The sequence below is a fragment of the Candidatus Krumholzibacteriota bacterium genome, from assembly GCA_034520215.1.
Taxonomy (GTDB): domain Bacteria; phylum Krumholzibacteriota; class Krumholzibacteriia; order Krumholzibacteriales; family WJIX01; genus JAGHBT01.
Genome location: JAXHNR010000002.1, coordinates 57,672 through 115,342, shown reverse-complemented (window position 1 = coordinate 115,342; position 57,671 = coordinate 57,672). Strand labels below are relative to the sequence as shown.

General features: G+C 45.8%; 39 protein-coding genes (1 of these 39 only partly in view). 32 read left to right on the top strand and 7 right to left on the bottom strand.

The features are described from left to right. Both U5O15_07185 and U5O15_07180 read right to left on the bottom strand, forming a co-directional pair. Positions 1-250, bottom strand: the beginning of a protein-coding gene (locus U5O15_07185; protein ID MDZ7860434.1) for a GAF domain-containing SpoIIE family protein phosphatase. Its footprint begins 1,058 nt before the window's first position; only the first 250 of its 1,308 coding nucleotides appear in the window; the start codon lies at positions 248-250; the stop codon falls past the left edge of the window. A 163-nt stretch (positions 251-413) separates the two neighbouring features. Beyond that, positions 414-623, bottom strand: a complete 210-nt coding sequence (locus U5O15_07180) for a zinc ribbon domain-containing protein (GenBank protein MDZ7860433.1) — start codon at positions 621-623, stop codon at positions 414-416. A 428-nt stretch (positions 624-1,051) separates the two neighbouring features. Here U5O15_07180 and secD point away from each other — a divergent pair, with 428 nt between their 5' ends. The 8 genes from secD (at position 1,052) to U5O15_07140 (ending at position 16,405) form a co-directional block, all read left to right on the top strand. Then, a complete protein-coding gene (gene secD / locus U5O15_07175) occupies positions 1,052-2,785 on the top strand; it encodes a protein translocase subunit SecD (GenBank protein MDZ7860432.1) in 1,734 nt (577 codons plus the stop codon). Between the two features lie 21 nt (positions 2,786-2,806). After that, entirely contained in the window at positions 2,807-3,976 is a 1,170-nt protein-coding gene (gene secF / locus U5O15_07170; protein ID MDZ7860431.1) for a protein translocase subunit SecF, read from the top strand. 86 nt (positions 3,977-4,062) lie between these two features. Beyond that, positions 4,063-8,922, top strand: coding sequence for an ATP-binding protein (locus tag U5O15_07165; protein ID MDZ7860430.1), 4,860 nt, complete (start codon positions 4,063-4,065; stop codon positions 8,920-8,922). 105 nt (positions 8,923-9,027) lie between these two features. Further along, positions 9,028-9,636: a DUF4159 domain-containing protein gene (locus U5O15_07160; protein MDZ7860429.1), complete on the top strand. Its 609-nt coding sequence runs from the start codon at positions 9,028-9,030 to the stop codon at positions 9,634-9,636. A gap of 72 nt (positions 9,637-9,708) precedes the next feature. Then, entirely contained in the window at positions 9,709-13,032 is a 3,324-nt protein-coding gene (locus U5O15_07155; protein MDZ7860428.1) for a DUF4175 family protein, read from the top strand. A gap of 1 nt (position 13,033) precedes the next feature. Next, positions 13,034-14,974, top strand: a complete 1,941-nt coding sequence (locus tag U5O15_07150; protein MDZ7860427.1) for a tetratricopeptide repeat protein — start codon at positions 13,034-13,036, stop codon at positions 14,972-14,974. Positions 14,975-14,995: 21 nt separating this feature from the next. Beyond that, on the top strand, positions 14,996-16,258 hold the full coding sequence (locus tag U5O15_07145) for an asparagine synthetase B (GenBank protein MDZ7860426.1): 1,263 nt from the start codon (positions 14,996-14,998) through the stop codon (positions 16,256-16,258). 12 nt (positions 16,259-16,270) lie between these two features. Then, positions 16,271-16,405: a hypothetical protein gene (locus U5O15_07140; protein MDZ7860425.1), complete on the top strand. Its 135-nt coding sequence runs from the start codon at positions 16,271-16,273 to the stop codon at positions 16,403-16,405. Positions 16,406-16,440: 35 nt separating this feature from the next. On the opposite strand, the gene U5O15_07135 is transcribed toward U5O15_07140, so the two are convergent. Next, positions 16,441-16,929, bottom strand: a complete 489-nt coding sequence (locus tag U5O15_07135; protein MDZ7860424.1) for a Mut7-C RNAse domain-containing protein — start codon at positions 16,927-16,929, stop codon at positions 16,441-16,443. A gap of 147 nt (positions 16,930-17,076) precedes the next feature. On the opposite strand from U5O15_07135, the gene U5O15_07130 reads away from it, so the two are divergent. Next, the gene (locus tag U5O15_07130) at positions 17,077-17,268 is read left to right on the top strand and encodes a hypothetical protein (protein MDZ7860423.1); all 192 of its coding nucleotides are present in this window, start codon (positions 17,077-17,079) and stop codon (positions 17,266-17,268) included. A gap of 122 nt (positions 17,269-17,390) precedes the next feature. Next, the gene (locus U5O15_07125; GenBank protein MDZ7860422.1) at positions 17,391-18,692 is read left to right on the top strand and encodes an MFS transporter; all 1,302 of its coding nucleotides are present in this window, start codon (positions 17,391-17,393) and stop codon (positions 18,690-18,692) included. On the opposite strand, the gene U5O15_07120 is transcribed toward U5O15_07125, so the two are convergent. Next, complete coding sequence (locus tag U5O15_07120; protein ID MDZ7860421.1) at positions 18,689-19,522, bottom strand: type II CAAX endopeptidase family protein; 834 nt, start codon at positions 19,520-19,522, stop codon at positions 18,689-18,691. The genes U5O15_07125 and U5O15_07120 overlap by 4 nt on opposite strands. A gap of 46 nt (positions 19,523-19,568) precedes the next feature. On the opposite strand from U5O15_07120, the gene U5O15_07115 reads away from it, so the two are divergent. The 21 genes from U5O15_07115 (at position 19,569) to U5O15_07015 (ending at position 48,882) form a co-directional block, all read left to right on the top strand. After that, positions 19,569-20,258, top strand: a complete 690-nt coding sequence (locus tag U5O15_07115) for an HAD-IA family hydrolase (GenBank protein MDZ7860420.1) — start codon at positions 19,569-19,571, stop codon at positions 20,256-20,258. 1 nt (position 20,259) lies between these two features. Continuing rightward, positions 20,260-21,840 (top strand): NAD(P)H-hydrate dehydratase, encoded by a 1,581-nt coding sequence (locus U5O15_07110; GenBank protein ID MDZ7860419.1) that lies wholly within the window; start codon positions 20,260-20,262, stop codon positions 21,838-21,840. 108 nt (positions 21,841-21,948) lie between these two features. Further along, positions 21,949-23,043 (top strand): thiamine-phosphate kinase, encoded by a 1,095-nt coding sequence (locus tag U5O15_07105; protein ID MDZ7860418.1) that lies wholly within the window; start codon positions 21,949-21,951, stop codon positions 23,041-23,043. Between the two features lie 119 nt (positions 23,044-23,162). Then, positions 23,163-23,756 carry a histidine phosphatase family protein gene (locus tag U5O15_07100; GenBank protein MDZ7860417.1) on the top strand — a complete coding sequence of 198 codons (594 nt, stop codon included), beginning with the start codon at positions 23,163-23,165 and terminating at the stop codon, positions 23,754-23,756. A gap of 15 nt (positions 23,757-23,771) precedes the next feature. Then, a complete protein-coding gene (gene tsaD / locus U5O15_07095; protein MDZ7860416.1) occupies positions 23,772-24,782 on the top strand; it encodes a tRNA (adenosine(37)-N6)-threonylcarbamoyltransferase complex transferase subunit TsaD in 1,011 nt (336 codons plus the stop codon). Positions 24,783-25,069: 287 nt separating this feature from the next. Then, complete coding sequence (locus tag U5O15_07090) at positions 25,070-26,044, top strand: response regulator (protein MDZ7860415.1); 975 nt, start codon at positions 25,070-25,072, stop codon at positions 26,042-26,044. Between the two features lie 75 nt (positions 26,045-26,119). Then, positions 26,120-26,941, top strand: coding sequence for a HAMP domain-containing sensor histidine kinase (locus U5O15_07085; GenBank protein ID MDZ7860414.1), 822 nt, complete (start codon positions 26,120-26,122; stop codon positions 26,939-26,941). Next, entirely contained in the window at positions 26,925-29,933 is a 3,009-nt protein-coding gene (locus tag U5O15_07080; protein ID MDZ7860413.1) for an ATP-binding protein, read from the top strand. The genes U5O15_07085 and U5O15_07080 overlap by 17 nt, the downstream gene beginning before the upstream one ends. 13 nt (positions 29,934-29,946) lie before the next feature. Next, positions 29,947-33,024, top strand: a complete 3,078-nt coding sequence (locus U5O15_07075; GenBank protein MDZ7860412.1) for an ATP-binding protein — start codon at positions 29,947-29,949, stop codon at positions 33,022-33,024. Further along, positions 33,021-33,398 carry a response regulator gene (locus tag U5O15_07070; GenBank protein MDZ7860411.1) on the top strand — a complete coding sequence of 126 codons (378 nt, stop codon included), beginning with the start codon at positions 33,021-33,023 and terminating at the stop codon, positions 33,396-33,398. The genes U5O15_07075 and U5O15_07070 overlap by 4 nt, the downstream gene beginning before the upstream one ends. Before the next feature lie 48 nt (positions 33,399-33,446). Further along, positions 33,447-35,450, top strand: coding sequence for a primosomal protein N' (gene priA / locus U5O15_07065; GenBank protein ID MDZ7860410.1), 2,004 nt, complete (start codon positions 33,447-33,449; stop codon positions 35,448-35,450). Positions 35,451-35,693: 243 nt separating this feature from the next. Then, positions 35,694-36,755: a tetratricopeptide repeat protein gene (locus U5O15_07060; GenBank protein ID MDZ7860409.1), complete on the top strand. Its 1,062-nt coding sequence runs from the start codon at positions 35,694-35,696 to the stop codon at positions 36,753-36,755. A gap of 461 nt (positions 36,756-37,216) precedes the next feature. After that, positions 37,217-38,464 (top strand): transcription termination factor Rho, encoded by a 1,248-nt coding sequence (gene rho, locus U5O15_07055; GenBank protein ID MDZ7860408.1) that lies wholly within the window; start codon positions 37,217-37,219, stop codon positions 38,462-38,464. 188 nt (positions 38,465-38,652) lie between these two features. Further along, positions 38,653-38,883: a 50S ribosomal protein L31 gene (gene rpmE, locus U5O15_07050; protein ID MDZ7860407.1), complete on the top strand. Its 231-nt coding sequence runs from the start codon at positions 38,653-38,655 to the stop codon at positions 38,881-38,883. Positions 38,884-39,114: 231 nt separating this feature from the next. Then, complete coding sequence (gene prfA, locus U5O15_07045; GenBank protein ID MDZ7860406.1) at positions 39,115-40,209, top strand: peptide chain release factor 1; 1,095 nt, start codon at positions 39,115-39,117, stop codon at positions 40,207-40,209. Between the two features lie 24 nt (positions 40,210-40,233). Further along, positions 40,234-41,121 carry a peptide chain release factor N(5)-glutamine methyltransferase gene (gene prmC / locus U5O15_07040; GenBank protein ID MDZ7860405.1) on the top strand — a complete coding sequence of 296 codons (888 nt, stop codon included), beginning with the start codon at positions 40,234-40,236 and terminating at the stop codon, positions 41,119-41,121. Positions 41,122-41,133: 12 nt separating this feature from the next. Then, positions 41,134-42,387, top strand: a complete 1,254-nt coding sequence (gene murA / locus U5O15_07035; protein ID MDZ7860404.1) for a UDP-N-acetylglucosamine 1-carboxyvinyltransferase — start codon at positions 41,134-41,136, stop codon at positions 42,385-42,387. 24 nt (positions 42,388-42,411) lie between these two features. Continuing rightward, positions 42,412-44,322 carry a selenocysteine-specific translation elongation factor gene (gene selB / locus U5O15_07030; GenBank protein ID MDZ7860403.1) on the top strand — a complete coding sequence of 637 codons (1,911 nt, stop codon included), beginning with the start codon at positions 42,412-42,414 and terminating at the stop codon, positions 44,320-44,322. Next, the gene (ispG, locus tag U5O15_07025; GenBank protein ID MDZ7860402.1) at positions 44,319-45,431 is read left to right on the top strand and encodes a flavodoxin-dependent (E)-4-hydroxy-3-methylbut-2-enyl-diphosphate synthase; all 1,113 of its coding nucleotides are present in this window, start codon (positions 44,319-44,321) and stop codon (positions 45,429-45,431) included. The genes selB and ispG overlap by 4 nt, the downstream gene beginning before the upstream one ends. Positions 45,432-45,618: 187 nt before the next feature. Then, the gene (locus U5O15_07020) at positions 45,619-46,503 is read left to right on the top strand and encodes a ParA family protein (GenBank protein MDZ7860401.1); all 885 of its coding nucleotides are present in this window, start codon (positions 45,619-45,621) and stop codon (positions 46,501-46,503) included. Between the two features lie 75 nt (positions 46,504-46,578). Continuing rightward, positions 46,579-48,882 carry a glycosyltransferase family 39 protein gene (locus U5O15_07015; protein MDZ7860400.1) on the top strand — a complete coding sequence of 768 codons (2,304 nt, stop codon included), beginning with the start codon at positions 46,579-46,581 and terminating at the stop codon, positions 48,880-48,882. A 121-nt stretch (positions 48,883-49,003) separates the two neighbouring features. Here U5O15_07015 and U5O15_07010 read toward each other — a convergent pair whose 3' ends face one another. Beyond that, entirely contained in the window at positions 49,004-49,933 is a 930-nt protein-coding gene (locus tag U5O15_07010) for a hypothetical protein (protein MDZ7860399.1), read from the bottom strand. Further along, a complete protein-coding gene (locus U5O15_07005) occupies positions 49,894-51,021 on the bottom strand; it encodes an MFS transporter (protein MDZ7860398.1) in 1,128 nt (375 codons plus the stop codon). Before U5O15_07005 ends, U5O15_07010 begins: the two co-directional genes overlap by 40 nt. A 319-nt stretch (positions 51,022-51,340) precedes the next feature. Between U5O15_07005 and U5O15_07000 the strand changes: the two genes are divergently transcribed. After that, entirely contained in the window at positions 51,341-54,613 is a 3,273-nt protein-coding gene (locus U5O15_07000) for a PDZ domain-containing protein (GenBank protein ID MDZ7860397.1), read from the top strand. A gap of 136 nt (positions 54,614-54,749) precedes the next feature. Here U5O15_07000 and U5O15_06995 read toward each other — a convergent pair whose 3' ends face one another. After that, positions 54,750-57,479 (bottom strand): prolyl oligopeptidase family serine peptidase, encoded by a 2,730-nt coding sequence (locus U5O15_06995; GenBank protein MDZ7860396.1) that lies wholly within the window; start codon positions 57,477-57,479, stop codon positions 54,750-54,752. Positions 57,480-57,671 lie beyond the last annotated feature (192 nt).

The following is a 57,671-nucleotide window of genomic DNA, read 5'->3' as shown; positions in this document are numbered from 1 at the left end:
GACCTTCCATAACTTCAGAGTTTTCTTTGAGGCCGGGGGGGAGATTTTCATCGGCAGACAAAGTCATTTCGCCGGACTCGTCATCAAGGAGGTAGATCCATCCGGTTTCAAGCTCCATAAGCTGAAGGGTTTCAGTGAGCGCCTTTTGGAGGGTTTCACTGAGGTTTACTGTAGCGTTAAGTTCTCTCGCGATTGAATTGAAAACCTTAAGTTCTCTGTTTCGCTTTTTCAGAATATCCGAGTCACTCATATTGAGATAATTTCCGCTTCCAGTTTAAGAAATGCTTCAAATCCTTCGATCTCCGCTCGGCAATGGCCGCGTTTGCAATCATACACAAAAACAGAATAAAAATATATAAAAACCCCTGTATCAGAAAACATAAAAACCTCTCGCGGCATGAATAAAACAAATATTAATCTGTAAAGAAATCGAAGATATTACCGAGCATACTGCTGTCTGCTTTATAGATTTCCGTATATCTGCACTTCGAGCATACGACCGTAGTAAATTTATTTGATTGAACGTCGAAAATCTTACTTAGAAAACCGCCGGTGGTGCGGATCTCTCCCGTTTCATAACGGTTGCCTCCGCACTTGGGGCAAAGGTAGTTTAGGGGCTGCATATTATTTTCCTTTCTGTGGTTAGTGCTTAATATAAGCTTGCCTGCCCGCCGATTCAAGAAAGAAATATGCCGGACCCGGTTTGCTTTCCGGCGCTAAGGTTGTCAAGATTTACGCGCCCGGCTGTGTTAAAGGCGGCCGCGGCGGCTTTTGCGGCGATACCTACATTATCCGGGAAAACCGAAAAAAAGGGTGATTAGGCCCCCGGCCGTGGATAATATCTTATGATTGTTAGTGTTATAATGGGGAAAGGGAAAATTTTATGAGCTTCTATTATATTTTATCTTTGACTATAGAGGTAAAATTGTTGTAAATTAGATATTCTAAACCGTTAAGGGGAGAGTACGGTCTTTTAACGGATAAGTGTGTGTATATGAGCTGGAATTATACGATAAAGTTTGTGATTTAAGTTTTAATAAAGTGAGGTAAAGTGAAAAAGGATTTGCGAACAAAGCTGATTATTGTGTTTCTGGTTTTTATCGGGGCACTCTACTTTCTCTACCCTACTTTCAAGCTTGTAACTATGTCTGAGCAGGAAAAAGAGAAGATGAGGATCGAAAAGCCCGAAGAGTTTGATGAACTTATGAACAAATCTCTTAAGCTCGGGCTTGACCTTAAGGGCGGAATGCATCTCGTGCTGGAAGTTGACGACTCAAAACTGAAAGAAGAAGAGAAGAAGGATGTAGTAGACAGAGCCCTTGAAGTAATAAGAAATAGAGTGGATCAATTCGGAGTGTCGGAACCGGTTATCCAGAAAGAGGGAAGAAACAGAATTATCGTGCAGCTGCCCGGCCTGCAGGACGCGGAGAGAGCGAAGAGACTGATCGGTGAGACCGCGATGCTTGAATGGCGTCTGGTGCGTGAACAGAAGGAACTGGCCGCGGTTCTCAAAAGGTTCGATGAAGCGCTTTTAAAGCAGCACGGGGATTCTATTGTCGAAGTGGAAGACCAGCCGGCAGACACATTGGGGGCAATACCGGCTCTTTCCGAAGAAACTCAAGATACGGCGGGCACAGATTTCGAGAGCGCCCGGAGCGATGCTGACTCTCTTCTTCTCGGAGAAAGTGATAAGGCCGGTCTGGGGAATATCCCCTTAGAAACTGTAAATAAGGAAAAACCTTTTACCTCCCTTCTTTTTAGATTTTACAGGGACTGGGTTGTTGTAAAAGAGGATAATATAGAACGCGTTAGAAGGCTCCTCTCCCGGCTTGATGGAATGGGAGTGATTCCCGAAGACAGTGATTTTATGTGGTTCGATGAATGGGTACCTCTGTCTGAAAGAGGGGGAAGAGGCAAATTTCTCTTCCTTTTGGCGAATGACGAGATGGTTTCCGGAAAGAATCTAAATAACGCGACCCCGAAACCGGACCCCGAAGCCCCGCAGAAACTTCTGGTGCAATTCAATTTCAATAGAACAGGCGCCAGGCATCTAGCCTCTTTTACGGGCAAAAATGTGGGAAGATTTACGGCGATAATACTGGACGGGAAAATTAAATCCTATCCTGTAATAAGGAGTAAAATACCAAGCGGCCGGGGAGTTATCGAAGGGAATTTCACCGACATAGAGGCCAGGGACTTGTCAATAGTATTGAGGGCCGGAGCCTTGCCCGCCGACATGAGGATTATAGAAGAAAGATCTGTCGGGCCGACTCTAGGCCGCGACTCTATCAGAATGGGTATAAAAGCGGCGCTGCTCGGGCTGGCGGTTGTAGTTCTTTTTATATTTGTTTATTACAAAATATCCGGAGTCATCGCTTCAGCTACTTTGATATTCAACCTTCTTATAGTATTCGGGCTTCTCGCCTACCTGGGAGCGGCGCTGACACTGCCCGGACTGGCCGGAGTTATTCTGACTATAGGAATGGCAATTGACGCGAATGTTCTTATATTTGAGAGAATTCGAGAGGAATTAAACAAGAAGAAGACAGTAAGATCTTCTGTGGATGCCGGCTTCTCTAAGGCTTTTACGACGATTGTGGATGCTAACCTGACTACTCTTATAACAGCTTTTGTGCTCTGGCAATTCGGAACAGGGCCCGTGAAGGGTTTTGCCACTACACTGAGCATAGGGATTCTGGGATGTATCTTTACGGCATTGGTGTTCAGCAGAATGGTTTTCGATTTTTGGACAAGAAGTGGTCGAGTGAAGAAGCTCAGTATATGATATATGAATTGAGGAGAAAGCATGAGATTTTTTGGCAAAACAGAAATTAACTTTGTGGAATTCAGGAATAAAGCTTTCATTATTTCCCTGATAGTAATCCTGGCCGGGCTGGGATCACTTCTGATTCGCGGAGGCCCCGATCTTGGTATCGATTTTGAAGGCGGAACGCTTGTGCAGATCATGTTTGATAAAGCGGTACCCATTAACGACCTGCGGGATGTTGTGAGAAAAGCCGGGTATGAAAATGCCAATATTCAGGAGTTCGGCCAGAATAATGAATATCTTATAAAGGTTGAAGAGATAAAAGAAGGCAGGATAGCTGCCGGCAACCTCCTCGACGCGCTTAATAGTGTCGCGCCTGAAAGCGGCTGGGAGATATTGTCAATCAAGGAAATGGTGGATGACCTAAGCGGCGGTGAAAAAGCCGGGAATCTTATAGTGGTTGAGGGAAGAAATATTCCTCCTCTCGAAACGCTGAAAGAAGATATTAAAGAAAACGGCGTTGGAATAACGGCGGCAACTATGGAAACGGAAAGCCGTATAGCCTTTAATCTCCCGTTTCAGGGGATAGAATCTAAAGCCGCTGATAAATTAAAGACCCAGATAAACAAGAGTTTCCCGTCCAGAGAGATCACAGTAAGACGCACTGAAACTGTGGGCCCCAAGATAGGGGAAGAACTTAAGAAAAGAGCCTGGGCGGCTATTGTAATTTCTCTCTTCGGAATACTTATATATATCAGCTGGCGGTTCGAATTCAGATTCGCGGTTGGGGCTATCATAGCATTAATTCACGATATACTTATAACGCTGGGGATTTTTTCGATAACCGGCAAGGAACTCTCTCTTGTTGTTATAGCCGCTTTTCTTACTATAGTCGGATATTCCTTGAACGATACTATTGTTATATTTGACCGAATCAGGGAAAATTTCAGTATTCGCCGCCGGGAATCATATAATAAAATGATAAATATTTCCATAAACGACTCGTTGAGCAGAACGATAGTTACATCACTTACAACTCTGATAGTGGTTCTTTTCCTCTATTTTACCGGAGGTGAAGTTATTCACGATTTCGCGTTTGCTCTGCTTATAGGGGTTGTCGTCGGAACCTATTCATCTATATTTGTGGCAAGCCCGGTCCTTGTCGAATGGCAGAACAGAATTGCAAAAGCCCGGAGATCCAAGGCATAAATGTAATCAGGAATGATCTCTTTTGAGTTTTCAGGTGGAGTGCTTTGTAAGTCGTTTAACTGTTTGTACCTGGAGCCCTGTTGCGCTTGGATTATGAAAAAGAACAGAAATTCTTTTATATCTCTCTTTGGGCCTTCCTCGCCGGCTCTATAGCTTTTTTAGTCTCTTTTTTATCCCTCGGCAATACAAGCCTGCCGTCACCTCTTTGGCTGATGTTTATCCTTCTGGACGCGGGATTTATCGCCTTTATTGTTCTTCCTCCCCCCGGCAAAATGCTTCTCGGAAAAGGCGGACAGCTTAAGAGCCGGAAAAAATGGTATCCAAAAAAACTGGAAGATATCGTCGGGCCGGGCCTTCATAAGAAAAAGGGGATAAGAGAAGATGAAATAACGGCTCCGGGTGGAGAAAAAGAGCCGGTTCTAGTAATTTCACTTTTGCTTTTGATGGGATTGATATTGCTGCTCTTCCCCGCCGCCGGCGACAGGGACAGCTGGAAGCGTGAAGAGATTAGTCATCTGGAGAAAATATACACGGACGCGCAAGAGAGGTTAGAGGATGTTGAATCCTTCATCGCAGCCGCCGCGGATAAATCAGGTAAAATAGTTGAAGATATCGGGGTTGATAAACTCACCCGGACTGAAAGGGCCTACCTGATACGCGAGGTCGATTCAGTGGCGAGGGGGAAATATGAAGGGGTAGAATCCGGCAATGAAATAGGTGTGCAGATTTATACAAAGGACGGAGAAAGGGTCGCGTGGGGCGGAAAACCCCGTTTTTTAGGGGAAATGCCGCATTCCTCCCGTGGCACTTTCGCCGCGAAAACTAAGATCTACACCTTGCTCATAAAAGAACAGAAGTATGACTGGGGAAGAGTTGTTGTGGATACTCCCGTGGAGGTAAATTACGTTAAGAAAAACAGATTTATCCGCCAGAGAGGACTGGAAGAAATTCTCTCAGCCGAACATGACGCAAAGATAGATTTTACGTTTCAGGTTGGGGGGGTTAGAAGGCAGGACTTCCCGGGAGATGTCGGGGACGAAAAGGAACCAAAGGTTTACTTTGATCCGAACGGGGAAATAGGATTTTACGGAGTGATAAATTCGGCCGAGGGGTTTCCCTTAGCCCGGTTGCGCGTGAGGGGAAGAAGTTTCAACGAAGTACAAAGACTTAAGAAAGAAAAAAAGGCATTGACGGCGGGGTTGTTGCTGACATTGATTGTAACAATTCTCGCAATATGGATTTACAGAACTTATTCAAGGAGAAAGCTTGAAAGCGGGAAGGGATTCTGGTTCATGCTTAGAAGGGTTGCTCTCCTTCTGTTTTTCCTTTCTTTGATTCGGCACATTCTCCTGTCGCTCAATATGCCGAGTTCGTTTCTCGGCACGAATCTCTTCGATCCTGTAATGTACATGGATGATATGCCGGGGGGGCTTTTCCGTACGACGGGCGATTTTCTTTTAACATCTCTTTTTGGTTTATTTTTTGTGTTTGGTTCTATAAAGGTATTTCGCACTTTCTATCCGGGAGTGCTGGAAAGAAGAATATTACGCGCCGGTTCGTTTAATCCCGCCATAGCGGCGGGCAAAATAGTCCTTCTCGCCGCTTTCCTATTTTCAGGAACGGTTGCCGCTTCTGAACTGGTATCGAGGCTTGTCAGAAACGCGAATCCAAAAATAGTAGGTCTTGATATCGGCTTTTTTGAAACTCCGGTTCTTTCTCTTCATCTCGCTCTTCTCTTCGCGGTTTCAGCGATTTTTATTGTTTTGATATTTGTTTCACGGCTGATTCTGGCCTGGAAGAACGGCGGCTTGAAAGAGCTCGTTCTTGTAATTGTTCTGACGGTGTCTCTTTTGGCATTTCTGCTGAATGGTAACTGGACACAGCTTGTACCAGTGGCCGCGATTCTGCTTATGTCTTTGAAAATTTTCCCCATGCTGAGAAAAGAAGAGATCATAACGGTGATATTTTCTTCCTTCTTTCTTGTTCTTATCTTCTCGTTACTTATATACGGGACGGCGAGAGGAGGGTATGACAGATTAAAGAAGAGAAGAATCAGGGAGATGGTTGATGAATTCAACCATCCTGAAGACAGCTGGATCGGCACTTTTCTTCCGGATGTCTGCAGAGATATATCTCATGATAAGAATGTAAGTTCTTTAGTAGATTCAGAGGAAGAATCCGCGGCATTTGAAATATGGACGGGGAGTAATCTCGGAAAATTCGATCTGCCGTGCCTCATTGACGTCTACAACAACAAGGGGAATAAATTCTCGACATTTTCACTGGGGATTCCGCTGGGCATCGCGCGTGACCTGCCCGGAGATAAGACATCTTTCCCGGGCCCGAGAGTGATTCAGAAGAGGGAGGAAACGAATAAAGGAGCGGCTTATTACTTTATCGGCGTTTCGCCGATTTACAGTATTGAAGGAAAACAGATAGGCAAGGTTGAGATAAAAATTCCGTATTTCTTCGAGAACACCGGATTACTGGCTAGAAGGAGTCCCGAGACACCCGAGATTTTCCATAAGGAAGAGAAGGGGGGATTCCGCCGGAGAGTGGATGAACCGCACAATTTGCTTGTTGCCAGAATAGAATCGGGGGCGGTCGAGGAATCTTCCAGTCCTTTCCTCTACACCGGAGCCATTGTTCCCGGAAAGAGCGGAGAATGGTTTGAGATCGATGCCGGAGAGAAGAAATACCGCTGTATAATGGATCTGGACAAAGATGAGAAAGGGTATCTCGTGGGATACCAGATCCCCGGGTTGGCGGGAAGAACTATTGAATGGGCAACCGTAGTATCACTTGAGGTTATCCTTACGATCTTTTCTCTCGTTGTACTTTTTGTTATTCGGAAACTGCCTGTTCTGGGAAGCGTGACGCCGGATGTGACTTTCTCCGGAGCCCTCGGGTTCAAGCAGAAATTACTGCTGTCCTTTTTTATTGTTTCGATACTTCCCGTTGTAGCAATGGGGGCGTTTTCCAACAGATTTATAAAAAAACGCTACAAAGCTGAAGCGAACCGGGAAGCTGAAGCGGGGGTTGAATCGGCATTCTCGTTGATCGAGCATTCAATAAAATCCGAGGCTGAATCCTTCGCAGGAAGCCAGTATCTTAATGACATTCTGGAAGGTAAAGAAAGCCCCCGGATAAGGGATATCTCGAGGGAGGAAGTTACGCAGTTCACCCTCTTTACCGGATCGGAGATACTCCTGGATGAAAGTCTGAGCAATTTCAGGATCGAAGATGCTCTGAACCTGTTTGAGACCGGCAGAATGGAAGAAGTTACCATAACGTATTCCCCGCCTTATTTATTCGGAGGGGTGGTAATACCGATTTCTATTCCCGGCGCGTCAGGGGGATATCTCTATTACCGCCGCAGGATGGATGATGAATTTGTCGGGGGGATAGCACAGGTACTCGGGAAGAATGTAAATATTTACTACAAAGGCATGATCAACGCTTCAAGCCAGAGAGATCTTTTTACGGGCGGCTTTCTAAATGCGCTGATGGAGCCTTTGATGTTCGCGGATGCCGCCCTCGGCGGAGGCAGAACTGTTATCGGCACAGAATCGCTCGGCGAGTATTCGTATCATGTTGCCGGAATTTCGATGAAACCTCTGAAAGGTTCTGTGCTCGGAGTTCTATCCGTTCCGCTGCTGTATCAGGCCACACTCGTTCAGAAAGAGATACATAAAACCCGCGGGCTTCTGATGGGTCTTTTAGCACTTTTATTCGCGGCTTCTGTAACTCTCGGAGTCTTTCTCGCCGGGAGGATATTCACCCCGATAGCACAGCTTAGAGGCGGGACAAGAAAGATTATTGAAGGGGACCTCGAGTTCAAGCTGGAAGCCGGCGCACCGGATGAGATAGGTGAGCTTGTCGATTCTTTTAATTCTATGACGACGGGGCTCAGGGAAGCGAGAAGGGAGCTTTTGGACAGGCAGAAATATCTGGCAACCATATTGGATAACGCCGCTACAGGAGTTATAACCTCCGATGAGAGCGGCACGATTATTACATTTAATCCGGCCGGAGAGAAAATCCTCAACATATCGAGAGAAGGGGTAATAGGGACTAAACCTTCAGATATCAAGCGGGAAGAGCTGAGACCATTTTTCGATCTCTTTTCATTGGGCAGGGCGCGCGGCGAAGTAAGAGAAGTGGATCTCTATTCGGACGAGGCGAAGAGGACTATAAAAGCGGTCGTGACCTCTCTTCCGGAAAGCGGCGGAAAGGCCGGGACAGTAGTCGTGTTTGACGACCTTACAGAATTGATCAGATCAAAGAAGCTGTCGGCCTGGGTGGAAATGGCAAGGCAGATAGCTCACGAGGTTAAAAACCCTCTTACACCGATAAAACTTTCGGCGCAGTTTATGCGGCGGGCTTACGGCAAAAAGGATGAAAAATTCGAGGAGATATTCAAAAGCGGTATAGATACGATTATGAAGCATACTGATATTCTGCGGCGCATAGCTTCCGAGTTCTCGAGTTTTGGAAGAGTTTCGGAGCTGAAAGCTGAAAAGGTACAGCTGAACGAGTTTATCGAAGAACAGATTTCGTCATACAGAGGTATTGAAAAAATCGATATTGTTTTTCAGCCGGACGGAGAGATAGAGGTCAATGCAGATAGAGAAGGATTGAGAAAAGTGTTTAACAATCTAATCGAAAACTCTATTGAGGCTATAGAAGGCCCCGGAAGGATTGTTGTCAAAACCAGCCGCGTTGATGATAAGGCGCTGATCAAAGTTTTGGACACGGGGACGGGTCTCTCGAGTGAAGTAGAGGAGAAACTCTTCGAGCCCTATTTCTCGACAAAGACAACCGGGACGGGTCTCGGACTCGCAATATGCAGAAATATCGTCGACCAGATGGCGGGAGAGATAATTTTAAGGAACAGAACGGACACTCAGGGTGTTGAAGTAATTGTAACGTTACCGTCTTTGTAGATTGTTCAGACGCTCATGATCTTAAAAAGCTATATATATAAGATTTGTTCAGTTTTCTTTATTGTACTCGGATTCTCTGTTCTTTCGGCGCCGGCGCCTGCAGGTATGACGCCGCCGGGAAACTTAAGAATATCGATCGGGCGGGTCGAGTACGGAGGGGGAGGAGACTGGTACAGTGATCCGTCCTCGCTGCCCAATCTCTTAGAGAAGTTTCAGAGGAGAACGGGGATAAATACAGAAGAAAATGAGAAGACGGTAAAATTAACCGATCCCGATCTGCACAATTATCCCTTTTTATATATGACCGGCCACGGGAATGTAAAACTTACGCCGGAAGAGCTGCGGACCTTAAGAACACACCTTCTCAGAGGAGGGTTTCTATACGCGGACGATAATTACGGGATGGACTTATCTTTCCGGAAAATGGTAAAGGAGCTTTTCCCTGAAAGAGAGCTCGTAGAAGTGTCTTTTGATAATCCGATATATCATTGTGTTTATGACCTTGAAGGCCCGCCGAAAATTCACAAGCATGACGGAAAACCTCCTCAGGGTCTTGGTGTGTTCGATGAAGACAGACTGATGATTTTTTATACTTATGAGAGCGATATAGGCGACGGGCTCGAAGACGCCGATGTTCATAATGACCCCGCGGAAAAGAGGGAGATGGCGGTTAGAATGGCTGTGAACATACTCTATTACGCGATAACTTACTAGAACAAACTATGCCTGTTGCCTTATATGTCCCTGTCGGGTAGAGATTTGAGGCGGATCCCTCGTTGTATTGCTATGGGTAGTGAAAAGAATATTAAAGAGGTTTTCTTAAAAGAGCTGGCCAATTCGGCCCTGCGGCGCCGTATAGCCCTGGCAGGAGGACTCCTGTCGGTTCTTTCCTCGGTTGTGTTTCTGCTTCTGTTTCTTCTTCTCGCGTTAAATAGTCTCTTTTCGAATTGGAGTTTCTTCCCCTTTTTCGCCTTCCTGTTTTTCTGGACGGGCGTAGCCTGCGCGCTGCTTTATTCCTTATTATCTCCATCTTTCCATGTCGCGGACAAAAGCGGATTAGCCGCGCTGCTCGACGGAAAAACGGGAGGATATAGAAGTCTTTTCGGGTCAGCCCTTGAATTTTCAAGGGAGGAAAAGGGAAGCGGCGGCTATTCGCGGTATCTTATAGATGAGGCAATTCGACGGGCAAACATAGATATCAAAAAACTGAAAGAAAAGAATATCTTTGCCGCTGAGGGAAGGTCAGGGTGGGCAGCCGCCGGAATTCTTCTCGGAGTATTGTTTGTTTGCCAGGCATTATTTGCCCCTCAGAGTGTAAATGAGATCATTTCTTTTATTTCAGATCCGGGCGTTAGTTTCACCGGCTCTGAGAAGGCAAATATATTGGCCGCCTCCGGGAATATTTCATTGCTCGAGGGAGAGGACATTTATGTTGAGGGTATTAATTTTGGAGCTGAGGCGAAAGATGTAACACTATGCACCAGCTCTGTTGACGGGGTATGGAAGGAGGAAAAAATTGCCCCCGACACGGTATCCGCGGGGAATATCCCCTTCGCTGTTTATAGAAAAACCCTCAAGTCGCCCCAAGACGATTTGATCTACTGTTTTAAATCTGACGGCGGATCTTCTGACACATTCGGTGTGGATGTTACATACTTTCCCGTTATAAACCGGTTGAGTGCCCGGCTTGACTACCCTGATTATACTCGTATGCCCTCTGAAACCGTAGAAACTGTTGCCGGAAGGATGAGAGTTCCTCTCGGGACAAGCATAAATATATCGGGCAAGACAAGTAAAATAATAAAAGAGGGAACCCTCATGTTTACAAGGGCTAAAGACCTTCCAGTCAAAGTGTCCGGTGATAAATTCAGCGCTTCTTTTACTGCTGGGGCAAAGGACACCTTTCATGTGAGTGTAACAGACAGCGAGGGGCATGAGAACAAACACAGGATATTCCACCCTTTGGAAGTAACTTATGACCTCCCTCCTGAAGTGGAAGTTATTACACCGGAGGATGGAGCGCTGCTGCCGAGGTCCCTTCTGGCTTCATTGCAGTACAGAGCGGTTGACGATTATTCTGTTTCAAGAATAAATCTGAAGTTCAAAATAGAGGAGAAGGAATATAAGACAATTGTCCTCTTTAAAGCTGAAGGAAAGAATAACGGCGTTGTCAAAGAAGTCTTCGAGTGGTCTCTGGAAGGAAACTCCGTTATGCCGGGAGACAGAATTTATTACTACCTTGAAGCGTTCGACAGCAACGTTCTTTCCGGGCCGGGATACTCCAGAACCGAGCTCCGCTATATGGACGTCCCTTCACTTTCACAGATGTATGCCAGTCACAGAAAAAGTCAAGAGAGGCAGACAAATCAGATAGATGATTTATATCGGTCGGGTCAGGAGGCAAAGGAAAAACTCAAGAAACTTTCGGACAGATTCAAAGCTGAGCCTGAAATGGATTGGGGGAAGAAGCGGGAAGGGAAGAATGTTCTGGAAAAATTCAAAAAGCTGCGGCAAAAAGCTCTTGAATCAGCTTCCAGGATGGAAAAATCGCTTAATCTTCTTCAGCAGAACAGAATGACATCGATGAAGATCGGCAAAAAGTTAGAGAGGATTCAGCAGCTTATAAGCAGGTTGGAGAGTGAAACGCTTAAGGACCTTATCGAGAAAACAAACAGGATCATGAACGAATTGTCCGAAGAGGATATCACGTCGGCGATGGAGGATCTTGAAATTTCAACTGAGGAGATGACCGAAGAGCTGGACCGGACCATTGATTACCTCAAACAGGTTATGCGGGAAGAAAAGATGGAAGAACTTATGCGGAGAATGGAGAGTATGCTCGAAAGACAGAAAGCTCTCAGGGATTCCGCTGAAGCTGAAGATCTCGAGAAGCTGTCTGAAGACCAGAAAGATCTGGCGAAGGAGGCGAAGGAATATGAAGAAGACCTCGGCAGTTTATCAAAGTCCGAAGATAATAAAAGAAATAGTGAATTAGAGAGAGCCCATAAACAGCTCGAAGAAGCGAAGCTGGACTCCGTTATGAATAAAGCGGCGGGGCAGATGGAAAGCGGAGAAAGAAACGGGGCGCGGTGTACTCAGAAAGACGCGGTGGATGAAATGCTCGGTCTTTATACTTCTCTTGGGAGATGCCAGAAGGGAATGAGTATGAGGTTGAGTGATCGCGTAAAGAAAAGTATTCAGCACGCCGCGGACATGCTTGTTGAAACGTCAAAGCTTCAGGAGGAGGTGGCGAAAGACCTCGCGGGCGCCGGCTCGCCGGCGGAAGGAACCGCCTCTGAAAAGCAAATGTTTGTTGAAGCGGCTATCAGAGATATAGTAGAAGAACTCTACGAAATTACCAGAAAATCAATGTTCAGATCACGTCTTGTTTTTACTCACCTGGGTTGTGCCGCGCGCGGGGCTGAAGGAGTTTTAGACGCAATAGAAAACAGGCGCCACGGCAAAGCCCGTGATTCCTCGCGCTACGCTCTGGGGCATCTTAACAAAGGGGTTATTGAATTGTTGAGAGCCAACTCGTCCAGCAACGGAGGCGGAGGCGGTGCAAAGAAGAAAATAAGCGATATGCTAAACCGGCAGATGGCCATAGACAGGCAGCTTCAGAAAATGTATGGAAACCAGAACAGGTCGAGCCTCTCGATGAGCCAGAGGGCGAAGATGTCCCGCCTCGCGGCAAAGCAGAGGAAGATGAAGGAAATAGCAGAGCAGATTGAAGAGGAAAGTGTTGGCGGCGAAGACCTCCTTGGCGAAATAGAAGGCCTTGCTTCACAGATGGACAGCATCGCGGAAAAACTTGACGAGGGGAAACTCGATAAGGATTTAATTGGGATGGAAGAGAGAGTGCTCGGCAGAATGCTTCAGGCGCAGAGATCGATAAACAGAAGAGATTATAAAAGAGAAAGGGTCAGCAGGAACGCGGAGATTCTATGGGGCGATGACCCCGGAAGGGCCGCGAGGACGAGTGAAAACAGTGATGCTATTCTTGAAATGATTAGAAGCGGGATGAGAATGAAAGGGCCCAGAGAATATGAAGATCTGATAGATTTATACTTCCGGGCGCTCTCGAGGAAGGTCAGAGAGAGGGGGGAATAAATTGCCTGACAGAACTGACAATAAAATCAGAATATTCCCCGCGGATATACAGAGAATTATAAGATGTTCAGGGGTCTTTTTGGCCGCGGTTCTTTTTGTTCTGTCAGTTCCCGGGCGGGGGAGAACTCAGCAGGATGAAGGGGTTAATGTTAGAAAGGGCGCCTCTGGTGAGGGGGCAAAGCAGACTGACAGGGAAGGGGCTGCCGAGAGGAGAATTAAAGCGAGAAATCTCTTGCAGAGAGGAAGATACAGGGAAGCTCTCGATATTCTGGAGAAACTCTGCCGGGAATACCCGCGTAACGTTGCGGCCGCGAGGATGCTCGCGGATGTCTATATAAGGATTGGAAAAGCTGAGGAAGCGGTATCTTTTATCGAGAAGAAACTCGAGGAAAGAAAGTTCGACGTCAGCTTGATAAAGAGTCTCGGCGAAGCATATATGGAAATGGGCAGAGAGGAAAAAGCGGGAAATACATGGAGAAGCCTTCTGGCCGCGGGAGATAAAAATATTGCTTATTACGATGACGTGGCCGCGCTGCTGTGGAAAGCCGGAATGTACGATGACGCCGTCTCTGTAATGAGAGACGGGGCGGTTGGGCGGTATTACACGTCCCGAATGATAAAGGTCGTGGAATGGGAAAGAATCCTGGGAAGGTCAGAAGCCGCCTTTAAGGATGAGGTTAAGAGATTGTCCGGGGAGAGAGCAATAAGGGATTTAAGAGGCGCGGAGACAATTCTCGAGATCTTCAGAGAATCGGGAAGAGACAGCACGCTTCTGCCGCTGTACGATGATTTAACCGGCGGGCTTGGAAAAGACAGCGCTTACTTACATTATGTGAAGGTTCTTTTTCTTGTAGAGAGCGGCAGGTATAAAAAAGCGCGGGAAGTCCTTCGCGCCGGAAATAAAGATAAGAGAGGGGAAAATCTCTACTATTCTTTCATATCTGCCGCGGCGCGAATGGATCACAAGATGGGAGATATTGATTATGAATTGTTCCTTCTTGAAGTTACCCGCCGTTTTCTTGAGCATTACAGAGAGAGCCCGCAGGCGCCGAGAGTGACCCTGCTGAGGGCCGAGCTGAAATTTTTCCGGGCGAGGCGCCGGTGGCCGTATAATATCGAAATTCTTAAGGAGGCTTTTGACGCCGCGGCGGGCGTCAAGAACCCTTCCTATAAAGGCGAGGCGCGTCTGCTGATGGCTCAAATTCAACTGGAAGGGATGGGGCGTCCCGCGAAAGCTCTTGATATTCTGGGCCGTTCAAAATGGCGGCAAAAAAAACACGAAAGGAAAGCTAAAATTACGCGCGCCAGAGCCCTTTCGATATCCGGATGCAAAGGAAAAATAACAGAGGAGCTTGAAGCTCTTGCTTCCGGCAGTGATTCAACCGTGGCTTCCGAAGCTGCCTACAGGCTCTCCGAGCAAAAATTTTACTGCGGAAAGTACAGTGAGGCTCTAGAGGGATTTTCAAAGACGGCAGAAGAATATTATTCGAGTAATCACGCGAATGACGCTCTGGATATGGCTATGCTTATAAGGCGGGAGATAGATGAAGATGAAGGGGCGCTCGATCTTTTTGCGGCTGCGAGGCTTTTTGCCGGAAGAAATGAGTTGATGAAAGCGATAGATTCTCTCAGAATGTTAAAGAGGCGTTTTCCGGAATCACCGCTAATACCGAGGGCGCTTCTTACGCGCGCCTCTCTGGAAATTGATAGCGGTATGAGAGGCGAAGCTGAAGCGGATCTGACGGAAATCGCCGAAGATTACCCGATGAGTTCTACCGCTCCGGCGGCGCTGGAAAAGCTCGCGGATCTTATTTCTTCAGAGAGGCCCCGGGAAGCTCTGAAACATTACGGGATATCAATAGAAAGATACCCCGATAACCCTTTTATATCACGAATCAGGAAGAAATATTCAGATTTGAGCGGTAGGCTCAAATTGAATTAAAACGAGGAGGCTTAAAACAGATTGAAGCTTTTGATAACAGTAATGCTCGCGCTGTCGTTGGGATTATTTTTGCCGCAGGCGGCATACGCCGATTATCTGGTGCCGATGGATCTCTCCCAGACGAATCATCTGAAGGCCTACGGGCTTGTATATAAAGTGCTGGAAAGGGGGGGGGAGGCAAAATGGCTTTTGAATTACAGGGGCGGATCATTTCTGCTTCCCGAAATAGGTATCGCCGCTTCCCGGGCCCGCGCCATGGGTGTCGAGGTCGTTAAACTCAGCGGCAGTGAGATTGCTTCGATCTACGGTGAAATAGAACAGAGCAATATGGAAACCGTTCTTCTCGAACAGGCTCCGAAGGTGGCTGTCTACGCCCCTCCCGACAAACAGCCCTGGGATGACGCTGTTATGCTGGTTCTTGAATATTCAGAGATTCCCTACGATGTCATCTATGACCGCGAGGTCCTGACGGGCAAACTCGGAAATTATGACTGGCTGCATCTGCACCACGAGGATTTTACCGGCCAGTACGGGAAGTTCTACGCTTCTTACAGGCGTAAGGAGTGGTATATAAAGCAGCAGATAATTTTTGAAAGAAGGGCTTCTTCTCTCGGGTTCGACAAGGTGTCGGAGGAAAAGAAGGCGGTGGCGAGGGCGATCAAGGAATATGTGAGAACGGGCGGGTTCCTCTTTGCCATGTGCAGCGGCTGCGATTCATTTGATATCGCTCTGGCGGCCCGGGGAATAGATATTGTCCCCCGCGAATTTGACCATGACGGCATGACACCAGACTGCCAGAACAAACTGGATTACGAAAACTGCCTCGCCTTCGAGGGGTTTACCTTAATAACAAACCCTCATGTTTACGAATATTCGGATATAGATATGACCGAAACCGCGGCAAAAAGATCAGAGGGAAATGATTTCTTTACACTCTTCGAGTTTTCGGCCAAGCATGATCCGGTTCCGACTATGCTGGTGCAGAATCACGTGTCAGTGATAAAAGGGTTTATGGGACAGACAACCTCTTTTAAAAAGAGTCTTATAAAAGACAGAGTGCTGATACTCGGCCAGGTAAAGGGAAAAGGCGAGGCGCGCTACATACACGGCAATTTCGCGAAAGGGACATTCACTTTTCTGGGCGGGCATGATCCGGAAGATTATAAACACTTTGTGGGAGATTTGCCTACAAGACTGGAACGCTATACTAATTCTCCGGGGTACAGGCTGATTCTAAACAACATCCTTTTTCCCGCCGCGGAAAAAAAGGAACAGAAGACTTAAGGAAAGCACCCGATGAAAGCGATGGCATTAAAGGAAATCAAGAATATGGAAGAGGAAAATAACCCCCTGGAACTGATCGATATGGAAATTCCGGAGCCCGGCCGGGAGGAGCCGCATATTTTGAAGCAGGACCATTCGAATACATGAAATACGATGTAATGGACCCGCAAGACAAAGAGCCGTCAGATTTTACGCCTAACCCGATATATCCGCCGCGTTATCTTTTCTACCTCATCTGTCATCGCGGTAAAATGCGTGCCCTTCCAGTAAACCCTGCCGCATTCAGAGCACTCTAAGAATTCATTGAAATTTTCGGCGATATAGTCCGGAACACGAAGCCGGGCCTCTCTAGCGGGAAGTTCCGTGAGAATTGTGTTGCATTCGAGGCACCGCGTGAATGGCTCAAGCGCCGGAGGTTGTTTCAGAGAGAGGATAAGTTCTGTGATTTGATCAAATATTCCGGCGCTTTCAAGAATCAGCGGAGCTCTGCCCGGCCTGTCTGTCAGGCGCTTTGAAAGTGTAACAGCCAGACGGTTTTCCCTCTCGGCATTTATAAGAAAACGTCCCGTTTCAGAGGTCGGGTTAATCCTGGAATCAAATCCCAGGAGTCTCATTTTACGGCATAGTCTGCCGAGCATCCCGTCGAAGAGAAAAGCGGCCTGCCTGTTTATAGTTTTGATAATGCCTCCTTTTTTACTTGACAGTTTATCAAAAAGTTCCGAAGATGAAAAATGTTAAATATAGAGAATGGGAATGGCTGGGATTAACGAGTAGACGGAGGTGAAAGATCCGGAAGGAGCAGATACCGGATCGGGATAATGTCAGACAGGTTTACCGGATGTTTGAAGTGTGAAAAGGGAATACTTCTCCCTCTTTCAGATTATGGAAGAGACGGCGCCCCTATCACTTATAAGGCCTGGGTATGTAATAACCCGGACTGCGGCTTCAATATAAGGATAGATAACGGGGAGATTAGTATCGGAAAAGAACTGGGGTTATCAAACAAATAAAGACTTCTGGAAATTGTTGCCCTTTTAGGGAGCCGAACGGCTCCCTTTTTGATATACGCCATAATTGTTTTTCGCCTTCTGATATAGCCAAATGAGAATTTCCGGGCCGAAGCGGGGGACACGTGAGAAAGGATGATAAAAAGGCTGTTTTCGGCTGGAGTATGTACGATTGGGCGGCTTCCGCTTTTGCCACGACGGTGATCGCGGGATTTTTCCCGGTATTTTTTAAGCGTTACTGGTGCGGGGATGTGGATGCGACTGTCAGTACGGCCAGACTTGGAATAGGCGTTTCACTTGCCAGCATCAGCATTGCTCTTTTGGCGCCTGTTCTGGGAGCGATAGCGGACAGGGGATCGGCAAGAAAAAGGTTTCTTGTCTTTTTTGGTTTTACGGGGGCGGTATTAACATCCGCCCTCTTTTTTGTCGCTGAGGGCAACTGGGAATTCGCCTTACTGTTCTACGCGGCTGCCTCTATTGCTTTCAACGGCGGAAACATTTTTTACGATTCCCTTATCGGGCTTGTCTCATCAGAGAAAAGAATGGAATTTACCTCTTCTCTTGGATATGCCCTCGGATATCTCGGCGGAGGAATCCTGTTCGCGCTGAATATATGGATGACTCTGCGCCCGGCGGCTTTCGGCTTATCGTCTTCAGAGGCGGCGGTTAAATATTCTTTTCTGTCGGTGGGAATCTGGTGGGCTCTTTTTACAATTCCGCTGATTCTCTTTGTAAAAGAACCTCGGGGGAAAAGGGCAGGCAGCCCCGGAGAAATAATAAAGTCCGGGATTTCAGAGTTGAGATCAACGTTCAGGGAAATAAGAAGCCTTAGAACGATTTTTATGTTTCTGCTCGCGTACTGGTTTTACATAGACGGCGTTGATACAGTTGTCAGGATGGCGGTTGATTACGGTCTGTCGATAGGGCTCGAAAGGAACGATTTAATTATAGCTCTTCTTATTACTCAATTTGTGGGGTTTCCGTCCGCGATGGCCTTCGGCGCCCTCGGTGTGAAGGTGGGAGCTCGAAGGGGAATATTTTTCGCTATAGGAGTTTATCTCTTTGTTTCAGTGTGGGCGGCTTTTATAAGCGGAAGAGAGGAATTCTATTTATTAGCTGTTGTTGTGGGGCTCGTTCAGGGCGGAATCCAGGCCCTGAGCCGTTCTTTTTACGCGAAAATTATACCGAAGGGGAAAATGGCTGAATATTTCGGGTTCTATAATATGATAGGAAAGTTCGCGGCAATTATAGGGCCGGTCTTAATCGGCGGCCTCGGCCTCTTTGCAAGAAGAGCGGGGTTCAGCAGTGAAACGTCCACCAGAATCGGTATTTCATCGATCTCCCTGCTTTTCATAACGGGCGCCGTGTTGTTATATTTTGTGGATGAAGAAAAAGGGAAGCAGGATCTTAGATCTCACTTTCCTTAATTTTCTCCGTTAGCCGTCTTCGTTTCGAAGAGGTATATTGCGAGAAAGAAAACTAAAATTGACAGAAGGACCCAGCTTCCGGACGGTGATGCTATTTCACCGCTCTTGATATCGGCCTCTGACGTGTAATGGAGCCTGAGCAGGGAAATGAAATTGTAAAGGGCGTGAGCGGAAAAGGAATAAAAGAGATTTCCGGTTCTTAAGAATATATAGCCTAAGATTATCCCCAGAACAGCAATCCCGGGAATGAGGGTTAAGTCAAAATGTGAAGCGCCGAAGATAACGCCTGATAATATTACAGCAAGGATCTTACGGGTATTTCTCTGCATAATTCTTTGAATAAACCCCCTGAAAAGAAGCTCTTCAGAGAAGGGGGCCGCGATTACCAAGCCAAAAGCGGCTGCAAGAAAACTCGCCGGCCCTTTGGGCTTGATTGATATCAGTAAATTGGTATAATCAGCATCGACCGATCTGTATTGTTCAAAATAGCTGGAGAGCGCGTCGACGGGCAGGATGGCGCTTAACGCGATAAGCATAACCAGAACGGCTATCGAAGAATCGGGAGACTTTATCCGGTATTCATAGAGGAATCCCGTGGAAAACCTTTTTGCAAGGAGGTACAAAGGCAGAACGAAGGCGATCAGCCCGGGCAGTATTATGGAGAGAATAATCCAGTTATTAAAATAAAGGATGCTGGAGACAGAAAAGTAGATCATAAAACACGCCGCGGAATAGGAAAGAAGAAGATAGTTGTTAATTAGATCGAAGATGGAAGGTTTTAAATCGGGCAGTTTGTTTTCATCCGGATAATTCTTTTCATAACGTGGCATAGTATTAGAATATATTGGGATATTGGCGCGCGGCAAGGAGAAAGATATGGTTAAATTGATTATATTTGATCTTGATAACACACTAACAGATTTCGTGAGGATGAAGAAGTCCGCCATAGAGGCGGCTGTCAAGGCTATGGTTGACGCGGGGCTTGACTTTTCCAATGAAAGGATAGAAGAAGAAATATTTAAGATATACGAAGAAGAGGGAATAGAGCATCAGAAAGTGTTCAACAAACTTCTGGTAAAACTCATAGGCAAAGTCAATTATAAAATCATGGCGGCGGGAATAGTAGCTTACAGAAGAGCCAGGGAAGCGTCTTTAGTTCTCTACCCGCATGTAAACAGCACATTGATAGAACTCTTAAAGCGCGGGTTTAAACTCGCGGTGGTCTCCGACGCTCCCCGCGAGGAAGCGTGGCTCAGGTTGTGTTATCTTAAGCTTCATCACATGTTTGATGTCGCTCTTGCCTTCGAAGATACGGGAGAGCAGAAACCAAGTCCTGCCCCGTTCAAAGCCGTTCTGGACGAACTTGGTTTAAAGCCGGAGGAAGCGCTGATGATTGGAGATTGGCCCGAGAGGGATATCGCGGGCGCTTCAGAGCTTGGAATGAAGACTGTGTTTGCAAGATACGGCGACACATTTGGCACCGAATCCTCGGGTGCGGATTACGAAATTGATGATATATCGAGTCTTCTAGGGGTTATTGATCAACTCAACAGTAGGGGGGAGTGAAATGCGTGTCGTAACTGCCGGCCAAATGAAAAAAATCGACCAGGCCACTATCAGAGGCGGCGTTAAGGGATTGACGCTTATGGAAAGAGCCGGCCGGGGAATATTTGAATTGATCACCGGGTATTATGAAGTGCCGGAAAATCTTCATGTGTCGATTTTCCTCGGAAAGGGGAATAACGCCGGCGACGGTCTTGTCGTTGCCAGGCTGCTTGCCGAAACGGGCGCGGAAGTAGTGTTATATTATCTTCACAGAGCGGAAGAATTTTCCCCCGACGCCTCCGCTAATTATTCACGGCTTGAAACTCTGAGAGAAAAGAAAAGAATAAAGGAAATATTACTTTACAGGCCCGGATGGGAAGGATTAGCGGCGAAGGAGCTTGAAAAGAGCGATCTCGTCATAGACGCCCTTCTGGGAACTGGAATAAACAGTCCGGTAAGGGACAAATATTTAGAACTAATAGAGCTTATAAACAACTCTCCGCTGCCGGTTCTTTCCGTGGATATTCCCTCCGGAGTTAACGGAACAACGGCTGAAATTATGGGAGCGGCGGTAAAAGCTGATTTAACAGCTACAATGGCTCTGCCTAAGTTCGCTGCGCTGTTTAATCCGGGGAAGAGTAATACCGGAGATCTTGAAGTTGTAGATATAGGAGTGCCTGAAAATGTAATTGAAGAAAGCGGGCTGAAGGTTCATATGCTTGACGCTTTGCTGGCCTCGGCTGATTTTCCTCTTCGTTCCCCTGAAGCTCATAAATTCGAGTGCGGCTCTCTTCTCGTTGTAGCGGGAAGCAGGAGATACTCCGGGGCCGCGCAGCTGAGCGCCCTGAGCGCGCTGAAGACGGGATGCGGAATAGTATACATGGCCGGCCCCGAATCGATTCGAGGTTCAGTCCAATCGGCTGCGCCGGAGATAATCTTTGTGTCTCTGCCTGAAACACAGGATGGTTCTATTTCAAAGGACGCTCTCGGAGTATTGAACGGAAAGATCAGGTATGACGCTGCCGCTATCGGGCCGGGCCTTACAACGGATGAAGAAACCGCGGGATTTATTAAAGATTTTGTTTCCCGCTGCAGAGCCCCTGTTCTTTTAGATGCCGATGCCATCAATTCTTTCGAAGGGGATTATGAAACACTTTTGAATTTATCAAGGGATAAAGAAATTGTTTTGACTCCCCATTCGGGAGAGCTGAGAAGGCTTACAGGGAAAAAAGTTCCGGAAACCCCCGAAGAGAGAATAAAAGCAATATCTTCTTTGATAGAAGGAAGCAGGATTACGCTTGTCCACAAAGGTTCTCCTACTCTCGTGGCGTTGCCGGACGGCAATGTATACGTGAATGTTCCGGGGCACCCGGGGCAGGCAACCGCGGGAAGCGGAGATGTTTTAACCGGAACAATCGGAGGATTGCTTGCTCAGAGCTGCAGCGGAGAGTCGGCTTCGAGGCTGGGTGTATATATTCACTCCCGGGCGGCAGATATAGCGGCCTTTGATTATGGAGAGCGTTCGATGATAGCGGGTGATTGTTTGAGAGCGGTTCCGCGCGCGGTAAAAGAAATTGAAAATGTTGCCGGCTGCAGCCCGTGATTACATTTGAGAAAAGCCCGCGGTTTTTGCGCCGCGTCCGGACAGATATGAATATGGGGTTTTATTAACAACTCGACTACCCGTTTTTAAATCTCTCATGGAGAAAAGATGAAAGAGAGCACTGTTATAGAGACACTCAAAAGGGGTTTTCCGGAAGCTCAGATCGGAGATGACGCGGCTTTGCTGGCCTCCGGCAGGGGGGAAATAGTTCTCGCCGCCGATGCCGTCGTAGAGGGTGTGCATTACGATCTTTCTTTTTCGACTTTGTCTCAGGCAGTACAAAAAGTGATTTCTTCGAATGTTTCCGATATATTCGCGATGGGAGCAAAGGCAAGGGCTATTCTTGTAACAGCCGGTTTGACCAAGGGGTGCAAGCAGGAAGAACTGGATGAAATTGTAAAGGGGTTGAAGCTGGGGTGTGATTATTACGGTATAGAGCTCGCTGGAGGCGACACGGTATACAGCCCGGGCGGAGGCTTTTTTAATATTGCCATCACGGGAGAAGTTCCCGCGGGAAAGGCGGTAAGAAGGAAAGGCGCCGCCCCCGGCGATCTGATAGTGATGACAGGGGAGTGCGGGGGTTCTCTTTCGGGTATGAGGCTTGTAAAAGATCTTTTTGAGATTCATAAGGGGGATGACCTTGCTGGCGCGATCCTTCCTTCAGACCGTAAAATAAGAAAGATTCTGAGAGATTTTGTCTCTGAAATGGATCTCTCCGCCGGACCTGAAGAGATAAAACGGTTCTGCGGCAACAGGGGCATTCCTTCTGTTGTATCCGGAGGATTGGGTTTAATCAGACAATATCTTGTTCCCCCGGCCCGCCCCCTGGATATACCGGGGATTGAAGCTAAAGGGATAGAGATCACATCTATGATAGATGTCAGTGACGGAGTCGGGAAAGATCTTGCCGCTTTGTGCTCGGAGAGCGGTGTTGGAGCTTTAATCGATGAGGAATATATGCCCGTGCCCCGTGTGCTGTTGAATTTACCCGAAATCAGCAGGAATTTAATCATTTCTCTGGCCTTAAGCAGCGGGGAAGAATATTGTCAAATCGCCACGCTCAGAGGCGCCGGCGGGAGTTTTAAGGCGGAAGGAATTTTCCCGGTAGGAAAAATAACTGACGGTGACAGAAAGGTCTTTTTGAGAGATCGAAAGGGGCGGGAAAGAGAGATAGGACAATCAGGATATGAACATATATTTTAAGCGAGATAGAGCCGGGACTGAATCGAGTAAAAGTAAGAACAGGATTCAGCGCAGGCAATTTCAGTCGCGGGTATGTCAATAAATATACTTAAAACAGTTATTGAGGAGAGTTTGCTGTAATGCTTCTTTACTTTATAAGACACGGGCAGACAGACTGGAATAGGGAAAAAAGAGTTATGGGCAGGCTCAAAGTCCCCGTAAATAAAACCGGCGGGGAAGAGGCGCGAAGAACCGCCGAATTTCTTTCAGATGAAGGAATCGAAATAATATATTCCGGCACTCTAAAGAGAACCAGGCAAACAGCCGATATATTATCTGATGTGCTGAGGGTTAATATACGGGAAGATCCAAGACTGGACGAATCTTCCTTCGAGAATTGGGTGGGCAAAACTTACAAAGACCTTAAGGATGACCCGGATTTTAAGCTGTATACTGAAAAGCCCACGCGCTCTGCTTTCTCCGAACATGAAGATATCGAGGGAATCACCAAACGCGCCGTCGAGTTTATAGATGACCTTTCGTTAAAAGAGGAAGGAAGGGCAGCGATAGTATCTCACAGTGATATTATAAAACCGGTCATTACAACTTTCCTTAAGATGGATCTTGATATGATGCACAGAATTACAATAGCTAACGCTTCTGTAACACTTGTGGATAAACGCAGGGCTCCGCGCGTCATATACATGAACCTGACTCCTTGGAGAATGTTATAGAGAAGGGGCTAAGAGATGGAGAAATTGTACCTCGGGATAGAAACTTCCTGCGATGACACAGCATGCGCCCTTTATTCCGACCGCGGAGGGGTTGTTGTTCACAAGACCGCGGCTCAGCTTGCTCACGAAAAATACGGAGGCGTTGTTCCTGAAATCGCTTCCAGGTCGCACATGAAGACTCTTTTGCCCCTCTATGAGAGTGTGATGGAAACCGGGGGAGTTGATCTTGACGATCTGTCGGGAATATGTGTGACAAACGGACCCGGGCTTACAGGTTCTCTCCTCGTGGGGCTCTCTTTCGCGAAGGGGCTTTCTTATGGAAGCGGTGTTCCGCTGATCGGCGTGCATCACCTTGAAGGGCATATTCTGGCAAATGATCTGGAAGATAATTTCATAACTCCATCTCTGGCGATGGTGGTTTCCGGGGGGCATACACAGCTTATATACGTAAAGAAAATAGGGGTATATGAGTTTTTGGGCGGGACCAGGGATGACGCCGCGGGGGAAGCGTTTGATAAAATCGGAAAACTTCTGGGATTGCCCTATCCCGGAGGGCCGGCGGTTGAAAAGGCCGCCCTGGAGGGCGATCCGGAATTGTTCGATTTCCCGAGAGGACTTAAAAATTCAGGTGAATGTGACTATTCTTTCTCCGGTTTAAAAACAGCCGTGAGACTCAAGATAGAATCACTGGGGAAGTTATCCCCTTCTATAGTAAGTGATGTGGCGGCTTCGGCACAGGAGGCTATAGCCGATGTGCTTGTTCTGAAAGCTGTTATCGCGGCAGGCAGAAAAAATGTCAGCAGACTCTATCTCGCGGGCGGGGTGGCGGCAAACGGGCGGCTTAGAGAACTGGCCGCCGAAAGGCTTGGAGCTATGGGGGTTGATGTATTTTGGCCCCATGTTAAATACTGTACGGATAATGCCGCGATGATAGCATGCGCCGGTATGTACAAGATTAAATCGGGGATAACAGACAATATAGATCTCAACACATTCTCACGCGGAATGCTCAAATCCTGGAGCTGATCCGCTTCTTAGTAATATTCCATTTTCAAAATCGGAAATCCATGTGCAAAAAGCACTGTGGTGATCACTGAATTAAGCCTTTTAACAATAAATATATATATATGTAACGGTCTGTCATGGTTATGATTACACCCTGGTTCCTCGAGCTGCGCTGCCCTCCGTCTTTTTGAATAGACTTGGCATGTAAATTGCGGAAATCCAATAGTTGAATTGGCTTATCTTTTGTCTTACTCAGTTTGATTTTAAAGGCTGTAACGCGTCAATGAACAACAACTTGCGGAGACTCGATGGAATATACAGATAGAAAAACGCCTGAAATATTAGTAGTAGATGATGAAGAACATATACGCAGGATTCTAAAGTTTCAGCTTGAAAGAAACGGATACAGAGTCATATGCGCGGAAAACGGCAGAAAGGCTTTGCGCGAGGCACGCGGAAGAATACCCGATCTTATTATTCTTGACCTTATGATGCCTTTAATGGACGGATTTGAAGTGTGCGCGAAGCTGAAAGAAGAAATCAGAACCAGTCAGATTCCCGTGATAATGCTGACTGCTAAAAGCGAGATGCCCGATAAGATTCAGGGACTTAAAAATGGAGCGAATGATTACCTGATAAAACCTTACTCAAATGACGAACTCCTGCTCAGAGTGAATAATGTTCTTGACTGGGGGCAAAAGCAAAAAGACGCGAATCCGCTTACGGGGTTTTCGGGCAATAAGGTCATCAGGCAGAAATTAGAGAGTTTAATAGGAAAATCGGAGGCCTTCGCCTTCTTGTATGTGGATATTGATAACTTCAAGGCATACAACGACTATTACGGTTACCAGAGAGGGGATGAAACGATTCTCTTACTTGCTGATATCATAAACGAATCGGTTTATTCAGCGGGAAACAAAAAGGATTTTATCGGTCATATAGGGGGGGACGATTTTGTGGTAATTACATCAGTAAGCAGGGCTGAGATTATCGCGAGACGCATCATTGACGAGTTTGGCAATAAAATTTCCGTGCTTATGGATGAAGAGGATATCGCCAAGGGGTATCTGGAAATACGGGACAGGACGGGAGAAATAAGCAAAGTGCCCCTTATGTCTCTGACAATCGCGTTTGTAGCGAATAATAATGGACGTTTGAAACACTACGCGCACGTAAGTGATATAACATCTGAACTTAAGAAATTCGGCAAGAATATGGACGGAAGCGTCTTAGTAAGAGAGAGGCGTAAGAGCAATGCCGGAAAAAGTGAGATAGAAAGGTGATCTATATTTACTGTCTCCGGAGGTTATCGATTATAGGTATTCACGTGAAATTAATGTCAGAAATGGAAGCGCTCAATGACAATTATAAATAAAGAAGAGATGCCCCAATCTTCAACTTCACCGGAGTTAGAGGAAAAGCTGAAAACTCTTCAAAAAAAGATAGATAATTACAAAGTTAGATTCAATTCCGCTCTTTCGGTGGTAGGCAGTGAATTTGTCAGGCCTCTGACTTCGATAAAAGGGTATCTGGGGCTTCTCGAATCGAGTTTTCCGAAAATGGGAAGTAAGGAAAAAAGATATTTTCGTAAAACAGAGGAAGCCGTAAATGGTCTGGAGTCTCTAGTCGAGATGTACATTCGAATGCTCAGCATTAAACAATCCGGGCAGCTAATTGGTGAGATGAAGAAAGTCAGATTCAGCGATTTGGTGGATCAGGTACTCGGCAAGTATTGTGAGAATCCCGGGAAAATTGTAAATGAAGTAGACAAGAATATTCCCCCGGTAAAATTGAGAAAAAAATATCTTGAGGTCGCGCTGGGCAATCTCTTTTCAAATGCTGAAAAATTCGGAGGAAGTTCTACGCCTCCGGGAGTAACGGCCGGACTTTCCGGTGATGACAAAACGGATCAAAATGAAAAACTTCTTATAATAAATGTTTATGATTACGGCGCGGGAATTCCTCAAGACATGAAAGAGAAGGTTTTTCTTCCCTTCTTTCGTGTTGACCCATCAGATAGTAAATGCGGGTTGGGTTTGGGGCTTTCCATGGCGGCGGATGCCGTTTCGTTTATCAACGGCAAAATAGATCTGCAAAGTGTTCCGGGAGTTGGCACAACTGTGGTCGTCTCTGTGCCGGTGCTGGTTTCGGATACTCCGGCACATGAAAAAACGGTGTGATAGAGATATGTTTGAGGAAATTGCAAGAAAAAACAAATTACGGGAACTGACGAACGCGATAAACATCAGAATGATAGAGCTGGTGGCGATTTTCTGCATAGTATACCTTGCCAGAGAATTAGCGGGGTTTACTTACAGAACAGATCTTGTCGTGTTTTTGTTTATGGGGGCCGCTTTACTTAATTTTATTGTTGCCGGGCTTGAAGGTTTCATTTTAGAAGAAAGTGAAAAAGGGATCAATCTTCTAAATTGGCTGGCAATAGTGGTGGATCTGGCGACTGTACTCTCTCTCGTATATCTGACCGGTTCTGCGTGGAGTCCGTTTTTGTTTTTAGTAATTCTGCCGTTGTTCTTTTCCAGCAGACTTATCCCTTCCATCTCCACGGGGATCATTCTTACATTAGTAACAGTTACTGTTATAGGAGCGCTCAGCCTTCTTGAAATAAGCGGTTCAATTCCTCATTTTTCCTGTTATCAGGGCGATTATTCTTCAATTATGAACGAACACTTTCTAATCGGCACTTTGCTGGCTCTAGCCGGATTCATGGGGCTTATGATTTTTCTTTTCAACACGTATCATGAGAAATTCAGAGTCTATTTCCGGAACGTTGAAAAGAAAATAGAGCAATCCAGGAAGAGAATACTCGAATTAACGAGGTTATATGATATAAGCTTGGGAATAAATTCGGTGATAAGCCTTGAAACATTGATGAAAATGGTTTGCAAGGAAACAACACTTCTCCTGAGAAGGCCGTGGGCCGGAGCTGTTTTATTTACTGAAAAACATGAAGTATTCAAATATATTGAACTCGACGTAAAAGATGCCAGAAGCGTAAAACAAACCCCTGAAATGAAAGAGGATCCTTTAATTAAAGAAGTAGTTAAGTTGAAGGAAGGTCTTGTGATTAACAGTATTAAAGATCATCCTTCAGGTTCAGCGTCAAAACTGCTTAAGGGGAATAAACTCAAATCTCTACTGGCTATACCTGTTATTTCAAATGATATCAGCCTGGCGATAATAATGGTTGGTGATGTAACCGAGGAAGCCTTTACGGAAGAAGACTTGAAGCTTCTTACAATTCTAAGCGGTCAGGTTGCCGGAGCTATTGAGAAAAGCAAATTACACGAAGTTATGAACAGACGGATAGATAAACTTGAAACGGAAAATGAAAACCTCGAGAGCTCTAATAAATTGAAGATGGGATATATTTCACATCTTTCCCACGAGCTTAAGACTCCTTTGACGTCTATCAAAGCCTATGTTGAATCTCTGATAGAGCACGCCGCTGATTCTGATTTCAAAGAACGCGAAGAATTTCTGGGTGTTATTTCGAATGAGACGGAAAGACTCATCCGTATGGTTAATAAAGTTCTTGATGTTTCCAAGATAAAATTCGGGCGGAAGGCTCTGAAGAGAAAAGTTTTCCATTTAAAGGAATTGATTCAGAATGTGGAATCTTCCATGCAGCCGTATTTTAAGGATAAAGATCTCGGGCTGATTGTGAATATTTCAGACGAAATTCCTTGGGTTGACGGCGATGAAGACTTGATAAAGCAGGTGTTTATAAATCTGATAGGGAATGCCATAAAGTTCTCGCCCGCGAAAGGAAAAATATATATTGAAGCCGCAGAAGACGCCGTATCAATAAAGGTTACCGTCAGAGATGAAGGAAAAGGGATATCTAAAGATAAGTTAAAAAATGTTTTTAAACGATTCTATCAAGCTCATACCGGGTTTAACGAAGGTGTTGGGCTTGGCCTCGCAATAGTAAAGAATATTGTCGAGCAGCACGGCGGGTATATAAAAGTAACGAGCGAAGTCGGCGAAGGAACAGAATTTATTTTTACTCTTCCCAAGGAGCATAACTTTAATAATCTACTTGGTTTCCTTATAGACGCGACAGATTCCAGAAATGAAATAAACGAAATGTTCGAACTTTCAGTCCGTGTAGTAGCTGAGGTTCTTTCGGCGAAGATAGTATCCATTATGATTCTCGATGAGGAAAGAAAAGAATTGTTCATCAAAGATGCTTACGGACTGAATAGTGAGATAGTCAGAAACGCGAGAGTAAAAGTAGGCAGCAGTGTGGCCGGTAAAGTTGCTGAGAGCGGCAAACCGCTGCTTATTGAAAATATTGAAGAAGTCGGGATCACCGACTCAAACAGAAAATCTCAATACGAGACAAAATCCCTTATAAGTGTTCCTCTTGTGATCGGCTCGACTATTCTGGGTGTAATAAATGTGAATAATAAGTTATCGGGCAAATCTTTTAATGAAGATGACCTGGATTTACTTAAAAGCCTAAGCATGAGAATTTCAAAAGTCATAGAAAGAATGAGAATGTCACAGGACTTTAACGCTTTTCTTAAAGAGACGATACATTCGCTGCGCTCTTTGCTGGAAATATTTGAGAGGGATAAATCAGGTTTAAGGAAAGAATCCGTTAATTGGACCGTTAAAATTGCCAAGAAGCTCGATCTGGAAAGAAAAGAGATTAGAGTAATTCAATTTGTCTCCAGCGTGCATGATATCGGCATGTCATGTGTCAGTGAAGACATCCTTAATAAAACATTATCTCTTTCGTCAAAAGATATAAACAAGATAAGAAGTCATCCCCAAAGGGGAACTGACCTGCTCAGACCCTTTGAATTTGTGGAAAAAGTAAGTAAGATTGTTCTCTTTCATCATGAACATTTTGACGGCAAAGGTTATCCGATGGGTCTTAAGGGGGATCAGATACCGATAGGCTCAAGGATATTAGCTGTTATTGACGCGTTTGTCGCTATGGTAAGCAAAAAGCCTTACAGGGATGAGATGACAGTGGTAGAAGCTGTCGAGGAGTTGGTAAAAAATGCGGGCACTCAGTTTGACGCGGCAATTGTCAGCGCGTTTATAGATGTTCTGATGGATGAAGGACATATGGAAGTAGAAGAGTATTTGAATATAACTGACAGAATGAAAGCCAAATTAAGTAATAGAATTCTTCATTGAGCCGGGAGAAGTTTTGCTTGGAGCAGGAATAGAAGAAATATTCACGGGGTATTCGGGATCGGTAACATACCTTGCTGTTTTTCTGCTTATGTCTGTAACGGCAGTGGCGGTGGGTTTTGACGCGGGGAATAAATCGAAGAGCTGGAAGGTCTTGTCCGGCCTTGTTTTTATCTTCTTTTCGAGATGGATATTTATTAGTCCCCTTTTGGGAAGCGGATCTTTTCTGCCGATTGCTTCTTTTGCCGCCGGGCAGGCGGGACTCTATATTTTATTGGCATCTTTCCTTAAGCCCGCCGAGGGAAAATTCAGAATCGGGTGGAACAAAAATATTCTTTCAGCCGGGTTGGTCGGCGGTGTGTTTTTGGCGGTTCTCAGTTTCTCGTTGTCATGGATCGGCTTTTCCTTTTCAAATCTTATATTGCTAACCTGGGCCTTCGCGTCACTTGGTTTCTGGGCGGCGCTTCTAAAGGAATTAAAGAAAGAGGATTCTTCAAACGCTGCTTTGTGGAGTACTGTAGCGGCTATGTTCTGTATGGCCGCGTTAGTTGAAGGTTTATCTCTCGCGGGATTAATCCCAAAAGGAATGTTGGGCAGACAATTTATTTTTCTTTCTGATATAGGCGGGCTCGCGATTCTTGCCGTCTCTTCAGCCGGCAGTTCAATGGTACGCCGGGAGAAAGTTGTTGAAAACCGGGTGTATGAAAAATTTCTCAGGCTGCGGGAAAAAACCCTGCTGAACCCGAAAGATTCCGAAAACTACCAGGAGATTGCCGAATCGGTTTATGAAGAATCCGGAGCGGATTTTGTGTTATTAAGAACTCAGAAATACAAAGATGATCATTTTTATCTAAGAGGATGCGCCGGAGAGGCTGTCCCGCCGGAGACCGGCATTTCCCATCCTAAAGATAAATATACTGAATATTTCGATGATAGATTTAAAGAGGGAGGCGGATATAAATTCAACCGCGGCATCCTCGGGGGTGACAGCAGCGTCTTTGTTCCCGGATCGATTACGTGGAAGAAAGATAACATCTTCATATATCCGATAGTGGAGGGAACCAGTAATGCGGGATCGTTTATAATAGGTTTTTTCGACGAGACAGTCAATGCCGATCAGATTTTTCTAAGTTTATGCTCAGGGCTGGCCGCTCAATTGATTCGCGAAGAAACACTCAAGGAAAACTGTTACAGGAAAGAAGCCGAACTGTCAAAGTGTAAAGATGAACTTGAAAACGCCAATCAATTAAAAACTAATTTCATGTCGATAGTATCACATGAACTCAGGACTCCTCTTACTTCGATAAAGGCATACGCCGAAACTATTATTGAAAATATCGTTTCCATAAAGAGAGATACAATAAAGGATTTTCTGAGCGTGATGACAGAGGAGAATAACAGGGTAATTGATCTTGTCGATAATATTCTTGATTATTCAACGATGGAAAGCGGACAGCTGAAGCGCAAAAAAGGAAAGTGCGATATTAATAATATTATCCAGGACGTTTATAATAATCTTGAAGACGAAATATCTTCCGCTGGAATTAACTGCAATCTTCATTTACCGAAATCGCATGTTGTAATGAAGGCTGACAGGGAAATGATATATCAACTGATTGATAATCTTATGAAAAACGCCTTGAAATTTACCCCGGATAAGGGAGAAATATCAATCTCCCTCGACGAGGAAGCTTCCGCGGTCAGAATAGTAGTTCAGGATACGGGGAAGGGAATCCCGGAACAGCAGCTGGAAAAGGTCTTTGAAAGATTCTACCAGGTTGATAACAGCAATACCAGAGAATACGGCGGATCCGGATTGGGTCTTGCTATATGCAAAGATATTGTTAAATGGCATGAGGGACGGATTTGGGTTGAAAACTTAAAGCGCGCGGGAGCTAAATTTATTGTATTGCTTCCCGTGCGGGATGATATAATAATTCGTAGACGCAATAGCTCAGAGGTTTTTGGAACGACGGGACATCAGAGGGAAAAATTCTTATCCCTTCTTGTGGAGATGATGGCCGGTTTTCTGCAGGCGAGAAAGGCCTCAATTATGAAGCTGGATAAAGATGAAAACGTCCTCAGGGTTGTCGCGGCTAAGGGAATGGATCCTGAATTTGTTCAGAATACTAAGGTTAAGGTTGGTGAAAGAATAGCGGGGCGTGTTTTTCAGGAGGGAAGGGCTATATATATCAGAAATATAGAAGAGAACGCCAATTATAAACGTTCTAATAATTCTGCTTATTACGGCACAAATTCCTTTATTTCAGTTCCATTAAAGGAAAACGGGAAAGTGACGGGAGTACTCAATGTAAGCGACCATGTTGAGGGAAGAAGGTTTTCCGGTCCTGAAAAAGAGGTTTTGGAGGTATTGAGCGGGATAATAAGCGCGATGCTGAGCAAACTTGAAGCGTATGAAGTTATTTCCACAAACTTTGCCGATTTAAAAGAGGCGATGAGGAGTATTCTCAATTTCAGAGAAAGTATTGGAAGCAAAAACCTGTCTTTGTATTCCAGGCTGGCCGTCCAGACGGGAAAGCGCCTTAATATAGAAGAAAGCAGCCTGGCGGCTCTTTATCTCGGGATGAATCTCTATGATGTCGGGATGATGAAAATAGAGGGATATATAAGGGGTAAAAGGGAGAGTCTCTCGGCAGAAGAGTGGGAAAAACTGAAGAAACATACCGATATCGGTTATTTGCTTCTTTCCCCTATGGCGCTTGACGAGAGAGTAATGAAGATGGTACGTAATCATCATGAAAGTTATGACGGAACGGGATATCCTGATGGTATCAAATCTACTGAAGCTGATATGGGAACAAGAATAATAACTGTAATAGATTCTTTCAGGGCCCTTGTTACTCACGGCCCCTACAGACGCGGCTATTCTCTGGATGAAGCGGCTGAGGAGATTTCCGCCAACGCCGGGAAGAAATTCGACCCCGAGATAGTAAATGCTTTCCTGGAAGTGCTGGATGAATTAAGAGGATTTGAAGAAATTGAAGACCTGGAAGACTACTTTTATTCACCTGAATTCAGCAGGAAAATCGATAACATTAATGAAGAAACAGAAAAAGTGGAGGAGGAAGTATGACTGAAAGAAAAGTTCTTGTGGTTGATGATGAAGCAAATATTACTCAGATACTGGAATTCAGTATTGAGGCGGAAGGATATGAGGTGGTATCCGCCTCTAATGGAGAAGAAGCTATAGAGAAAGCTCGGAAAGAACAGCCTAATTTGATAATACTTGATATAATGATGCCCAAAGTTGACGGGTATGAGGCATGCCGCGCTCTCAAATCTGATCCGTTGACAAAGAAAATCCCTGTTATTTTACTGACAGCAAAGGGTAGAGAAATAGATAAGAGGCTCGGTTATGAAGTTGGAGCTACAGATTATATTGTAAAACCCTTCAGTCCGAGCAAGCTTATAGAAAAAGTGAATGAATACCTTTACACCAGAAAATAATATTTAGGATTGCTCCGCGGCAGCTTTCATAATATACTCCTGTCTGCTATGGAAGCTGAAGATCTTAAAAAAAAATATGTCAACGTTGTTTTGCCGGTTCCCGTAAAAAGGGTTTTTACTTACAGAGTTCCGCCGGAAATGGCGGAATTGGTCAATCCCGGCTGCAGGGTTAAGGTGAAGTTTGGAAGAAGGGGGCTGACGGGCTATATTCTTTCATTCTGCGGTAAACCCCGGGGAAATTTCAGAATACGGGAGCTTTCAGCCCTCGTTGACAAAACTCCTTTGATAAATGAAGAGTTGCTTGATTTAGCGGGGTGGATGGCTGATTATTATCTTCATCCGATAGGTGAAATTCTAAAAGTAATGCTTCCCGCGGGGATTACAGGTAAACAGCGGTTCAGCCCGGAAGAAATTTCACAAAGAAGTTTCCCCCGGGAAATAAACTCTCCAAAACTTAATGATGAACAGGAAAAAGCCTTTGAGGTTGTAACAGAAGGGATGAAAGAGGGGAAGCATCTGAGTGTTATGCTGCATGGGGTTACGGGAAGCGGCAAAACAGAGGTGTATATGCGGTGTATTGAGGAGGCGTTTAATTACGGAAAAAGAGCAATACTGTTAATACCGGAAATCGCTTTGATCCCTCAGATTACAGTACGGTTTAAAAGACGCTTCGGAGATAGAGTGGCTGTACTGCACAGCAGGCTGACGGGCGCTCAAAGATACGCGATATGGAAAAAGGCTTCCACGGGGGAGCTTGATATTGTGATAGGCCCCAGGTCAGCCGTCTTTGTTCCTATGAAAGACCTTGGAATATTTGTAGTTGACGAGGAGCAGGACGCATCTTATAAACAGCAGGAAAAGCCCCACTACAACGCTGTTGACGTCGCGTTCTACAGGGCTCGAAATGAAAACGCGGTTTTGCTGATGGGTTCAGCTACCCCGTCTCTTCCAAGATACTTTCAATTCAAGAATTCCGGAGATTACTATTTCCAGCTGCGGACCAGGCCGACGGGGGGCGAGATGCCGCCTGTAGAAATAGTCGATATGCGCGGGAGCAGGCAGGTTTTTTCAGATAAACTGCTTGATCTTATCGCGAAAAGTCACGCGGCCGGAGAACAGTCTATTCTGTTGCTTAACAGGCGCGGACACGCGAATTTTGTTCAATGTCGAAAATGCGGGTGGATAGACACCTGCCCTAATTGTTCTATTTCACTGACATATCACACGCGCGGGGCTGGTTTGATCTGTCATTATTGCGGATATAGAGATGATTATCCGGAGAAATGTCCGGCTTGCGGGTCATATAAGATATCTCATGCCGGTGTCGGTACTCAGCGAGTGGAGGTGGAATTATCAAATATTATGCCGGGATTGAGGATTGCCAGAATGGATTTTGACACGACATCCAAACGGGATGGTCACAGCGAAATACTGGAAAGATTTGCCAGGGGAGATGCCGACTTGCTTCTGGGCACTCAAATGGTCGCGAAGGGACACCATTATCCGAATGTTACAACCGTGGGGATTCTGTCGGCTGACTCCGGACTTAATTTCCCGGATTTTATGGCGGCCGAAAGAACATTTCAGTTACTTTCTCAGGCGGCGGGCAGGACTGGAAGGGGAGAGAAGGGGGGGGGAGTCCTGGTTCAGACTTACGCTCCCGAGCATTATCTTTTCAATTATCTAATAGATCATGATTTTGACGGTTTTGCGGAAACTGAACTTTCTTTGAGGAGGGAGCTGAATTATCCTCCTGAAACAGACCTGCTATTATTTACTGTAATGTCAACTTCTGAAGATAGAGCGCGAACCGCCTCAGACAAAATCTATGAGACGCTAAGTGATCTTGATTTGGAAAGAGAACTTTCTTTTCTCGGCCCGACGCCCGCCCGGATTGCAAGGTTAAGAGGCAAATACAGGTACCATATTCTGATTAAGGGTACCTTTGATTCGAAGTCGAAGAGAATCTTGATAGATACGGCCGTAAAAGGTGTGTCAAATTTCAAGAAGACGGAGATTCGTTGGGATGTTGACCCTGTAACTTTTTTCTAAATGGAAATCTAACACCCTGTAATATTGATTTAAGAAGCCGGAAAGAGACTTGACAGGAAAGCGGCGGAGTACTAATTTAACGGTAATCAAGTATATTAAGATGTTCATTTTACAATTGGATTTATTTGTTGAAGCAGTAATTTTTACAGAAGCAACTTTATTTTAAAAGATTGTGATCTTGTTATTTGTCAAGTGTGAGGTTCAATCAGCTTTACTATGGTTTAAAAAGGAGGATCAGTTCCGATGAGAAAGTCATTATTTTTAGTTGCCGCTGTCCTTATTGTGATTGGCGGTCTATATGGCTGCAAGAGCGTAGAGACGACAAGCGCTATGCTGCATAATCAGACTCAAAGTTACGACAAGGCTATAAAGAGCGCTAAACTTGGCTTGGAGAAAAACCCTAATGACGCTGAAGCGTATTATCAGCTGGGATATTCTTATAGTAAGAAGGACAGCATGAGACTGGCCTATGAAAATTTTACAAAAGCGGCGGAGCTTGATCCCAACAAAAAAAAACTTGTGGAAGATAATATAAAATCGAATTGGGCAGGGCATTATAATAACGGATTAAGCGAGTATCAGCTTGGCAACTTGAAAGGCGCTGTTAAAGAATTTGATAAAGCTACTAACGCTGATCCGAGAAGGTTAAAGAGTTGGTTGAGGCTTGTAACGATTGCCTTTACACTTTCTGATGAGGATTCTGTTTATCTGGAAAAAAGCTATGAAGCAACTGATTCGTTGCGGCTGCGCCTGGATAAAGAACATGAGGATTATACGAACGCGCTTTCCATTATCGGGAGGATTGAAGCTGATCGGGGCAATATAGACAGGGCTGCCGAGAGTTTCGAAGCTCTAATTGATGAGGATCCGACCAAGGTTAAAAGTATCGAGGGTACCGGAGAGGATTTCCGCGCAAAAGGAGAATGGGCGAAAGCGGCTAAGTTTTATGAAATTGCCGTTGACGCGTATGAAAGAAGCGGCGAGGAAAATTACGCTGTTTACCATAATCTCGGCCTTGTCTATCGCAAGCAGAAAAAGTTTCATAAGGCTATCGTAGCTTACGAAAGTGCTCACAGGGTCAAGCCGAAAGACAAAATGGCCGCTTATAGTCTTCTTTTGACATACTATCAGGCGAAGTTGTTTGATCAGGCTATAATGTTTGGAGAAGAATATACGCAAAAGATAGCGCCGGGAGATCCGAAAGGATGGCAGATTCTAAGTCTCGCGTATAAGGAAAAAGGGTTCAAGATAAAAGCGGAAGAAACCTTTAGAAAATATCTTGAGGTCCAGAAGAATGAAGGATAAGAATTACTTGAATCTTCTGATCAATTAAGTAGATTGATTTAAATATTAAGAGCTCCTGGCCGGGTAAGGTTATTAATAAGCGGTGAAAAATGCTGTTATGAAGATTATTGCTCCAATTTTACTTGACATGGGGGTTATGTTAGGGTAGTATAAACACAGATTTGAATGTCGTTTCATTACCGTTCTTGATTCTCCTTCAGATAATTGTAGAAATGATTAGATTCGTCTGAATGCAAGAGGATTGGAATAGAAGTATTTACCGCTAATAAAAATGATTCCATAGAGATCTCATGTGACAGTTAATTGGTAATTTCTTTTCGCTTTGAGGTTACTTCGCTTACGGGATATCTCTTAGGGTTTGTTTTACACAGTAAATGGTTAGCTTTTATTTGACGGGAACAAGAGATTTTACCTCTCAACTTAAATAAGCATAAGGATTAACGCAAAAGGGGCTAAAGCTGATGGATATAGTAGAACTGAAAAGCAAGAAAATTGAAGAATTAATGAAAATTGCCGAAGATCTGGAGATAAGTGAGGCCAGCAGTCTTCGCAGACAGGAAATAATGTTCAAAATTCTTGCGGCTCAAGCCAAACAAAACGGACATATTTTTAATGAAGGAGTGCTGCAGGTTCTACCGGAAAAGTACGGTTTTCTTAGATCCCCTTCGTACAATTATCTTCCCGGGCCTGATGATATATACGTTTCGCCTTCACAGATAAAAAAGTTTTCCCTGCGTACCGGGGATACTATCTACGGACAGGTCAGACCCCCGAAAGATTCTGAAAGATATTTTGCTCTATTGAGAGTTGAGGCTGTAAATGGAGAGGAACCCAAACAAAATAAGAAGAAGACACTCTTTGATAATTTAACGCCGCTTTATCCCGAGGAGATGATTAATCTGGAATATGATCCTAAGGATCTTTCCGCTCGACTTATGAATCTTCTTACTCCAATCGGGAAAGGGCAGAGGGCTCTTATCGTAGCTCCGCCCAGAACGGGAAAGACGATACTGCTTCAGAAAATCGCGCACGCCATAACGGCAAATCATCCTGAGATTGTCTTGATTGTTCTATTGATTGATGAACGTCCCGAAGAAGTAACTGATATGAAACGCTCTGTTCACGGAGAAGTAGTCAGTTCAACCTTTGATGAACCGGCGGACAGACATGTCCACGTGGCTGATATGGTTATTCAGAAATCAAAATGCCTCGTTGAACACGGGAAAGATGTTGTTATTCTGCTCGATAGTATTACCAGGCTGGCCAGAGCGCATAATACAGTCGTCCCGCACTCTGGAAAGATATTATCCGGCGGTGTTGACTCAAACGCGCTGCAGAGACCGAAACGTTTCTTTGGCGCGGCGAGAAACACAGAGGAACAGGGAAGTCTGACTATTGTCGCGACAGCTCTTATTGAAACCGGAAGCAGGATGGACGAAGTTATTTTTGAAGAGTTTAAAGGAACCGGTAATCTTGAGATACAGCTTGACAGAAGGCTGGCTGACAAGAGGGTTTGGCCCGCGATAGATATTTTCCGTTCGGGAACAAGAAAAGAGGAACTGCTTCTTGACGATAAAGTGATAAATAAGGTTTATATATTAAGGAAATTCCTAAGCGACAAAACCTGCGTTGAAGCCATGGAGTTCCTCCTTGAAAAGATAAAGAAAACAAAAAGCAATGCCGGATTTCTTAAGTCGATGAACACATAATGTGAGATCGGTTACGTGCTGCAGATTTGGTAATTATTCGATTAAGGGTGTTTAGAATAGCGGGATGACCCTTTGCCGTATCCGGCGGATAAAATAAAAATGCAAATTTTGTTTGTATATTGGATAGAGTCTCATTAGATTTAATGTACCCGTGAAGTTGAAATGTAATAAAAACTTTGGAGCTGAAAATGAAAAAAGATATTCACCCTGACTATAAGAAAACTACGATCACCTGTGTTTGCGGTAATGTTATCGAGACCCGTTCCACAAAGGAAGATATACACGTGGAAATTTGCTCATCTTGTCATCCCTTTTTCACAGGAAAGCAGAAACTTGTAGATACAGCGGGACGCGTGGAAAGATTTCACCGTAAATATGGCGATTACAGAAAAAAACAAGCGGACGGTAAGAAGAAATAAGTTTAACTTCCTTCCTTTAATTCGCATTCCGCGGACGCTTCCGCTGTGTTGATTGATTGACGCGCATCCTGATTGCTATTACAGCCGGGGGCTTATCAATGCCGAATGTGATTATAATTTTACATTTTTCTGGAATACAGCGGCAAAATTCTTTAGAGTGATGTATAGCTGGAAACCTTTTTTGAGGACAGGGTTAGAATTGCTCTGTAGAGTCTTATGGAGGCATTACAGATGAACAACAAAAAAAGGTACGACACTATTCTCGATCGTTTCGATCAGATAACGCGGCAGATGGCTGATCCGGAAGTAATAAGAAATCAGTCAGTCTACCGCGACCTAGCCGTGGAAAGAAGCAACCTGGAAGAAGCTGTTGCTGAGATAAAGAACTATTTTGAGCTTGAAAAAAGGATGCAAGAAGATAAAGAAGTAGTTGAAAATTCTGACGACGCGGAACTTGTTGAATTCGCTGAAATGGAAATAGTTGAAATTAAAGAGGATATAAAGAAACTTGAGAAGGAGATCAATTTACTGCTTATACCTAAAGATCCTGATGATTCAAGAAACACTATTTTCGAGATAAGAGCCGGCACGGGAGGCAATGAAGCGGCGATTTTTGTCGGAGACCTCGCGAGGATGTATCGTTTGTATGCTGAGAAACACAAATGGAAACTCGATTTTATGGGCAGCCACCCTTCGGAAGCGGGTGGTTTCAAGGAATTGATTTTCATGCTGAGCGGCAGACAAGCATTTGGAAAGTTGAAATTTGAGAGCGGTGTGCATAGGGTGCAGAGAGTTCCCGAAACTGAATCAGGGGGCCGGATACATACTTCGGCGGTTACAGTCGCGGTGCTGCCGGAGGCTAAGGAAATAGATATTAAAATTGATCAGAAAGATTTGAAGATCGATGTCTTCAGAGCGAGCGGGCCCGGAGGGCAGAGTGTCAATATGACCGATTCAGCTGTAAGGATTACGCATATCCCTTCAGGGCTGGTTGTCAGCTGCCAGGACGAAAAATCACAGCATAAAAACAGAGACAAGGCTTTGAAGGTTCTAAGAGCAAGGCTTTTCGAAAAGGCAAAGAAGGAACGGGATAGAAAAAGAGCGAAGAAGAGAAAGAGTATGGTCGGGTCCGGAGACAGAAGCGCTAAAATAAGAACTTACAATTATCCTCAGGGAAGAGTAAGTGATCACAGGATCAACTTTACAACACATAATCTAAAAAGTGTAATGGATGGAGATCTTGATGAAATAATCGAAGCGTTATTATTAGCGGAAAGAGAAAAGAAATTAAGTGAAGAGATAGAAAAAACCCGTGAAAAGAGTTAGAAGTGGTATTCGAAAGGAGTGTCAGTGGAAAAAGGGCGGCTTAAAGGCAGTATGCCGCCGAAGGTGATGGACGCGGTTAAGCTATCAGAAGAATACCTTGCTAAGCGCGGCATAGAATCACCTCGATTGAGCGCCGAATATCTTTTGGCGAAAGCCAGGGGCTGTACAAGAATGGATCTATATCTTGATTTTGACACCGTTCTTGATCAGAGAGAACTGAAAATTTACCGCGCGGATCTATTAAAAAGGTCGAAACATTTTCCGCTTCAATACATTCTCGGCGAAACTGAATTCTTCTCTATTCCGTTTCGTGTGCGTGAAGGAGTGTTTATACCGAGGCCGGAAACAGAATTGCTGATAGAACGGACCGAAGAGATGCTGGGGGATAGATCCTCTGTCCGTTTTCTTGAATTTGGGCTTGGAACAGGTGTTATATCCGGCACTCTGGCCCGGAGGCACGAGGGCTGGCGGGGTGTCGGGTTTGATGTTTCCCGCCGAGCAGTTGAATTGGCAAGAGAGAATTTCGATCTTCTGGGAGTTTCCGGGCGGATACAACCCTTCGTTGCCTCAACATTCGATTCTCTGGATGAGAGGCATAAATTTGATCTTCTGATATCCAACCCTCCATATATACCAACGGATGAAATTGATTCCCTTCAGAGGGAAGTTTCCTGCTATGAAAACAGAACAGCCCTCGATGGCGGGAATGAAGGAAAGGACTTCTATCCCGTTTTAATCAATGCCGGACTTTCTCATTTAAATAACGGCGGGGTTTTAGCCGTTGAAATAGGGAATAATCTGGCCGCTTACGTCGAGAGCGTTTGTGAGATGTCAGGTTACGAAAGAATTGAAACAGCAAAAGATTTTAACGGGCTTGACCGCGTAGTGACAGCGGTATATGCCGGCAGCTAGAGGGGAAAAAGTATGGACAGTTTTGTTATAAGAGGACCCAGCAGACTTGAAGGGGGCGTGGATGTGAGCGGCGCTAAAAACGCGATGCTTCCACTTATGGCCGCCACGATTCTAACCGAGGGCAGATGTGTGCTGGAAAATGTTCCTGATCTTAGGGATACCGCGACTATGTCAGAACTTCTTGAGGGATTAGGGGTAGATATTGATTTTAAGGGATCAAGACTTGTTATAGACGCTTCTAAAATCGAATCGGAGGAAGCTCCCTATAAGGTGGTTAGAACTATGAGGGCGTCTATCTACGTGCTGGCCCCTTTAGTCGCGCGATGCGGGCATGCCAGAGTTTCTCTTCCCGGAGGTTGCGCTTGGGGGCCCAGGCCGATTGATCTGCATCTTAAGGGACTTATGGCTCTCGGAACAAAGATCGAGATAGATCATGGTTATATCGAAGCTTACACCGAGGAGCTTCATGGAGCGGATATTGTACTTTCTGTTCCAAGTGTCGGAGCAACGGTGAATATTATGATGGCGGCGGTCCTTGCCCGGGGAGCGACAACAATAGAGAACGCGGCCCGCGAACCGGAAATAGTCAATCTTGCCGAAGCCTTGAGAAAATCAGGAGCAAAAATTAATGGAGAAGGAACATCGAGAATCGAAATAGAAGGGGTTGAGAATTTATCTCCGTTTAACTGCAGGGTGATTCCCGACAGGATCGAGGCGGGGACATTCGCCGCGGCCGCGGTCGTTACCGGAGGGAGAATAGAGATTAGAAAGTGTAATCCGGATCATATGCACGCGATTCTTGATAAACTCTCAGAATGCGGGGCTGAAATTGATATTTACGAAAACAGGATTGTAGTTGAAGCGCCTGAAAAGATCAGATCAGTTGAAGTGGAGACGGGTTTTTATCCTTCATTTCCAACGGATATGCAGGCGCAGATGATGTCTGCCCTATGTCTCGCGGATGGAGCGAGTTCAGTGGTTGAACATATTTATCCGGACAGGTTCACTCATGTGCCTGAGCTTAAAAGGCTGGGGGCGGATATAAATATTGACGGCAGAGTCGCGATTGTAAACGGGGTCGAAGAACTCGCGGGCGCGCCCGTAATGGCCACGGATATAAGGGCTAGTTCTGCTTTGATTCTCGCGGGGATGGCCGCACGGGGTAAAACAAAGGTGCTGAGGGTATATCATATTGACAGGGGATACGAAAGGATAGAAGAAAAACTCGCGTCGCTGGGGGCGGATATTACCAGGGTGGGAGATTGAAAATACAGGGAATAAGGTTCTAAATTGAAGAATATTATAATTGGAACAGCCGGGCATGTGGACCACGGTAAAACAGAAATAGTAAGGGCTCTGACCGGAAGAGAAACCGACCGTCTTAGAGAAGAAAAATCAAGGGGTATTTCGATTGTGCTCGGGTTCGCGCCGATTGATCTGGGTGAGGGGATAAGGGCCGGTATAATAGATGTTCCGGGACACGAGAAATTTATCAAGAATATGGTTTCGGGCGCCGTGGGAGTGGACCTTGTAATATTTGTTATCGCCGCTGATGAAGGTGTGATGCTTCAGACAAGAGAACATTTTGAAGTGTTGAGAATGCTTGGTGTTGAAAACGGCATAGTCGTTATTACAAAAGTTGATTTAGCTGATCCGGAGCTTATCGGGATAGTTGAAAGTGAAGCGGCGGATCTTATAAAAAACACCCCTCTTGAAAATTCTCCTATCGTCCGCACATCGATTGTTTCGGGTGAGGGGCTCGATGAATTGAAACAGGCGCTAACTGATAAAGCCGGCGGGATTAACAAAAAGAGAAGAGGCTCTTTCTTTAGGATGCCCGTCGACAGGGTGTTCTCAAAAACGGGCATCGGTACCATAGTAACCGGCAGCGCCTGGAGCGGGAGGGCGGCTTCAGGAGACGAGCTTGTAGTTGAACCGCCGGGGAAAAAGGTCAGAGTCAGGGAAGTTCAAAGTTTCGACGATTCCCTTGAGAAAAGCAGCAGCGGTATGCGGGTGGCGCTGGCCCTCCACGGTGTTAAATCAAATGAAATTTCAATAGGAAACCAGATCCTGACACCCGGAAAACTGGAAGTATCCAGCATGGTTAACGCGTCCGTGGAAGTTGGTATGATACCCGCTTCGAGAATAAAGAACAGGCAGCGGCTGAGGTTCCATCACGCCGCGGGCGAGATAATGTGCAGGGCTGTTCTGCTTGACAGAGAAGAGCTGGGAAAGGGGATCAAAGGGTTCGTTCAGCTAAGACTCGAGAAGCCCGCCGCGGCAATGAGGGGGGACAGGTTTGTGCTTAGAACATATTCGCCGATGCGTGTGGTTGGAGGCGGGATGATTCTTGATCCTCTGCCGGCTAAAACAAAAAACTTCAGCGAGGATCTTATAGAAGAATTGAAGATATTAAAGGATGGAAGCAATAAGGAAATAGTAGAGATGCTGATTAACAGAGAGGGGAAAAGGGGAATGTTGCCGGGAAGTATCGAAAAATTCGGCATTGACCCTAAGGAAATAGACGCGGTTACGGGAGAACTTGAAAGCAAAGGAAATATTTATAGAATTGGAAGGCTTCTTGTCAGCTCCCGCAATGTGACGGAGAAGGAAAATGAACTTAAAACTGTTCTTGAAAGCTTTCTGAAAGAAAATAATTTAATATGGGGTATGGATAAGGAAGAGCTTAGAGCGAGACTTCGATTGGACAGTAATCAGCTCTTTGATTTTATTTTGGAAAAAGGCCGGGATGAAGGGCGGCTGTTTTCCAGGGAAGGGTTGGTAAGATACGGCAGCGCCGAGAGAACCCTGTCGGCGGATGAAGAAAACTCCCTTATGAAGTTAGAAAAGCTGATTTTGTCGGGAGGTTTTGAATTTCCGTCGGAAAAGAAGCTCGCTGGAGAATATAAAATAGAATTGCTGGCAGGATATTTACATATTCTCCGCGAGAGAAAATCAGTAGTTAGAATCAAAGAGGCGGGATATATACACTCTGAATATATTAGTAAAATTGTCGGTATTTTAAGAGATCATTTTGCGGATAATAATGAACTCGATATAGGTGAATTCAAGAAAATGTTAGGAGTTTCCCGTAAATTCGCCGTACCGATTCTTGAGCATCTCGATGGAGCGGGATATACAAAAAGAGTCGGGAACAGAAGAATCGCTGGGCCTGAACTCGCGGGAGTGGAAGAAAAATGAATAAAGCGTCTTTACCGGAAAGAATTACAGCGGAAAGAAGAAAGACCAGGAAGGTATATTACGGAAATATCCCCGTTGGAGGAGATGCCCCTATCTCTATTCAATCGATGAGCACTCGAGCCGCAAAAGAGAAGGACGCCGTATTGAAGGAATTTAACGAACTTGCCTCAGCTGGATGCGAGATTGCACGGGTGTCTGTTAAAGATCAGGACGACATAGAGGTTATAGGGGATATATGTAAACAAAGCCCCATTCCGGTTATTGCCGATATTCATTTTGATTTCAAGCTTGCCGTGCGGTCCGCCGGGAAGGGGGTTGCCGGGCTGAGGATCAATCCAGGAAATATAGGGGGAAGAGAGAAAGTAAGAGAAGTAGCCCGCGCCGCGGAAGATTCCGGAATTCCTATAAGAGTGGGGGTTAATTCCGGGAGTCTGCAGAAAAACCTGTTGTCCCTCTACAGGACAGATCCGGCAAGGGCTTTGTTTGAAAGCGCGGCCGGGTCTCTTGAAATGATGGAAAGCATCGGATTTGAAAACCTGCTTTTCAGTATAAAATCCTCAGATCCGGCGATTAATGTCGACGCGAACAGACTCTTTGCTTCAGCTTGCGACTACCCCATTCATATAGGAGTCACTGAAGCGGGACCTGTTCTAAGCGGGGCTACAAGATCGACTGTTTCGCTGACTCTGCTTCTCTCTGAAGGTATAGGAGATACTTTGAGAGTTTCTCTTTCGGGTGACCCGGTAAATGAAGTAATCGTAGCTTCGGCTCTGCTTTCCTCTCTTCGGCTCAGGGAGGATGCCTCTGAGGTAATATCCTGCCCAACATGCGGAAGGGCACATCTGGATGTTTTAAAGATAGCGAACCTTCTGGAAAGAGAGATGCTTTCGAGGCGGGGCCCGATAACTGTAGCTGTGATGGGGTGTGAGGTTAACGGCCCCGGAGAGGCGAAAGAGGCGGATGTTGGTATAGCGGGTACTGCCGGCGGAGCGGTGCTTTTTGCTAAGGGAAAGAAACAAAAGGTGTTAAGGGGAAATTATTTAGACGCCCTTCTTCGGGAGATTGATAAGGTGATAAGTGACCGGGATAAAGGGAAGCGTCAGGAATAAGTGAAACCCCAGCAGAAAAAATATTGAAATAACTGCCGATTTAAGAGAGAATATATAATCTGTAATCTGTTGGAAGCTGAGATTTTAATTTCTCCGGTTCCAACTTTTAGTTTTCAAGCACTCTGAGAGTGCTTTTAGAATGATTGTCAACTGATCCTTGAACTGCCAATTTCACCAGGGAGGTAACATGCATCAGTCAGAAACCGCAGCATTTCTCAACCAAAAAGGCGGTGTCGGTAAAACAACGTCGGTTGCTAATGTGGGGGCGGGATTAACGATACTGGGGAAAAGGGTTCTTATCGTAGACCTTGATCCCCAAAGTCATCTTACAACTTTTTTAGGTATCGAAACACACGAAATAAATAAAACAATATACGATGTAATGAGCGGAAAAGCTCATGCGCGTGAAGCGATAATCACCCGGCCGCTAAGAGCGCGTATATCCATAGAAGGTAATATTTCGCGTTTGTCTCTTTCGGTTATTCCTTCAAGCCTCGACTTAGAACGGGGCGAGGCAGTTTTGGCAAACAAAGTAGACAGGGAGTATTTACTCAGAAAAGCAATTTCCGGAGTAAGCGAAGATTATGACTACATTCTCTTCGACTGCTCTCCAAGTCTGGGATTAGTTTCAACCAACGCCCTGGCAGCTTCCAAAAGGGTATTTATACCGCTTCAGACGGAGCACCTTGCACTTAAGAGTCTGGAAAATCTGATATTAAGAATAGAATCTGTTATGACGGAGTTGAACACGAACCTGGTTATAGGCGGGTTGATAGCTACTCGTTTTGACGGCAGAAAAGTGTTGAACCGCGCCGTTCTGGAAAGCTTGAAGGAACACTACGGCGCTTTGCTTCTTGATACTGTGATACGGGAGAATATTGCCCTGGCTGAATCGCCGCGTTACGGAAAGGATATATTCAGTCACCGTCCGAGAAGTTACGGTATGGAGGACTACCTTAATCTTTCGCTCGAAATTATGGGCAGAATAGCTTCCGCGGACAGGCTTTTCTCTGTAAAGCGCGGTGTTATAACAAGAGATTCGGATAGATGCGCGGCCGGGTTAACATTCTAAATTCGCGGCACCATAGTAAATGGAGTATTATTATAACAATGAGGGTGAATATTAAGTTTACAAGGGCAAAGAAAAATGCCGGAGAGTTACGATAAAACAGTTGAAAGCCCGTATCTAAGAGAACGAAACATCTATCTGATATTGATAGTAGTGGGCATTCTTATCAGAATACCCTTTTTTAACTTCTTTGACATGGTCACCTATGACGGGACCTATTATATACATGACGCCAGGTCTATACTCGGCGAATCATTCCCTCCAAGCCCTTTTCCTATAGGGTACCCCGCTCTGATTGCAGCACTTATCCCGTTACTTAAAGACGGCGTTCTCGCCGCCAGGATAGTTTCGATGTTAGCCGGGATTGGGCTTTCAGTTGTTGTATATAAACTGGCCCGGGAGTATGTGAGGAAAACAGAAGCCATTCTCGCGGCTTTTCTGGTTATTTTCTCTCCGCTGGCGCTCAGGATGTCGATGATAACAATGTCGGAAAGCCTATATGTTTTCTGGCTTTTTACCGGTCTTCTTTTTTTCGCCAGGAGGAAGGACTTAGCTTCGGGGGGACTGCTGGGGTTAGCTGCCGTAACCAGGCCGGAGGCTCTCGGGGTTTTGGGCGTTCTGGCTTTGTTCAGGATGAGGCGCTTGAAACGGCTGCTTTTGCTTCTAGCGGGGTTTTCTATAGTATATTCTGTTAATGTCGCCATTCAATCCCGAATCGCCGGGAAGCCGGTTCTTATTTCGAAAACAAAATTCTTCGGTACTCACGCGAAGACCTGGAAAGGACGTGAAAACTGGCTTGATTCAGAGGAGAAGGAGACCTTTCTCAGGGAGAGAGCCGAAGATGGAGGAGAAAAAAACCTTATCACAGATTATATTGAAACTGTCCCCGGGGAATTCCGTCTGTTAATAGGTCACGTTACTGTAATACTTTTTTTACTGGCTCTTTACGGGATTTATCGCGAGCGGGGGTTCCTTATCGCCTCATTCGTTCCCTTTCTGATTTATCCGTTATTTACGGTAAGAAGAGAAACGAGGCTCGTTTTTCCATATATCCCGGCCATTACTATATATGCCGTGATCGGCCTTTCAACTGTCAGAAAACACAGATTCAAAATAGCGGTATATACACTGCTCTCTATTTCCTTTCTTTCAGGTCTTGTGATTAACAGAGATCAGCTGACAGAACCGGTGGCAAAGGGCTTTAAATGGGCGAAAGATACGGGCCGCCATTTCAGAGAGTATGTCAGGCCGGGGGATAAAATCGCGGACAGGAAACCGTATCTGGCCTTTTACGGCGGAGGGATATATGTTGAGATTCCAGTGGCGAAGTACAATAAAGTTATGGATTATCTTATAGATGAAAATGTCGAATATCTTGTGTGTCATAAAAAACTGATTCACGAGTTAAGACCGGCTCTGAGGGCATTTTTATACGACGGGGCTCTTATAAAGGGTGAATTCCGATACTCCCAGGGTTATTTCAAACCGGGGTTATTAGCTTTGTATAAAAGAAACCCGGAATACGAACCTCTTGTAAGACAGGAAATTATCGAGTCAACCGGGCAGAAATTATATGGATTGACTTGGTCGCCGGACGGAGAAAAAATCGCTTACCGGAAAACTGACCGTTACGGCCGCTCTGAAATCTGCTTTATTTCGCCGAAGGGCGCTCGAATTAACCCCGCGATAAAACTGGAAACCCTTCAAGGGCCTTTTTCCTGGTCGCCGGACTCGAAGAGTATAATCTGTTCCTTAAAGCATGGGGATAACGTCGATATCTATATATGTCATCTGACAGGGGGAATGGAGCGTGTCACTTCACACAGGGCCGTTGATATGCATCCGTTCTGGTCGAAGGACGGTAAGGAAATCGCTTTTGTCTCGACAAGGGCTAAGGGAAGTGATATCTGGATAAAGGATCTCGGAAGCGGGGAATTGACCCGTATCACAAGAAGCGGGGTTAACGGCTACCCTGTTATTTCGCCCGGCGGCGAGCGGCTCGCATGGATACGAAAGGGGAAAGGTTTGATTGTATATGACCGATCCTCGAGCGGCATGAAGCTTGTTGAGATAGCCGGGGATGCACTTTATCTTCCCGCCTGGAGTCCTGACGGCAGATACCTGATGATGACAAGAAGCAGCTGGGGGAGTACTAATATATGTCTTATAAGCTCCGACGGCGAACACGTTCTTCAGCTCGCGGGTTCTGACATGAGTGAAGGAAATCCCGCGTGGCGGCCGGACGGAAAAGCCGCCGCGGCTTTTGTGGACAGGGACGGCAAAATTGGAATAAGAATTATTTCCGGAATGGAACACTACTTCGAGCGTATGGCGTTAATGGATAAAGGCGGATCATTTGCTCCGCGCGCCTTTAAAAAATAGTTTATCCCCTTATTTACTCCATACTTCATCGAGCGCGGATCCCGCGGCAGGCATCAACTGAAAAGGGAGTGTTCACTCGAATGAACACTCCCAGAAAACCGACCATTTTGACACTTACAATCTATGAATTTGTAGGTTTTTCAAGATCGTAGCCCATCTCTTTTGATGTCTTTTTCAGCTGCAGTGCCAGAAAAATGGCAATCACGCCGCATGCAATAAACAGGGTTACGGGTATTGTGTAATTATAGGGCTGAATCTGGCCCACGTCGCGCAGATACTGAATATTATCGCTGATTTGCCCGTTTGGAACACCCACACTCTTCATGACCGAGCGGATGGTCTGGGTCGATTCAACAACCTTGGGATTAACCTTGTCCAAAACTGTTCCGATACCCTTAAAGAAGATAAAGAGTCCGTAGTTCTGGATGGTAAACATACCGGCATAGGCAGAACCGAGCCGTCTTTCCGGAACGATCTTGGCAACCGAAGGCCACATCGCGGCAGGTACAAGTGAAAAGGCGATGCCGAGGCTGAAAAGACTTACATAGCAAAGCGCGGTACTGTCAATAAAGGCAAAGGTAAAGTGGGAAAAGATCAGCAGTGCCGATCCAATCAGCATCACAGATACTGCCTTGCCCTTTTTATCAACCAACCGGCCGAAAATCGGGGTAAAGAGAATTGTGCCCATGGGCAGAAATGCTGCTGCTTTGGGCCCGTTCACAATCCAGAGGCCGAACACGTCCAGGTAGGAATAGATAAAGTAAACAAAAAGCACCGAAAGAACACCAAGGGCCAGCGCCTTGCCCTTTTTGCTCTTGATATTTGACGGCAGCAATGGAAAGAGCAGGCCGAAAACAAAAAGCAGCAGAAAAATCATCACATTTGTCATGGTCGAACCGCCGGCAAGATTCTCTTCGAGAGCAGCCAGCTCATCATCGATTTTCTTATAATTATCCTGATTAACCTTTACCTGAGTGACCATGCCTTGAAGCTCAACCAGCTGATCCGGACTCAACTTTTTAACCAGGGTGACAGGGTCGACTTCCAGCATCGCGCCCTCGCTGCCGTTGACAGAGTAGAGCTGATTTTCAGTTCGGCAAAGAGCGTGGAGGCTTTTTTCTGCAAAGCGATTCTTTCCTGCCGTTTATCGAGTACATTCTGATAGAGCTCAGAGTCTTCGGCGCCTTCACTGATCTTTTGTCTGAGTTCTTCGTTACTGTTATACTCCAGCTTGTAGCTGAATCCGTACTCGTTTATCAGCAGGTCGGGAGCGTACTGCATAAAGGGAAAGACCGCCGAATAAAAGGCAACACAGAGTCCGGCAATAAGCAGGAATGATTTGTTGGTAAACAGCTTCTTCAGATCATCGAAACGGAACGGCTCTTCCTCTTCCACAATACCTGCTTCTTTGTTGCGCGCAGCCAGCTGTTTGTCGATTCTCATGTCAAAGATAAGGTAGATGAGCATCAAGATGAATCCGACACCGATAAGGGTTGCGGCAAGTGTCACTGCCGCCGGCACATAACCGTTGCCGATTTCCGGTGAAATAGCCGTTCCAATGGCGGAACCGAGACGTCCGATACCCATGTTAATAGCCATGGCCAAAGCGAGTTCATATCCCTTGAACCACTTGACAATGGTTCGGGTAATGAGCACACAGGTGATTTCAAGCCCGATGCCGAAGACAAGCCTTCCGATGGTCAAGATCACAAGACGGGTACCAGGATCGCTGGAAATGACATCATTTGCGCCCAGCGCACTGATAATGCCGCCAAGAGCTGCAACCGAACCGAAAACTACCGTTGTCAGTTTGATTCCCCAGCGGTCGAGAATAATGCCCCCGAGTATAATCATACCAAGCAGGTTGGCGATGGTAGTAAAACTGATCATGGTGGCAAACTGGCTCGATGTAATACCCAGCTGGCTCTCCATCAACGGTTTCAGTCCTGAATAGAAATCCTGAAACCAGTAGGTGGCGAACATGAGCGCGCTCACCATAAACAGAATAACCCAGCGCATAAGGGTTGAATCTTTAAGGGTTTTCTTCATCTCTTCCGTCATCTCGGCTCCTTTCAGGTTAAAGCAGAATTTTTTATAAGTTACGAAAAAATGAGAAATAATGCGACAATTATTTCTCATTTTCTTTATTTACTGAATATTTGTAATGTTTTACCTTTTAAATAATAGCAGCTTAATTTTTTTCAGCGGGATAAGTGAGACAGGTTTTAGCTCTAAGCCGCGGCTCTGGGGTCTGGATTCAGGCTCTCAGGTTTAATTAAAATGCAAAAATTAATAAATTTGTGTGAAACAATTTTCAAGTTTATGAGTAGTATATATGTATAGAATTTTTATCTGCCGTATTTTTATTATACTGAATTGTTTGTTTTGGTGAGGAAAAGCGGGCCGGATCCGAGGTTATTCCGGAGGGCGTTTCCCTCAAATATGAAAGGAGTTTTGTATGAGCAAGAGACTGGTATCTTTTGTCGTCATACTTGTTCTTATGGCGGCTGTTCCTTCGATAGCCGAAGAAAGCAGCCGCCTTATGCGGTATCCTGATATACACGGGGATATGATAGTGTTTACTTACGGAGGAGATTTATGGACTGTATCCTCGGAAGGCGGGCTCGCCAGACATTTGACTTCACATATTTCCGGTGAAGGAATGGCCAAATTTTCACCTGACGGGGAAAGCATAGCTTTTACAGGTTCGTATGACGGAAATTCTGATGTTTACACGATTCCCGCGTTGGGGGGAACGCCGAAAAGGCTCACATACCACCCTTCCGGGGATCTGGTTGTGGACTGGCATCCTTCAGGTGAGAAAGTCCTTCTGAGAAGTTCAAGGGTATCTAAAACCAATCCCGGACCTCGTTACAATCGTCTTTTTACCATCAGCTCAGATGGAGGTTATCCGGAAACGCTACCTCTGTTTGAGGGGGAGCTGACATCCTATTCGCCGGACGGCAAGAAGATTGCCTACAACAGAATGTCCAGAGAGTTCAGAACGTGGAAGCGGTACCGAGGCGGCATGGCTCAGGATATCTGGTTATATGATCTAGAAAAGAACAAATCTGAAAAGTTGACGAAATTCGAAGGTACTGATGCCTTCCCTATGTGGTATGAAGACAGGATTTATTTTGTCTCGGACAGGGAACATACAATGAATATTTATTGTATGGACCGCGCGTCGGGACAGATTCGAAAAATAACAGACCACAAAGAATATGACGTCAAATGGCCCAGTTTGGGTGACGGGGCCATTGTTTATGAAAACGCGGGTTATATTCACGTACTTGACCTCGAAACGGAAAAGACAAAGAGGATATCGATAAACGTTCCCGCTGAACTTACGATGAAGCGCCCCCATTATGTTAACGCGGCCAAGATGGTTCGGTCGTTTGGTATTTCGGGAGAGGGTAAAAGAGCCGCCTTTGGAGCCAGAGGCGATATCTTTACTGTCCCGGCTGAAAAAGGAGAACCGCGTAATTTAACGGCTACTTCAGGAACACGTGAGCGCTGCCCCGCCTTTTCGCCCGACGGCAAGTGGGTTGCCTACTTCTCGGATAAAACAGGAGAGTACGAAATCTATATAGAGAAGCCGGACGGAACGGGCAAAACAGAGAGGATAACCAACAAGCTGCGCAACTATCCCTTTGATCTTCTGTGGTCTCCTGACAGCGAAAAGCTTCTTCTCCATGACCAGAGTTACAAGCTCTATTATGTTGATATAGACAAAAAGGAGCTTCATGAGATAGCCGAGGACGACTGGGGAGACATAAATGATTATTCCTGGTCTAAAGACGGCAAGTGGGTTACTTATGTCAAGCGCGGTGATAACGGTTATGGATCGATATATGTGTATTCTATAGATAAAGGAAAATCATACAAGCTTACGGGCGATTTCTATAATGACTATGATCCGGTTTTCGGTTCTGACGGCAAATACCTCTTTTTTCTCTCTGACCGGATGCTTAATTTCAGGTTCGGCGATAAGGAGTTCAATTACAGCTTTGTATTTCCCTCCAACCTTTGCGCGATGACGCTGAAAAAAGATACACCTTCCCTGCTCGCTCCCGAAAGTGACGAGGTGGAGATTAAAAAGGAAGAGGATAAGGGAGATGACAAAGAGAAGGAAGAGGAAGACAAGGATAAAGACAAAGAAGATAAAGAGAAAAGCATCGAAATAGATTTCGAAGGTATCAGAAACAGGATAGTCGGATTACCTGTTGGAAGAGGTAATTTTGTCGGACTTACGGCGACAGACGGCAAAATCTTTTTCGTAGAGGTTCCGGATATAGTGATAAACGCCCAGAGCGTTAGAAGCATGGCAAGCGTTGAACTGAAATATTACGACATAAAAGAACGTGAAGTTGAGAGCGTAATAAGCGGAATTAACGGGTATGAACTTTCCTCTGACGGGAAGAAGATAATATACAGCGCGATGGGCACCTTTGGTATTATAGATGCTTCTCCGGGACAGTCAATCATCGAGGGAGTTCTGGATACCGATCTTCAAATGAAGGTTTCTCCCGCGCGTGAGTGGAAACAGATATTCGATGAAGCGTGGAGGATGGAAAGAGATTTCTTTTATGTTGAGAATATGCATGGCGTTGACTGGGAAGATATAAAAGAAAAATATGAAGTCATGCTTCCCGCCCTTACCAGCAGAGACGATCTTAACTACGTAATCGGGGAAATGATCGGAGAGCTGTGTATAGGACACGCTTATGTCGGCGGCGGTGATATGCCCAGAGGAGACAAAGTCGGAGTAGGCCTGCTTGGTGTCGATTATAAGATTGATCATAAATCCGGCCGTTATCGTTTTGAGAAGATCTATCCCGGGAGAAACTGGGATGAGGATTACAAAGCTCCTCTAAATCAGCCGGGTGTGGATATCGAAGAGGGTGACTACCTGCTCGCAGTTAACGGCAGGGAGCTGGAATATCCCGATAATCCTCACAGAATGCTGGAAAATCTTGCCGGAAAGCAGGTGGTGCTCAAGATAGCCGACAATCCGGACGGCAAAGATTCAGAAGAATACACCGTCGTTCCTTCCAGCAGCGATATAGCGTTGCGCTATGCCAACTGGGTTAAGAGCAACCGGGAGAAAACGCTTGAAGCGTCAGACGGAGATATTGGTTATCTGCATGTTCCGAACACAAGCACGGGGGGACTTCAGGAGTTCGCGCGGGGCTTTTACTCTCAGACCAACAAGAAAGGTTTGGTGATCGACGTTCGGTATAACAGCGGTGGATGGATTCCAACCGTTTTCATTGAAAGATTAGGAAGGAAGATTACAAGTATGTGGGCTCAGCGTTACGGGAAACCGGGCAAATTCCCGGGAACCGCCCCCGAGGGACACATGGCGTGTCTTATAAATCAATACGCGGGATCGGGAGGAGACGCTTTTCCGTACTTTTTCCGTCAGGCGGGGCTCGGTCCTCTTATCGGTAAAAGAACCTGGGGCGGACTCGTAGGGATGAACAGACATGTTCCGTTGATTGACGGAGGGATGGTTACTGTTCCCACAATAGGATTCTACGAGATGTCGGGTGACTGGGGAATTGAAAATGTCGGAGTAAAGCCGGATATAGAAGTAGAAAACAGGCCTGACCTTGTAGTTGACGGAAGGGATCCTCAGCTTGAAAGAGCTATTGAATATCTGAAGGAAAAGATCGAAGAGGATAAGCCCGAGCTTCCGGAAAAACCTGGCGCGCCCGATAAGAGCTGATACCGGGCAAGTTGAATAAACTGGCATTAAGAGTGCCGTTAAAATAAATAAGAGCCCGTGAGCTCAAAGGCCCCTCATTATGAGGGGCCTTTGGTTTTATTCGAGAGGCAGAGATCTTAGAAAAACAAGACGCAGGCTACTTGATTTCCATAAGCTCAGTTGTGGCCGTTCCGCCGCCGTATTGAGGCGGAAGCCGGAGTATACTCTTTAAGACGCAGCGTCGTTCTTTTCCTCTGGTGATAAAGTATGTGCCGCCTCCGGGCTCATCGTCCATAGGTTTGGATATGAGTTTGAAGGCTTTAAATTCACCTGCCGGAAGAATCACCTTTTCAGTTCCTGTGACTTCGAGAGAATAAACCTTAACCTTCTGGCTCATTATATCGAAAACCCGGTAGGTTGTCTTATAACCTTCGGCGAGAGGAAGAGCTGTCAGAGCTATTTCAACCGCTGAGCTTGGTCCGAATACGGGAGCTTCCAATTCGATTTCGACAGGGATGTCGTTTCCCCTCATATTAATGTTTCCTGAAATAGATTCCTCGGTATAGTTTAAAATAATTTTGGCGGGCCCCTGATTTACCTCTGAACTTACGGGAAGGAGGTTGTCGCGTCTCAGGGTGACCTTATCCATTGCCTTGCCCATAGGGCTCTGCTGACTTGTTGTTATGAGCCAGACAGGCGTTTTATCGACTTTTGATTTTTCTATCTTTCTCTCGGCGCTCAGCTCAATATCATTACCCGCCACAGAAGCCGTTATCTTGTATTTCAGATCCATGGCGCTTATGGTTTCAGGTTCGACCTCGGGCAGAGCGGCAGATTTTGCCGATTCATACCCCTTGGGGGTTTCCGGCATGGACACGCTGTCAACCGGAACAGTAATCGCGTCTAGCTTTTCGATGATTTCCGGAGCTACAGATTTCTGAAAGCGCCCTCCGAGGTGCTTCGATAAGAATTTTTCCATAGCCACGGTGAAGGCCATACGGTTTTCTTCTCCCGCGAAGCCGTGTCCTTCGTCGGGGGCGACTATATATTCGACATCTCTTCCAAGGTCGCGCATCGCGACTACTATCTGATCCGACTCGGCCTTTTTCACTCTGGGGTCGTTCGCGCCCTGGACGACAAGAAGAGGAGCTTTGATCTTTTCAGCGCTGAAAAGGGGCGACTGGCGGCGGAGTCTTTCGGCGTCTTCCGGATCATCCGGGTTGCCGACGTGCTCGTTGAAGAACGCGCGAGCCGTTTCCCAGTATGGGGGGATTGTCTTAAGGAGGGTTATAATGTTGGATACTCCGACGTAGTCGACGCCGGCCGCGTAAAGATCCGGGGTAAACGCGAGCCCCGCAAGAGTGGCGTAGCCGCCGTAGGATCCGCCGAAGATGGCCACCTTGTCGGGATCGACAATGCCTTTGTCGACAAGATAATTGACGCCGTCGGTAATGTCATTCTGCATGGCGTCTCCCCATTCCTCTTTTCCGGCGTTGAAGAACTCTTTGCCGTAACCCGTGGAACCGCGGAAATTTATCTGAAGGACCGCGTATCCCCTGTTAGCCAGGAACTGAGCGTAGGGATTGTAGCCCCAGTGGTCTCGCGCCCAGGGCCCGCCGTGCGGGTTAACGACAAGGGCAAGGTCTTTTGCTTCAACATTCTTGGGGGTTGTCAGGTAGCCGTGTATTGACAGGCCGTCTCTTGATTTATAGCATACCGGCTCCATCGACGCCAGATATTCAACAGGGAGATCAGGTCTTCCGCGGTAGAGGAATTCCACCTTTCCTCTTTCCATGTCATAGAGATATCTGGCCCCGGGATCAGTATCGCTTGTCGTAGCGACAATCCAGTAGCGTTCGTCTTTCGTGGACGACCCCATGTATATATCGCCGTCCGGCAGTTTGTGCTTCAGTCTTTTATACGCCCATTTGAATTTGAAATCCTTCCAATAGATTCTGAGCCTGTCTCCTACATAGTATGTGGCAATGAGTTCATCTGTTTTGTCTGAGAATATTGTTCCGCCGAAGTCAGCTTGACCTTCGGGATCTGATTCAACAAGTTTTTCCTCGAGTGTTTCCGGATTAAAGAGGACAAGCCGGGAAAGATTAATATCCTCTCCCTTGTTTGTCGACATGTAGAACCATTCTCCGTTCTCGTGAAAAGCTACCGGGCTGGCCTGCTCCTCGTTCGTGCATTTATAGATGGAAGTCAGGTTTTTGCCGTCAACACGGAAGATTTCTGAGCCGCCGTCATCTGTTTGCCTTACGGCGAGCCGGAGGTTGTCATCCTGATCGAATACCCATCCGGCTATCTTCTCCTTATTTTCCCTTACCAGTTCACGTTTGCCGGTGTCTATATTCAGACGGTAGATATCGTGGTAGCGCTGGTCGCGTTCGTTAAGACCGATATATATTATATTCGGTTTATCTTCAGGAAGAGAGTATATTCTTGTAGTTACGCTGTCCACGGGAGTAAGATCCCGCGCTTGGGGCACAGCCATTTTCGAAGCGGGTTGTCCGGCGGGGTCAACAGCGTAGATATGAAAGTTTTCATTTCCTCCCTTGTCCTGGATATAGAGGATATACTTGCTGTCCTTAGTCCAGAAATAACTTCTAACCGGGCGGGTTGTATCTGCCGTAACAGGTCTTGCCTCTTCAAACGGCTGGTGAAATTTTTTAACCCATATGTTGAGAACATCTTTATGAGGTTTCAGAAAAGATATATATTCGCCGTCGGGCGATATCTTCGCGCCTGCTATTTCGGGATCGCCGAAAAGCACATCTCTTTCTATCAGAGGGGGAAGCTGATCAAGATAAGGCAGATCCGCCGCTGATACCGAGACTGCCAAAAGCAGCACCGCTGACAACAGGGTAGTCAGTTTCTTCATTGACTCTCCTCCTTTTATCAAGTCCTTCGAGGTTACAATTAATTCAGCGCTGATTGTATTACCCTCTCCGAAGAAAAGCAACAACTATATTCAGGGATCTATTTTTTAAAATTTGAATAAAACAGTCTTTTTGGAGAGAGCAAACCCTCTTTAGGAATGAAAATTTTTTATGCCGCACACGGCCGTCAGGGC

Excerpts from the sequence above, each read along its gene's own strand:
- U5O15_07180 (MDZ7860433.1), bottom strand. The coding sequence starts at position 623 with ATGCAGCCCCTAAACTACCTTTGCCCCAAGTGCGGAGGCAACCGTTAT.
- secF (MDZ7860431.1), top strand. The coding sequence starts at position 2,807 with ATGAGATTTTTTGGCAAAACAGAAATTAACTTTGTGGAATTCAGGAAT.
- U5O15_07160 (MDZ7860429.1), top strand. The coding sequence starts at position 9,028 with ATGACGCCGCCGGGAAACTTAAGAATATCGATCGGGCGGGTCGAGTAC.
- U5O15_07155 (MDZ7860428.1), top strand. The coding sequence starts at position 9,709 with ATGGGTAGTGAAAAGAATATTAAAGAGGTTTTCTTAAAAGAGCTGGCC.
- U5O15_07140 (MDZ7860425.1), top strand. The coding sequence starts at position 16,271 with ATGAAAGCGATGGCATTAAAGGAAATCAAGAATATGGAAGAGGAAAAT.
- U5O15_07130 (MDZ7860423.1), top strand. The coding sequence starts at position 17,077 with ATGTCAGACAGGTTTACCGGATGTTTGAAGTGTGAAAAGGGAATACTT.
- U5O15_07120 (MDZ7860421.1), bottom strand. The coding sequence starts at position 19,522 with ATGCCACGTTATGAAAAGAATTATCCGGATGAAAACAAACTGCCCGAT.
- U5O15_07115 (MDZ7860420.1), top strand. The coding sequence starts at position 19,569 with ATGGTTAAATTGATTATATTTGATCTTGATAACACACTAACAGATTTC.
- U5O15_07110 (MDZ7860419.1), top strand. The coding sequence starts at position 20,260 with ATGCGTGTCGTAACTGCCGGCCAAATGAAAAAAATCGACCAGGCCACT.
- U5O15_07105 (MDZ7860418.1), top strand. The coding sequence starts at position 21,949 with ATGAAAGAGAGCACTGTTATAGAGACACTCAAAAGGGGTTTTCCGGAA.
- U5O15_07100 (MDZ7860417.1), top strand. The coding sequence starts at position 23,163 with ATGCTTCTTTACTTTATAAGACACGGGCAGACAGACTGGAATAGGGAA.
- tsaD (MDZ7860416.1), top strand. The coding sequence starts at position 23,772 with ATGGAGAAATTGTACCTCGGGATAGAAACTTCCTGCGATGACACAGCA.
- U5O15_07090 (MDZ7860415.1), top strand. The coding sequence starts at position 25,070 with ATGGAATATACAGATAGAAAAACGCCTGAAATATTAGTAGTAGATGAT.
- U5O15_07085 (MDZ7860414.1), top strand. The coding sequence starts at position 26,120 with ATGACAATTATAAATAAAGAAGAGATGCCCCAATCTTCAACTTCACCG.
- U5O15_07080 (MDZ7860413.1), top strand. The coding sequence starts at position 26,925 with ATGAAAAAACGGTGTGATAGAGATATGTTTGAGGAAATTGCAAGAAAA.
- U5O15_07070 (MDZ7860411.1), top strand. The coding sequence starts at position 33,021 with ATGACTGAAAGAAAAGTTCTTGTGGTTGATGATGAAGCAAATATTACT.
- priA (MDZ7860410.1), top strand. The coding sequence starts at position 33,447 with ATGGAAGCTGAAGATCTTAAAAAAAAATATGTCAACGTTGTTTTGCCG.
- U5O15_07060 (MDZ7860409.1), top strand. The coding sequence starts at position 35,694 with ATGAGAAAGTCATTATTTTTAGTTGCCGCTGTCCTTATTGTGATTGGC.
- rho (MDZ7860408.1), top strand. The coding sequence starts at position 37,217 with ATGGATATAGTAGAACTGAAAAGCAAGAAAATTGAAGAATTAATGAAA.
- rpmE (MDZ7860407.1), top strand. The coding sequence starts at position 38,653 with ATGAAAAAAGATATTCACCCTGACTATAAGAAAACTACGATCACCTGT.
- prfA (MDZ7860406.1), top strand. The coding sequence starts at position 39,115 with ATGAACAACAAAAAAAGGTACGACACTATTCTCGATCGTTTCGATCAG.
- murA (MDZ7860404.1), top strand. The coding sequence starts at position 41,134 with ATGGACAGTTTTGTTATAAGAGGACCCAGCAGACTTGAAGGGGGCGTG.
- ispG (MDZ7860402.1), top strand. The coding sequence starts at position 44,319 with ATGAATAAAGCGTCTTTACCGGAAAGAATTACAGCGGAAAGAAGAAAG.
- U5O15_07020 (MDZ7860401.1), top strand. The coding sequence starts at position 45,619 with ATGCATCAGTCAGAAACCGCAGCATTTCTCAACCAAAAAGGCGGTGTC.
- U5O15_07015 (MDZ7860400.1), top strand. The coding sequence starts at position 46,579 with ATGCCGGAGAGTTACGATAAAACAGTTGAAAGCCCGTATCTAAGAGAA.
- U5O15_07010 (MDZ7860399.1), bottom strand. The coding sequence starts at position 49,933 with ATGCTGGAAGTCGACCCTGTCACCCTGGTTAAAAAGTTGAGTCCGGAT.
- U5O15_07005 (MDZ7860398.1), bottom strand. The coding sequence starts at position 51,021 with ATGAGAAATAATTGTCGCATTATTTCTCATTTTTTCGTAACTTATAAA.
- U5O15_07000 (MDZ7860397.1), top strand. The coding sequence starts at position 51,341 with ATGAGCAAGAGACTGGTATCTTTTGTCGTCATACTTGTTCTTATGGCG.
- U5O15_06995 (MDZ7860396.1), bottom strand. The coding sequence starts at position 57,479 with ATGAAGAAACTGACTACCCTGTTGTCAGCGGTGCTGCTTTTGGCAGTC.